We start from the raw sequence: 54,946 nt of genomic DNA, 5'->3' as shown, positions 1-54,946 counted from the left end.
TGCACACGCCGATGAAGAAGCCGGGGCGAAAGTGCCCTTCGAGGATGTCGGCCAGGGCAGGGTCGGGGTGCACCTTGCAGGTCTGCGGTTCGGGGTAGAGCGCCTTTTCGTCGGGCGCGAACAGCACGTCGCAGCCGGCGGCGCGCAGCTTCTCGCAGTCGCTGTCCCAGGTGCGCGGGTAGGTGTCGAAGTCTTCGTGCGGCAGGAACTGCAGGCGGTTCACGAAGATGCTCGCCACCGTCACGTCGCCCAGCGGTTTCGCCTGCTTCACCAGGGCCAGGTGGCCGTCGTGCAGGTTGCCCATGGTGGGAACGAAGGCGGGGCGCTTGAAGGCGGCGAGGTGGTCGCGCAGTTCGGCGATGGTGTGTGCGATGTACATGAGCGGTTCCTTACCAGGCGTGGAGTCGGTCGTCGGGGAAGCTGCCGTCCTTGACGGCCTGCACATAGGCCTTGAGCGCGGGCAGCACGCCCGGCGCGTCGGCCATGAAGTTGCGCACGAACTTCGGCATCTTGCCGAGGTTGATGCCCAGCATGTCGTGCAACACCAGCACCTGGCCGGCGGTGGCCTTGCCGGCGCCGATGCCGATGGTGGCGCAGTGCTGCAGCCCGGCCGTGAGTTCGGCGGCCAGCGCGGCCGGCACCATCTCCAGCACCAGCATCGCGGCGCCCGCGTCCTGCAGCGCATGGGCCTGCTGCTTCAGCAGTGCGCCGGCGGCGTCGCCCTTGCCCTGCACGCGGTAGCCACCCAGCGCATGCACCGTCTGCGGCGTCAGGCCGAGGTGCGCGCACACCGGGATGCCGCGCTCGACCAGGAAGCGCACAGTCTCGGTCGTCCAGCCGCCGCCTTCCAGCTTGACCATGTGCGCGCCGGCCTGCATCAGCACCGTGGCGCTGCGCAGCGCCTGTTCGCGCGACTCCTGGTAGCTGCCGAAGGGCAGGTCGGCAATCAGCCAGGCCGTGCCCTGCACGCGGCGCAGGCCGCGCGAGACGCTGTCGGTGTGATAGCGCATGGTGTCCAGGCTCACGCCCACCGTGCTGTTCAGGCCCTGGCAGACCATGCCGAGCGAATCGCCGACCAGCAGGCAGTCGATGCCCGCGGCGTCGGCCATCGCTGCGAAGGTGGCGTCATAGGCAGTGAGCATCGCGATCTTCTCGCCGCGCGCATGCATGTCGGCCAGGCGCGGCAGGCTCACGGGCTTGCGCGAGGCGAGCGGGGAGGCTGGTGGCAGCGTGCCGTAGGGCGAGGACGGTGGTGTCTCGGGTGCGGGGGGTGTGATGTTCGACATGGTTGGGTTTCTCCCTGCGGGCGTCGGTGGCCGGGCATCCTTGAGTGAAGAAGACAACGAAGCGGTGGGTCGGTCAGTCGGCCGGCGGCACCAGCACCGTGGGCGCGGTGGGCTCGGCGAGCGAGGGGTAGTCGCGGCTGAAATGCAGGCCCCGGCTCTCGTGGCGGGCCTGCGCGGAGCGCACGATCAGCTCGGCCACCTGCACCAGGTTGCGCAGTTCGAGCAGGTCGCGCGTGACGTGGAAGTTCGCGTAGAACTCCTGGATCTCGGCCTGCAGCAGCGCGATGCGGTGGCTCGCGCGCTCCAGGCGCTTGTTGGTGCGCACGATGCTGACGTAGTCCCACATGAAGCGGCGCAGCTCGTCCCAGTTGTGCGAGATGACCACGGCTTCGTCGGCATCGGTGACGCGGCTCTCGTCCCAGGCGGGCAGCTCGGCTCGTTCGCGCGCCGGAGCCGCGGCAATGGCGCCGGCCGCCGCGCGCGCGAACACCATGCACTCGACCAGCGAGTTGCTCGCGAGGCGGTTGGCGCCGTGCAGGCCGGTGCAGGCGGTCTCGCCGATGGCGTAGAGACCCGGGACGTCGGTGCGCCCGCTCAGGTCGCTGAGCACGCCGCCGCAGGTGTAATGCGCAGCCGGCACTACGGGTATGGGCTCGCGCGTGATGTCGATGCCCAGCTCCAGGCAGCGCGCCAGGATGTTGGGGAAGTGTTCCTTGAGGAAGGCGGCTGGCTGGTGCGAGATGTCGAGGTAAACGCAGTCCAGGCCGTGCTTCTTCATCTCGAAGTCGATGGCGCGGGCCACCACGTCGCGCGGCGCGAGTTCGGCGCGCTCATCGTGCTTCGGCATGAAGCGCGTGCCATCGGGCAGCTTGAGCAGCCCGCCTTCGCCGCGCACCGCCTCGCTTATCAGGAAGGATTTGGCGTGCGGGTGGTACAGGCAGGTCGGGTGGAACTGGATGAACTCCATGTTCGACACCCGGCAGCCCGCGCGCCACGCGGCGGCAATGCCGTCGCCGGTGGCGGTGTCGGGGTTGGTGGTGTACAGGTACACCTTGCCCGCGCCGCCCGTGGCCAGGATGGTGTGCGGCGCGCGGAAGGCCAGCACCTCGTCGGCTTCGTCGTCCAGCGCGTACAGCCCCTGGCACGACGGATCGTCCAGGCCGAGCTTGGTGCCGGTGACGAGGTCGACCAGCGTGTGGTGCTCGAACAGCGTGATGTTGGGCGTGCGGCGCACGCGCTCGATCAGCACCTGCTGCACGGCCGCGCCGGTGGCGTCGGTCACGTGCACGATGCGGCGCTGGCTGTGGCCGCCTTCGCGCGTCAGGTGCAGGTCGCCGCCTTCTTCCGAGAACGGCACGCCGAGTTCGCGCAGCCAGCCGATGGCCTCGGGCGCATGCTCGACCACGAAGCGCGTGGCCCCGGGATCGCACAGGCCGGCGCCGGCCACCAGCGTGTCTTCGATGTGCGCGTCGAAGGTGTCGCCGGCCGCCAGCACGGCCGCGATGCCGCCCTGCGCCCAGGCGCTGGAGCCGTCGTTCAGCGCGCGCTTGGTCAGCACGGCCACGCGATGCGTGGGGGCCAGGTGCAGCGCGGCCGAGAGGCCGGCAAGGCCGCTGCCGACGATGAGGACGTCGAAATCGCGCACGGCGGAAGTCACTGGGGTCACTGGGTATAGGGACCGGTTGGGTCAGGCTGGCGAATAGGCCAATCTGACGTAGATGGGGGCGAAGGCTTCCGCCTGCGTGATGTCGATCAGCGTCTCCTTCGCGAGCTCGAGCATCGCGATGAAGGTGACGATCAGCACCGGCGTGCCGCGCGACACGTCGAACAGCTTCTCGAACTCCACGAAGCGCTGCCCCTGCAGGTGGCGCAGCACGATGCTCATGTGCTCGCGCACGTTGAGCTCTTCGCGCGAGATCTTGTGGTGCTGCACGAGCTTGGCGCGCTTCATGATGTCGGCCCAGGCGTCGCGCAGCTCGACCACGTCCACGTCGGGGAAGCGCGGCTTCAGCGATTGTTCGATGTAGACCTGTGCCTTCCAGAAGTCGCGGCCGTAGGTCGGCATGGCGCTGATGGCGGCGGCCTGCAGCTTGGTCTGTTCGTACTCGAGCAGGCGGCGCACGAGTTCGGCGCGCGGGTCTTCGGCCTCCTCGCCGTCTGCCACCTTCTTGGGCGGCAGCAGCATGCGCGACTTGATCTCGATCAGCATCGCGGCCATCAGCAGATACTCGGCCGCGAGTTCGAGGTTCGTCTGGCGGATCTCGTCGACGTAGCTCAGGTACTGGCGCGTGAGCCCCGCCATCGGGATGTCGAGGATGTTGAAGTTCTGCTTGCGGATCAGGTAGAGCAGCAAGTCCAGCGGGCCTTCGAAGGCCTCCAGGAACACCTGCAACGCCTCGGGCGGGATGTACAGGTCCTTCGGCATCGCGAACAGCGGCTCGCCATAGAGCCTCGCGAGCGCGACCTGGTCGACCACGTCGGGCATGGCGACCACCAGCGTGCCGTTGTCCTCGTCTTCGCTCATCGGCTGGTCACTATTGTTTTAATAGCGACCGACGCAATGCGGACGGGCATTTGCTGCCAATTCGGCATCAAGAAGATTACTTGGATTGCGTCTGGTAGACGTAGGGCTGCATCGGCACGCGGGCTTCGCTGTACTCCTCGAGCAGGCCGCGGTCGAGGTGCTTGTCCCAGAGAAGGGCGCGGCCGGCGCGCTGTTCGGCCTCCAGCGTCGGCTTCTTTTCCTTCATCTCCTCGATGAAGTTCGTGATCTCGGAGGTGTAGTGGGGGCGGCGGAAGATGGACATAGACTGGACCTTTATGGCGCGAATTTTACCGGGGACGGCATGAAGCAACGGCAAGGGTGGCGGATCGGCATGGCAACAGGGTTTCTGGCGGCGGTCATCGGGCTCGCGGCATGCGACCCGAAGAACATCAGCGAGCTCGAAGAGGGCGTCTCCACCGAGGCCGACGTGCGGGCCCGGTTCGGCGAGCCCGAGAACATCTGGGACGCGCCGAACGGCCGCGTCCTCGAATACAACCGCCAGCCGCAGGGCCAGAAGAACTACATGATCACCATCGGCGCCGACGGCAAGATGAGTGCGCTGCGCCAGGTGCTCACGCAACAGAACTTCGCCAAGGTGCAGCCCGGGATGATGATGGAAGACCTGCGCAAGCTGCTCGGCAAGCCCGCCAAGGTCACGCCCTATGCGCTCAAGCGCGAGACCGAATGGGAATGGCGCTGGGTGCAGCCGCCGAACTCGGCCATGGTCTTCACTGCCACGCTGAACGACGACCAGCGCGTGGTGCGCAGCGGCTCCTCGCCCGACCGCGGCACCGAGGCGCCGTAGCGTTCAGGCGCCGTGGCCCGCGCCGGGCCGGCTGGTCGTCAGTTCCTCGGCGAAACCCGAGCGCTCCAGCACCTCGAGCGGCTGCGGCTGCAGCGACTCGATGCGCAACTGTCCGTCGCGCGCCAGCACCGCACGGTGCAGCTGCCGCAGCGCATCGACGCCCGTGGCATCGATGTAGATCAGGTGCGTGGCGTCCAGCACCAGCGTCATGCCACGCGGCGCGCGCTCGGCGGCGTTCACCGCCTCGTCGAGCTTCGCGGCTGCACCGAAGAACATCGCGCCGTAGAGGCGGTAGGTGATCACCGGCGGCTGCAGCGTCACCAGCTCGACGCCGAACAGCCCGCTCATGCGCCGGATGAAGAGCGCGCAGGCCAGCACGATGCCTGCCTGCACCGCCACCGTCAGGTCGAACACCACGGTGAGAAAGAAGGTGCCGAGCATCAGCAGCCGGTAGTGCCGGCTGAAATGCCGCAGCTGGGTGGGCGTGAACTCACGCCATTCGCCCATGTTCAGTCCCACGAACACCAGGATGCCTGCCAGCACCGCGAGCGGCACGTGGCGCGCCAGCGGCGCGGCCAGCAGCACCACGACGAGCAGCGTGATCGCATGCACGATGCCCGCGATCGGCGAGGTGCCGCCCGAGCGGATGTTCGTCACGGTGCGCGCGATGGTGCCGGTGGCCGGCATGCCGCCGAAGAAGGGCGTGACGACGTTCGCAATGCCCTGCGCCATCAGCTCCTGGTTGGGGTCGTGGCGCGGCTGGCCGCTGAGCTGGTCCGACACGCGTGCGCACAGCAGCGACTCGATGGCGCCGAGCAGCGCGATGGTGAGCGTGGGCGTCACGAGTTGCTTCACCGTTTCCCACGAGAAGTCGGGCAATGCGAAGCCCGGCACGCCTTCGGGAATGCCGCCGAAGCGCGTGCCGATGGTTTCCACCGGCAGCGCGAAGCCCCATGACACCAGCGTCAGCGTGACCAGCGCCACGATGGGCCCTGGCATGCGTGCACCCACCTGCACGGCGCGCGTGCGCGCCACCCGGCCCGCGACGCGCAGTACCGCGGTGCCCACCTTCGAGTCGCCGCTCAGCAGCAGCGGCCACAGCGCCAGCCCGGCCACGCAGGCGATGCCGAGCGCGAAGGCATAGGGGTTGAAGGTGCCGATCTGCAGCGCCATCGCGTGCAGCTGGGAGAACACGTCGGCCGGCATCTTCGCCACTGTCAGCCCGAGCAGGTCCTTCAGCTGCGACAGCAGGATCAGCACCGCGATGCCGTTGGTGAAGCCCACCACGATCGACAGCGGCACGAAGCGCACCAGCCGCCCGAGCCCGAACAGCCCCGCCATGAACAACAGCACGCCTGCGCAGGCGGTCGAGATCAGCAGGTTCGCCACGCCGTAGCGCTCGACGATGCCGTAGACGATCACGATGAACGCCCCCGCCGGCCCGCCGATCTGCACCGCCGAGCCGCCCAGCAGCGAGATCAGGAAGCCCGCGATGATCGCCGTCCAGATGCCGGCTTCGGGCTTCAGCCCCGAGGCGATGGCGAAGGCCATGGCCAGCGGCAGCGCCACGATGCCGACCGTGGCGCCCGCGCCCAGGTCCTTGAAGAAGCGCTCGCGGTTGTACCCCGCGAGCGAGTCCATCAGGCGGGGGCGGAAACGGGTGAGGTTCAGCGGGGATTGCATGGGATGCCCATTGTGGACTGCTGGCCCCATGCGAACTTTCGATCAACTTATCCAATGAGAAAGATGCAGATACATTTTTGACATTCATTGACATTTCGTCGCCGACATTACCGAGGCCCTCGATGCACATCCTGCTTGTCGCAAGCGCGTTCAACAGCCTGACGCAACGGGTTCTTGCCGAACTCCAGGATCGTGGCCATACCGTGGGAGTGGAGCTGGCCCTCGGCAATGACGATGCCTTGCGCGAAGCCGTGCGGGATCATTCGCCGCAGCTCATCGTGGCGCCGATGCTGACCACCGCGATCCCCGAGGATGTCTGGACCGGCCACACCTGCCTGATCGTGCATCCCGGGCCGCCGGGCGACCGGGGCCCCTCGTCGCTCGACTGGACGCTGCAGGACGGCGCGCAAAGCTGGGGTGTCACCGTGCTCGAAGCCGTGGCCGAGATGGACGCGGGCGATGTCTGGGCCTGGTCGCCGCTCAAGGTGCCGCCGCTGGCCGGCAAGAGCGACTTCTACCGTGGCGAGGTCGCCGATGCCGCGCTCGACGCGGTGTTGCTCGCGGTGGAGCGCTTTGCCTCCGGCAAGTACAAGCCCCGGAAGCAGAAGGCCGCCGCCCTGTCCGCCGGTTGGCGGCCCTTCATGAAGCAGGCGCAGCGCCGCATCGACTGGGCGGCCGATCCGACCGAAGTGGTGCTGCGCCAGCTGCGCGCGGCCGATTCGCAGCCCGGCGTGCTCGACGAACTGCTGGGCGTGCAGTGGTATCTGCACGGCGGCCATCCCGAGGACGAGCTGCGCGGCAGGCCCGGCGAGCTGATCGCCACCCGCGCCGGGGCCATCTGCCGCGCCACCGTCGACGGCGCTGTGTGGATCGCGCAACTGCGGCCCTGGCGCGAGCCGGGCTCGCGGCTGCCCGGCTTCAAGCTGCCGGCCGCGCAGGCGCTCGGAGACCTGCTGCCTGCGGAAGTGCCCGAGGTGCCGGCGCCGCTGCAGTTGCCGGCCGCGCGCCGCACCTGGTCCGACATCCGCTACAGCGAGCACGGTACGGTCGGTATGCTGAACTTCTCGTTTGCCGGTGGCGCGATGAGCACCGTGCATTGCCGGCGGCTGTTGGAGGCCTACCGCTTCGCGCTGACCCGGCCGACCTCGGTGCTGGTGCTGGGCGGGCTGCGCGACTTCTTCTCCAACGGCATCCATCTCAACGTGATCGAGGCGGCCGACGATCCTGCCGAAGAGTCGTGGGCCAACATCCACGCGATGAACGATTTGGTCGAAGCGGTGCTGACCACCACCGACAGGCTCACCGTGTCCGCGCTCGGCGGCAATGCGGCGGCCGGCGGCGTGATGCTCGCGCTGGCGGCCGACGAGGTGTGGTGCCGCGATGGCGCCGTGCTCAATCCGCACTACAAGCTGATGGGCCTCCATGGCTCCGAATACTGGACCTACATCCTGCCGCGCCGCGTGGGCGAGAGCGAGGCGCAGCGGCTCACGCAGTCGGCGCTGCCGGTGAGCGCGAAGCGCGCGGTCGAGCTCGGCATGGCGCAGCGCGTGCTGCAGGCCGCGCCGGAGGAGCTGGGCGACGAGGTGGTCCGCATGGCGGCGCAGCTGGCCGCCTCGCCGGTTCTGGCCGAGCGCATCGCGCAGAAGAAGGCGGTTCGCGCGCAGGACGAGTCGGTGAAGCCGCTGCAGAAGTACCGCGACGAAGAGCTGACGCACATGCGCCGCAATTTCTTCGATGCCCGCGAGCCGCATGCGGGGCTGAGGTCAGCCTTCGTGCGCAAGGAAAAGGCGCCGCGCACGCCGCCCCACCTGGCCCGGCTGGGCCTGGCGGACTGACTGAGTTGCCGCTGCCTACTCGCTGTCGGGAATCACCGCATCGGCCGCCGCGCCCACGGCCTTGCCGGTGATGCGCGCGGTGCCGATGGCCGCGTCGGCGGCGAGGCCCACCGCGCCGGCGCCCACGCTCACTGCGGTGCTCGCCACCGACACCACGGCGCAGCCGCTCAACAGGGCGGAAAGCGAGAGCAGCAGAAGGGCGCGATGCAGCAGCGTGGCCATGCGATGTCCCTTGCGATCAGCGAACCCGCATGCCCGGCGTTGCGCCCGGCCACGGTTCCAGCACGTGGATGCCCGGATGGGCCTTCTCGTCGCCGTGGCTGGCGGCCAGCACCATGCCTTCGCTGATGCCGAACTTCATCTTGCGCGGTGCCAGGTTGGCGACCAGCACGGTGAGCTTGCCCACGAGCTGCTCGGGCTGATAGGCGGAAGCAATGCCGCTGAACACGTTGCGCGTCTTTCCCTCGCCCGCGTCGAGCGTCAGGCGCAGCAGCTTGGTCGAGCCCTCGACCTTCTCGCAGGCGACGATCTTCGCGATGCGCAGGTCGATCTTGGCGAAGTCGTCGATGGTGATGGTGGGCGCGATGGCTTCACCGCCCGGCAGTGCGCCTTCCGAGGAGGCGGCGGCCGGTGCGGGTTCGGGCGCGTCGAACAGCTTGTCGACCACCTTGGCGTCGGCACGCTGCATCAGGTGCTTGTACTCGCCGATGGCGTGGCCCGCCGCCAGCGACTGCGCGGCATCCGCCCAGGCCAGCGGCGAGATCTTCAGGAAGGCTTCGACGTTCACGGCCAGCGCCGGCAGCACCGGCTTCAGGTACAGCGTGAGCAGGCGGAAGGCTTCGATGCAGACCGTGCACACGTCGTGCAGCCGTGCCTCGGCGCCTTCCTTCTTGGCCAGCTCCCAGGGCTTGTTCTGGTCGACGTACTCGTTCACCTTGTCGGCCAGCGCCATCACCTCGCGCAGCGCGCGGGCGTAGTCGCGGCCGTCGTACAGCGAATGCAGCTGCGGCGCCGCATCGCGCAGCGCGAACAGCAGCGCGTCGCCGTCGGCCGACACCTCGCCCAGCTGGCCGCCGAAGCGCTTGCCGATGAAGCCGGCCGCGCGGCTCGCGATGTTGATGTACTTGCCCACGAGGTCGCTGTTGACGCGCGCGACGAAATCCTCGGGGTTGAAGTCGATGTCCTCGTTGCGGCCATTGAGCTTGGCCGCGATGTAGTAGCGCAGCCATTCGGGGTCGAGCCCGATCGACAGGTACCTCAGCGGGTCGATGCCCGTGCCGCGGCTCTTGCTCATCTTCTCGCCGCTCACCGTCAGGTGGCCGTGCACGTACACGGCATCGGGCGCCTTGCGGCCGCTGAAGTGCAGCATCGCGGGCCAGAACAGCGTGTGGAAGGTAATGATGTCCTTGCCGATGAAATGCACCTGCTCCAGGTCGGGGTCGGCCATGTACTCGGTGTACGAGATGCCGTCGCCGCCGAGCTCGATGCAGCGCTTGTCGAGCAGGTTCTTCAGCGACGCCAGGTAGCCCACGGGCGCGTCCAACCATACGTAGAAGTACTTGCCCGGCGCATCGGGGATTTCGATGCCGAAGTAGGGCGCGTCGCGGCTGATGTCCCAGTCGCCGAGGCCGCCCTTGCCTTCGTCGTCCTTGTAGAGCCACTCGCGGATCTTGTTCTGCACCTCGCTCTGAACGTGGCCGGCAGCGGCAGTCCATTCCTTCAGGTAGGCCTCGCAGCGCGGGTCCGACAGCTTGAAGAAGAAGTGATCGGAGCTGCGCAGCTCGGGCTTGGCGCCCGACAGTGCCGAGTAGGGGTTGATCAGCTCGGTGGGCGCGTACACGGCGCCGCACACCTCGCAGTTGTCGCCGTACTGGTCCTTCGAATGGCAGTTGGGGCACTCGCCCTTGATGAAGCGGTCGGCCAGGAACATGCCCTTTTCGGGGTCGTAGAACTGCTCCACGCTCTTGGTCTCGATGAGGCCGTTGGCGCGCAGGTCGCGGTAGATGTCCTGCGCGAGCTGGTGGTTCTCGGGCGCGTCGGTCGAGTGCCAGTTGTCGAACGAGATGAAGTAGCCGTCGAGGTAGGGCTTGCGGCCCGCGGCGATCTCGGCCACGAAGGCCTGCGGCGTCACGCCGGCCTTGTCGGCCGCGATGGTGATGGCCGCGCCGTGGGCGTCGTCGGCACAGACGAAGTTGACCTCGGCGCCGTTCATCCGCTGGTTCCGCACCCAGATGTCGGCCTGGATGTACTCCATCATGTGGCCGATGTGGAACTTGCCGTTGGCATACGGCAGGGCGGTGGTGACGAAGAGCTTGCGCGGGGCGGACATCGGGGAGGGCGCTTTCGGGAGTGACTCGGAGGTGAGAGGCGGACGGGGAACCGGGCATTTTAGGTGGCCGCGTGCGCCCCGCGTCCGGCCGGGTGTTTGGTGGCAGCATCGCCCCATTCGCCTGCAACCACCGCGACGCCAGGGAAATCGATCAGAACTGGGCGCCCGCGAGAATCCGGCCGTCCACCCCATGGCCCCCAAGCCACTGAAATCCCTGAGGCCCCTGATGCCCTTGAATGCCATCCGCCACCAGATCGGTCCCTTCGTCGTCCTCGAATGGACGTCGCCGCTGCAGAACGTGGGCGAGGCCACGGACCTGGTGGGCGCCTGCATGTCGCACGACACCGACCGCCTGCTGCTCGATGTGGGCGCGCTCCCGCCCGCATTCTTCGAGCTTCGGACGCGTTTCGCGGGCGAGTTCCTCCAGAAGCTGCAGACCTACCGGCTGCGAACCGCGGTGGTGATGTCGCCGCTCGCCGATCACGGCGCACGCTTCGAGGAATACCTGCGGGAAGCCCGGCGCGGGCACTTCTGCCGGTTCTTCACCTCGCGTGACGAGGCGCTTGCGTGGCTGGCCCGCGAATGACCCTTTCGGCCGATTCTGGCGCCTCGCCGGCGCAAGGGGCCGGCGTTATTCTTCCGCCTTCGCGCCGCATTGGCCGCGACTCCTCACTCACCTGACCTCACAAGGGCGCTTCCCATGACCACCCCCATTCCCGCAACCCTCATCCCCGGTGATGGCATCGGCCCCGAAATTGTCGACGCCACGTTGGCCGCGCTCGACGCGCTGAAGGTCCCCTTCGCCTGGGACACCCAGATCGCCGGCCTGGGCGGCGTCAAGGCCTCGGGCGATCCGCTGCCGCAAGCCACGCTCGACAGCATCCGCCGCACCCGCCTCGCCCTGAAGGGCCCGCTGGAGACGCCGTCGGGCGGCGGCTACCGCTCGTCGAACGTGCGGCTGCGCGAAGAGTTCCAGCTGTATGCCAACCTGCGCCCGGCGCGCACCATCATTCCCGGCGGCCGCTTCGACAAGATCGACCTGGTGGTTGTGCGCGAGAACCTCGAAGGCCTCTACATCGGCCACGAGCACTACGTGCCCATCGACGGCGACCCGCACGCCGTGGCCATGGCCACCGGCATCAACACTCGCCAGGGCAGCCGCCGCCTGCTGGAGTACGCCTTCGACACCGCCGTGGCAACGGGCCGCAAGAAGGTCACGATCGTGCACAAGGCCAACATCATGAAGGCGCTTACCGGTATCTTCCTGGAGACCGGCCTCGACCTCTACGAGAAGAAATACAAGGGCAGGTTCGAGCTCGACACGGTCATCATCGACGCCTGCGCGATGAAGCTGGTGCTCAACCCCTGGCAGTTCGACATGCTGGTCACCACCAACCTGTTCGGCGACATCCTGTCCGACCTCGTGGCGGGCCTGGTCGGCGGCCTGGGCATGGCGCCCGGCGCCAACATCGGCACCGACGCCGCGATCTTCGAGGCGGTGCACGGCTCCGCGCCCGACATCGCCGGCAAGGGCATCGCCAACCCGACCGCGCTGCTGCTGGCCGCCGCGCTGATGCTCGACCACGTGAAGCTGCCCGAGCTGGCCACGCGCCTGCGCAAGGCCATCGACGAGACGCTGAACATCGACAAGGTGCGCACGGGCGACCTGGGCGGTACGGCGGGCACGGCGGCGTTCACCAAGGCGCTGGTCAGCCGCATCAACGGCGGTTGAGCGGCGCAGGCAGGGCTCGCAGGGCTGCATGAGAAAGCTTCTGCTGCTCCTGGCGGCCCTGCTGTTCGCAGGCCTCGCGGCGGCCGACCCGCGCTTCACCGTGGTGAAGGTCGACCTGCGCACCGAGCGGCTCGAGCTGTTCCTGCGCGACGACGCAGGCGTGCCGTTCAAGCGCTTCGACCGGCTCGATGCCTGGCTGAAGGAGCGCCACCGGCAACTGGACTTCGCGGTGAACGCCGGCATGTACCACGAGGACTTTTCCCCGGTCGGCCTGCTTGTACGTGACGGCCGCGAAGAAGCGCCGCTCAACCTGGCGGATGGCGTGGGCAACTTCTTCCTCAAGCCCAACGGTGTGTTCCTCGTCTCGGACGCGGGGCCGCGGGTGGTCGAATCGTCGGAATATCCGGCGCTGGCCAAGGGCGTGCGCCTCGCGACGCAGTCGGGTCCGCTGCTGCTGCGCCATGGGGTCGTGCATCCCGCCTTCATTCCCCATTCCGATTCGCGCAAGATCCGCAACGGCGTCGGCGTGATCGGCCACACGGCCATCTTCGTCATCAGCGAAAAGCCGGTGAATTTCCACGAGTTCGCGCTGTACTTTCGCGACGTGCTCCACTGCCGCGATGCGCTGTACCTCGATGGCACGGTCTCGGCCCTGCATTCGGCTGCGCTGCACCGGAGCGACTTCGTGCGGGAGCTGGGGCCTATGCTCGGCATCGCGTCGCCTTGAGTGCGGTTGCCGCCCTTCGCGTTTTCACCATCGATCCTTGCCCGAGCCATGTCCACCCCATCGCTGCCCGTCCTGTCCCTCCTCGAAACCCGCGTGCTCGGCGTGCTCGCCGAAAAGCAGCGCACCGTGCCCGACAGCTACCCGCTTACGCTCAATTCGCTGGTGTCGGGCTGCAACCAGAAGACCAGCCGCAACCCGGTGCTCGAACTCACAGAGTCGCAGGTGCAGGCCGCCATCGACAGCCTGAAGGGCTACAGCCTCGTCGCGGAAACCAGCGGCGGGCGTGCCTTCCGCTACGAGCACAACGTCGACCGCGTGCTGCGCATTCCGTCGCAGTCGGTCATCCTGCTCACCGTGCTGATGTTGCGCGGGCCGCAGACGGCGGGCGAACTGCGCATCGCCTGCGACCGCATGCACAACTTCGCCGACATCTCGTCGGTCGAAGGCTTCCTCGACGAACTGGCGGAGCGTCCGGCCGGTGCGCTGGTGGTGAAGCTGGCACGCCTGCCCGGCGCGCGAGAAAGCCGCTGGGCGCATCTGCTGAGCGGTGCGCCGGCGGAAGAGGTGGCGGGGCCGGCGTCCGAGGCATCGCACGCCGGTCACGATGTGTCGCTCGGCGAGGTCGCGGCGCTGAAGGCCAATGTGGCGCGGCTCGAAGCCGAAGTGGCATCGCTGAGGGCGCTGCTGGGGCGGGTGTGTTCCGAACTGGGCATTTCCGAAGGGGGCTGAGCGCGCCCGCCCGACGGCCGGGAAGCGGGCTCACGTCGCGGCGAGCGTCTCCCACCCGAAGAACCGGAGCACTTCGTCGCGCTGCCGCATCGCATCTGCGCGTCCGAGCGCCATCAGGTCGCGCGTGTACGCCGAGTCGAACAGCAGGTAGCTCGCCAGAGCGCCGCCCTTCACGTCGGCCGCCACCTTCGAGCCGCCCAACAGGTGCCGCACCGCGCCCGGCAGGGCATCGACATGGCGTGCCGCGATCACGTCGAGCCGTTCCGACGGCGAGATCACCAGCAGGTCGAGCGGGCGCAGCGTGCTCGCCGCGCGCGCCTCTTCGGGAACCAGCCCCAGCGTGTGGTTGATGCGGCGCAGCCGCTCGATGTCGACTGCCAGCGCATCGAGAAAGATGCTCGACAGCGCATGGCCCGCGATCTGCGCCATCGTTGGATAGCCGCTGTGGGTGTTGGGCGCCGTGGTGTCGCGCGGCTCGTGCATGCGGCCCGCGCCGATCACCACGATGCGCTGCGCGCCGAGGTGGATCGCTGCCGCGATGGGCGCCGACTGGCGCATCGAACCGTCGCCGAAGTACTCGATGTGGCCTTGCATCGGCAGGGCCGTGGCCGGAAACACGAAGGGAATGGCCGACGATGCCAGCAGGTGCGCATGCGTGATGCGGTCGCGCACCGACAGGCGCTGCGACCGCACCCACGGCTCCATCGGCACGGCAGCCTCGAAGAAGGTGACGTGCTCGCCCGAGCTGTAGCTCGACGCGGTCACGGCCAGCGCCTGCAGGTGGCCGTCCTTCATGAGCTGCGGCAGCCGCTCGAGCGGCACCATGCGCTGCAGAAGCTCGGCAAGCGGCGCGTTGTCGAGCAGCGACTTCGGCTTGATGCGCATCCAGTTGGCCGCGAAGCGCCCGAACCCGAGCAGCATGCGCCAGCGCGTGCCGCTGCCGATCACCGAGAGCGAATCGGCGCGGTACACCTGCTCGGCGCGGAACCGGCTCCAGACCTCGGCGATGTTCGCCACCACCTGGTCGAAGTCGTCGGCGCCGCAGGCCAGCGCGGCCGCGTTGATGGCGCCGGCGGAGGTGCCGGTGATGACGTCGAAGGGATTGCCGGTGCCGGTGGCCGCCGGTCCGGCCGCGCGGCGGATGTCGGCAATGGCTTCGAGCACGCCGACCTGGTAGGCGGCCCGGGCGCCGCCCCCGGTGAGCAGGAGGCCGGTGGCGGGACTGGTCTCTGTCATTTTGTCGTTGCCATGAGCCATTGAAAGCAGACCTGGATTCCCCGTTTTCTTGCGGAACACCGCGGAACCGGCTTTGCCGGGCCGCTGGTGTTGCCCCCGGTAGGGGGCGGGAGAAGCGACACGAAGTGCGCGAAGCCTGGGGGCGAGCCACTAGACTACCGGCCATTCAGGAGTTTGATCAATGGCACTCACCCCAGAAGGGCTCATGGACGCGCTCAAGGCCGTCGCGGACCCTAACACCGGCAAGGAATTCGCGGCGAGCCGGTCGCTCAAGAACCTGCAGATAGCGGAGGGCGACGTCTCGTTCGACCTCGAACTCGGTTATCCGGCGAAGAGCCAGCACGCGGCCATCCGAAAGGCGCTGGTGGCGGCCGCCAAGACGGTACCGGGCGTGGAGAACGTGTCGGTCAACGTCGTCACCAAGGTCATCAGCCATGCGGTGCAGCGCGGCGTGCAGTTGATGCCCAACGTCAAGAACATCGTCGCGGTGGCCTCGGGCAAGGGGGGCGTGGGCAAAAGCACCACGGCGGCCAACCTGGCGCTGGCGCTGGCGTCCGAGGGAGCCACGGTCGGCCTGCTCGACGCCGACATCTACGGCCCGAGCCAGCCCATGATGATGGGCATCGAGGGCCGCCCCGAAAGCGCCGACGGCAAGACCATGGAGCCCATGGAGCGCCACGGCGTGCAGGTGATGTCCATCGGCTTCCTGGTCGACCCCGACCAGGCCATGGTCTGGCGCGGCCCCATGGCCACGCAGGCGCTGGAGCAGCTGCTGCGCCAGACCAACTGGAAAGACCTCGACTACCTCATCGTCGACATGCCCCCGGGCACCGGCGACATCCAGCTCACGCTCAGCCAGCGCGTGCCGATGACGGGCGCGGTGATCGTCACCACGCCGCAGGACATCGCGCTGCTCGACGCGAAGAAGGGCATCAAGATGTTCGAGAAGGTCGGCGTGCCGATCCTCGGCATCGTCGAGAACATGGCGGTGCACATCTGCTCGAACTGCGGCCATGCGGAGCACATCTTCGGCGCGGACGGCGGCAGGAAGATGGCGGCCGAATACCAGATGGAATACCTGGGCGCATTGCCGTTGGACATCAAGATCCGCCTGCAGGCCGACAGCGGCGCGCCCACCGTGGTGTCCGATCCGGACGGCGACGTGGCCGGCATCTACAAGGCCGTTGCACGCCGCGTGGCCGTGGGCATCGCCGAGAAGGCGAAGGATTTTTCCTCCAAGTTTCCGACGATCTCGATCAGCAAGAACACCTGAGGGATGAAGCCCTGCTTTCCGATTGGGTGCGTTGTGCGTGATGTGCGTCGTTGTTCGGGGCGCGATCACGCCGACGGGGTGCCTTGCTCCGCGAATGTCCCCCGGCCTGCGGCCTCCTCCTTTATTTCGCTGCGGGAGCCACCCGGTGCCCTTGGCATGCACCCCGAACACAAGCACCCCGCGACACGACACGCGCCGGAGCCACAGGCATGAACCTGCTCGCCTCGATGCGCTACCTGGTGGCGCTCAACGAGCACAAGCACTTCGGCCGCGCCGCGCAGGCCTGCCACATCACGCAGCCGGCGCTGTCGAACGCGCTGCGCGCGCTCGAAACCGAGTTCGGCGTGGTCATCGTCAAGCGTGCACGCGTCTATGTCGGCCTCACACACGAAGGCGAGCGCGTGCTGGCCACGGCGCAGCGCATGCTGCGCGACAACGAAGTGCTGCTGCAGGAGTTGCGCAGCGATGTGGACAATCCGCACGGTCGCCTGCGCATGGCCGCGGTGCCTACCGCCATTCCGATGCTCTCGCGCTTCGCCGCCATGCTGAACCAGCGGCATCCGGGCATCCTGCCGGTCGTGCTGTCGATGAGCTCGCAGGAACTGGAGACGGGGCTCGAAAGCCTTTCGATCGACCTTGCGCTCGGCTACACGGAGCGCATGCACCTGCCGGGCATCAAGCTCACGGCCTGGCCGCAGAGCGTCGAGCACTACTTCCTCCTGCGGCGCGCCGAAACGCCCTCTGTGGACGAACTGCGCATCGGCCAACCCATCACCTGGGCCGAGGCCGGAAAGCTGCCGCTGTGCCTGCTCACGACCGACATGCACAACCGCGCCATCATGGACCAGGCGCTGCGCGAAGCCGGCGTTCCGGTGGCGCCCGCCATCGAGACCAACTCCGTGCTCGCGCTCGCGCTCGCGGTCAGCGCGGGCACGGTCAGCAGCGTGCTTCCGGGCGCCATGGTCGCGGCCGTGCGCAGCCATCGCGAGCTGGAGGCGCTGCCGCTGGTGGCGCCCGAAGTGCTCACGCCGATAGGCTTCATGACGCAGGACGGTGTGCGCTCCTCGCGCGCGCTCGAAGCCGCGCTGGCCTTCCTGCAAACCCCCGAGTGGCGTGAGCAGGTGCGTATCCACAGCGGGGCGCTCGGCGACTGAGCACCGGCCGGGCATTTAGTTATTGAATCGGCCGATGCGCCGAACGAATTTGACGGAGCGAGAAACGTTCTGACACACTCCGCGGCCCGGATTCAAACACAAGAGTTACAAATCCGGCCAACAAGGAGAAATATGGCAGGCTCAACTGCAGGCGTTCTCGATGGAGATCGCATCGTCGGAGGAGGGGCGCAACCGCAACCTGGCTTCCTGGAAAAGGAACGCACCATCGCGGGCCCTGGCTTCAACCGCTGGCTGGTGCCGCCCGCCGCGCTGGCTATTCACCTGTGCATCGGCATGGCGTATGGCTTCTCGGTGTTCTGGCTGCCGCTGTCGAAAGCGCTCGGCACGGCCGGCACCGGCGCCCAGGCCTGCGCCAAGGACATGAGCTTCTTCGCCGAGCTGTTCGCCACGAACTGCGACTGGCGCGTGGCCACGCTGGGCTGGATGTACACGCTGTTCTTCGTCTTCCTCGGCTGCTCGGCGGCCCTGTGGGGCGGCTGGCTCGAACGTGCGGGCCCGCGCAAGGCCGGCGTGGTGTCGGCGCTGTGCTGGTGCGGCGGCATGCTGTTGTCGGCGGTGGGCATCCACCTGCACCAGTTCTGGCTGATGATCCTCGGCTCGGGCGTGATCGGCGGCATCGGCCTCGGGCTCGGCTACATCTCGCCGGTGAGCACGCTGATCAAGTGGTTCCCCGACCGACGCGGCATGGCGACCGGCATGGCCATCATGGGCTTTGGCGGCGGCGCGATGATCGGCTCGCCGCTGGCGGTCGACCTGATGAAGCGCTTCAGCACGGCCACCGACGTGGGTGTGATGCAGACCTTCGTGGTCATGGCGCTCGGCTACTTCGTGTTCATGATGGCTGGTGCGCTCGGCTACCGCGTGCCGCCCTCGGGCTGGAAGCCCGAAGGCTGGACGCCGCCCCCGGCGCAGACCAGCAACACCATGATCACGCAGCGCCACGTGCACGTGAAGAAGGTCTGGGGCATTCCGCAGTTCTGGCTCGTGTGGCTGGTGCTGTGCATGAACGTGAGCGCCGGCATCGGCGTGATCGGCATGGCCTCGCCGATGCTGCAGGAAGTGTTCGGCGGCGCGCTCATCGACCTGCCGGCCAAGTACGGACAGCTCGACAAGACGCAACTCGCGGCCATCGCGGTGGTGGCGGGCGGCTTCACGGCGCTGCTGTCGCTGTTCAACATCGGCGGGCGCTTCGTGTGGGCCAGCCTGTCGGACAAGCTGGGCCGCAAGCTCACCTACACGGTGTTCTTCGTGCTCGGCGGCATCCTGTACGCGAGCATTCCCTCGTCGGCCGGCGCGGGCAGCAAGCTGCTGTTCGTGGGCGCCTGCTGCGTGATCGTGTCGATGTACGGCGGCGGCTTCGCCACGGTGCCGGCGTACCTCGCCGACCTGTTCGGCACGCAGTTCGTGGGCGCCATCCATGGCCGCCTGCTCACCGCGTGGGCCACGGCCGGCATCCTCGGCCCTGTGGTGGTGAACTACATGCGCGAGTACCAACTGGGCCTGGGCCTGCCGCGCGAGCAGGTCTACAACCAGACCATGTACATCCTCGTGGGCATGCTGGTGATCGGCTTCATCGCCAACTTGCTGGTGCGCCCGGTGGCCGACAAGCACTTCATGACCGATGCCGAACTGGCGGTCGAGAAGAAGCTGGCGCACGAAAAGGCCTCTGCGGCCGAAGTAGGCAGCGGCTCTGGCCGCGCCGACACGGTGAGCCCTGCGGTCGTGGCGCTGGCATGGGTGGCAGTGGGTATTCCGTTGGCCTGGGGCGTCTACAAGACGCTGGTGAGCGCGGCGAAGTTCTTCCACTAGGAACGCTTTCCCGGGGCTTCGCGAAGGGAACCGAGCCTTGCGGCATGGTTTACCCTTCGCGCCAAATGAAATCCAAAGTCCAGTTCCGTCTGCGCGTATACCGGGACGACGCCATCGCCATCGGCCCCGGCAAGATCGCCGTGCTCGAAGCGGTGGCCGAGACCGGTTCGATCTCGGCGGCGGCCCGCCTGCTGGGCATGTCGTACCGCAGGGCGTGGATGCTGATCGACGAGATGAACCAGGCACTGGTCTCGCCGGCCGTGAACACTGCGGCCGGCGGCTCGCGCGGCGGCGGCACCGCGCTCACGCCGGTGGGCGAGGAAGTCGTCAGGCACTACCGTGCCATCGAAAACGCGGCGAAGCTGGCCACGGCTGCGGACATCCGTGCGCTGACGCGGCTGCTGGCACCGTAACGCTATATCGATCGGTATATGGGGCAGCTCACGCCGTGCATCTTCGCGGTGAGGCAGCGTCCGTCATGCAACAATCCCGTCGTATCCCAATGAATACGACGAATGCCCTCATCGCCTCGACCGACTGGTCACCCCTGGCACTGTCGCTCAAGGTCGCCGCGGTCGCGACCGTGCTGGCGCTGATTGCGGGCGTGGCGCTGGGCTGGGTGTTCGCACGCAAGAAGTTCTTCGGCGCCAGCGTGCTCGAAGCCGTGTTCATGCTGCCTCTGGTGCTGCCTCCCACTGTGATCGGCTATGCGATTCTCGTGGCGGCCGGCCGCCGCAGCCCGCTCGGCGCGTGGCTGCGCGAGCACCTCGACTACACCATCATCTTCAGCTGGCACGGCGCCGTGGTGGCCTCGGCCGTGGTGGCGCTGCCGCTGGTGCTCAAGTCGGCCAGCGCGGCATTCTCGGGTGTGGACCGATCGCTCGAAGCCGCAGCCAGCACGCTGCGGCAGTCGCCGCTGTCGGTTTTCCTGCGCGTCACGCTGCCGCTGGCGTGGCCCGGCATCCTGGCCGGCACACTGCTCGCGTTCGCACGCGCGATGGGTGAGTTCGGCGCGTCGCTGATGGTGGCCGGCTCCATTCCCAAGCAGACCCAGACGCTGTCGATGGCCATCTACGACGCTGTGCAGGCCGGTCACGACGACCTCGCGCTGCTGCTGGTCGTCGTGACCTCGCTGCTGTCGATCACCGTGCTGGTGCTGTCGAGCCGCTTCTTCTCGCTTCGCTGATTTCGTCTTCATCATTCCGGAGTTGTCCATGCGCCCGTTCCGCCTTCTGTCGTTGGTTCTCGCACTCGCCCTGCCGCTGGCTGCTGCCGCGCAGCAGATCACCGTGTCCGCCGCCGCGAGCCTGACCGACGCGTTCAAGGAAATCGGCCCCAGGTTCGAGGCTGCCAAGGCCGGCGCCACGGTGCGCTTCAACTTCGCCGCCTCGGGCGTGCTGCTGCAGCAGATCGGCCAGGGCGCGCCGGTGGACGTGTTCGCCAGCGCCGACCAGGAAACGATGAACCGCGGTGTCGAGCAGAAGGCCGTCGACGCCGCCACGCGCAAGGACTTCGTCACCAACAGCCTGGTGCTCATCGAACCCGCCAAGGAGAGCGTGGGCGTCAAGACGCTGCAGGACCTGGGCGGCGCGAACGTGAAGAAGATCGCCATCGGCAAGGTCGCCACCGTCCCGGTCGGCCGCTACACCAGGCAGGTGCTGGACAACGCCAACCTCTGGACTGCGCTCGAACCGAAGTTCGTGCAGGCCGACAGCGTGCGCCAGGTGCTCGACTACGTGAGCCGCGGCGAGGTCGAGGCCGGTTTCGTCTACCGCACCGATGCGGCCGTGGCCGGCGACAAGGTGAAGATCGCCTTTACGCCTACCGGCCACACGCCAGTGACATACCCCATCGCCGTGGTGGCCGAGAGCAGGCAGAAGGCGCTGGCCGGTGACTTCATCGCCTTTCTTTCGACGCCCGCCGCGCAGGAAGTGCTTACGCGTTACGGGTTCGGGAAGCCATGACTCCCGAGATGAGATCCTGTTGTTTCATGCGTCGCGTTGTGGGTGCTTCGGGGTGCGCTCACGCCGACGGGGTACCTTGCTCCGCGAATGTCCCCCGGCCTGCGGCCTCCTCCTTTATTTCGCTGCGCAAGGCACCCCATCGGCGTGAGCGTTGGACAGAGCAGTCGTTGATCGGCGGTACACCAGCAGCGTGCCCTGTGCGCAGGGCACCGGGTGCTCCCCGCAGCGAAATAAAGGAGGAGCGAAGCGGGGGACATTCGCGGAGGGGAGTACCCGGTGGCCTGCGCACGCACCCCGGAACGAAACGCGTATCACGCCCCAGAACGCCGGAGCAGCAAGGATGATCGATGTCGACCTGAAGCTCACGGTAGCCGACGGCCGCCGGCGTTTCGATCTGGCCGTGCGTTTCGCCACGGACGTGCCCTTCGCCGCGCTCTACGGCCCTTCGGGTGCAGGCAAGTCGCTGACCCTGCAGGCCATTGCCGGCCTGCTGCATCCCAGCGCCGGCCACGTGCGGCTCGACGGTCGCACGCTGTACGACGCGGCCCAGGGCATCGACGTGCCCGCACCGGCGCGGCGCATCGGCTACCTGTTCCAGCACTACGCACTGTTCCCGCACCTGAGCGTGCGCGAGAACGTGGGCTTCGGCTTGACCGCATGGCACCGTCGCAAGCCGGCCGCCAAAGACGCCGAGCGCGTACAGGCCCTGCTCGAAAGCTTCGGCCTCGGGGCGCTGGCCGACAGCCGGCCGCAGAACCTCTCGGGCGGCCAGCAGCAGCGCGTGGCGCTCGCGCGCGCGCTGGCCTGCGAGCCGCAGGTGCTGCTGCTCGACGAACCCTTCGCCGCGCTCAACCCCATGCTGCGCGCGGAGTTGCGCAACGAACTCGCGCAAGTGCGCAGGCAATGGGGCATTCCCGTGCTGATGATCACGCACGACATCGAGGACGTGCTCGCGCTGGCTGACGTGGCCTTTGTCTACAAGGACGGGCAGGTGGTGCGCGAGATCGACCTGCGCACGGCTGAAAGCCGCGACTTCGCGTTGCGCGAGATCGCCGGCGTGCAGGCTGTGGAAGAGACGCCGCTGCGCAGCAAGTTGCGCGGGCTGCTGATGCAAGACACGCGAGGCGCCTGAGACCTCGCTTCATTTCCTTTTTGAATCGCCGCATGTCCCGATTCAATTTGACGCTCCGCAGGCCCACGGCGAACACTCGCCGGCATGAGCAGTGAGCAGAAGATCGAGTTTTACAAGGGCCCCGCGGGCGGTTGGGGCGCATTGCGCAGCGTGACCAACGCGCTGCTGCGGCAGGACATTCCCATCAAGGGCGCGAAGACGCTGCTCTCGGCCAACCAGCCCGACGGTTTCGACTGCCCGGGCTGCGCCTGGCCCGACCGCAACCATGCCTCCACGTTCGAGTTCTGCGAGAACGGCGTCAAGGCCGTGGCGGCCGAAGCCACCGCGCGGCGTGCCGGCCCGGAACTCTTTGCAAAGCACACCGTGGCGCAACTGGCCGAGCAGAGCGATTTCTGGCTCGAAGACCAGGGCCGCCTCACGCACCCGATGGCGTACGACGCGGCCAGCGACAAGTACGTGCCGATCGAATGGGACGACGCCTTCGCGCGCATCGCGAAGCACCTGAACGCGCTGCCTGATCCGGACCAGGCCATCTTCTATACCTCGGGCCGCGCGAGCAACGAGGCCGCCTTCCTCTACCAGCTGTTCGTGCGCGAGTACGGCACCAACAATTTTCCCGACTGCTCGAACATGTGCCACGAGCCCAGCGGCAGCGGCATGCGCCCGCAGTTCGGCGTGGGCAAGGGCACGGTCACGCTCGATGACTTCGAGAAGACCGACGCGATCTTCATCTTCGGCCAGAACCCCGGCACCAACCATCCGCGCATGCTGGGCGAATTGCGCGCGGCCTCGAAGCGCGGCGCGCGCATCGTGAGCTTCAACCCGCTGCGCGAGCGCGGGCTGGAGCGCTTCGCCGATCCGCAGGACAAGCTCGAGATGGCCACCATGGGCTCCACGCCCATCAGCACGCACTACTTCCAGCTGCGCGTGGGCGGCGACTTCGCCGCCGTCAAGGGGATGATGAAGCACGTCATCGAGCGCGAGGACGAAGTCGCGGCGCGCGGCGAGCCTTCGGTGCTCGACCATGAATTCATCGCCACGCACACCACCGGCTTCGAGGCTCTGGCGGCCGACCTGCGTGCCGAGTCGTGGGACATCCTGGTGCAGGAGTCGGGGCTGAGCGAAGCGCAGATCCGCGCCGCGGCCGACGTGTACCTGGGTGCGAAGAGGGTCATCGCCTGCTGGGGCATGGGCATCACGCAGCACCAGCATTCGGTGGCCACCATCCAGATGATCGGCAACTGGCTCATGCTGTGCGGCCACATGGGGCGCGAAGGCGCGGGCGCCTGCCCGGTGCGCGGCCACAGCAACGTGCAGGGCGACCGCACCATGGGTATCTGGGAAAAGCCGCCTGCCGCGCTGCTCGATCGGCTGCAGCAGGTGTTCGGTTTCGAGCCGCCGCGCCGCAATGGCGTCGACACGGTCGAGGCCATACAACTCATGCTCGAGGGCAAGGGCAAGGTGTTCTTCGCGCTCGGCGGCAACTTCGCGGCGGCCACGCCCGACACCTACCAGACCTGGAAGGGCCTGCAGAAGTGCGACCTCACGGTGCACGTGACCACCAAGCTCAACCGCAGCCACGTGATCCACGGGCGCGAGGCGATCATTCTGCCGTGCCTGGGGCGCACCGAGATCGACATGCAGGCCGGCGGCCCCCAGGGCGTGACGGTGGAAGACTCGATGAGCATGGTGCACATCTCGATGGGCATCAACCCGCCCGCGTCGGAACACCTGCTGTCCGAGCCGGCCATCGTGGCGCGGCTCGCCGCGGCCACCCTCGGCGCGCGCAGCAAGACGCCGTGGCTGTCGCTGATCGAAGACTACGCCCGCATCCGCGACAAGATCGAAGCCGTGTTCGACGACTTCAAGGATTTCAATGCGCGTGTCGCGCACCCCGGCGGCTTCCGCCTGCGCAACACCGCGAGCGAGCGGGTGTGGAACACCGCGTCGAAGAAGGCCGTGTTCTTCACGCACGCCGTGCCGCTGGACACCCATTCGCACCGCGCCCGCGCGCGCTTTGCGAAGAAGGGCGACACCATCGTCTTCACGCTGCTGACCACGCGTTCGCACGACCAGTACAACACCACCATCTACGGCATGGACGACCGCTACCGCGGCGTGTTCGGCCAGCGTCGCGTGGTCTTCATCAACGCCGAGGACATCCGGGCGCTGGGCATGAAGGACGGCGACTGGGTCGATCTGCAGACGGTGTGGAACGACGGCCAGGAGCGCCGCGCCGACCGCTTCAGGCTGGTGGCGTACGACATCCCGCGCGGCAACCTCGCGGCCTACTACCCCGAAACGAACCCACTGGTGCCGCTGTCGTCGGTGGCCGAGAACGCGGGCACGCCGACTTCCAAGTCCATTCCCGTGGTGCTGGTGCCGCACGAGCTGCCGATCCAGAAACTGGCGGAGGACGAAGCCGACGGCATGGTGGCGGCATGAGTGCCCTGCTGCAGGACAGCCTGTCGGTGGCCATCCTGCGCATGCTCGCGCAGGAGCCCGACGGCACCGGCGTCTCGCTGCCGCGCCTGGGCAAGCGGCTGGGGCAGGGCGCCAGCGTGCTGATGCGCCGGCTCACGCTGATGGGCGATGCGGCCATCGGCGGCGTGCGCGGCCCCGGCTGGGTGCGGGTGGTGCAGCACGACGACCGCTGGGTGGCACACCTCCAGGCGCCCGGACGGGCCCAGGTGCAAACGCTGCCGCCCCTTGCGGACGAGAACCGCGACTGAGCAGACAATGGCAGGCCCACCCGGAGCCACCATGTCGAAGCCAGACCTCGCCAATCTCGCCGATCCCGAAGACGCCCTGCCGCCGCTCTTGCGGCACGCCGTGCATGTCTTCGGCGAGCGCGGCGTTGCGCCCGAAGGCGTGGTGCGCGACGACACGCTGGCGGCCGAAGTGCCGGTGGCGCTGGTGTTCAACGGCGTCTCGCATGCGGTGATGATGGCCACGCCGCAAGACCTCGAAGCCTTCGCGCTCGGCTTCGCACTGAGCGAAGGCATCCTCGACACCGCGGCCGACTGCCGCGGCGTCGAGGCGCGCACGGTCGATGCCACCGACGCGGGCCTGCCCGAAGGCATGCCCGGCATCGAGGTGCAGCTCGAGATTTCCACGCGCAGCTTCGAGCGCCTGAAAGACCGCCGCCGCAGCCTCGCGGGCCGTACCGGGTGCGGCGTGTGCGGTGTCGAGAGTTTCGCGGGGCTGGACCTCACGCCGCAGCGCGTGCCGCCGCGCGACTGGATCGAGCGCATCGATCTGGCCACCGTGCTGCGCGCCTTCGCCGCCATGCCGCCGCGCCAGATCCTCAACGCCGAAGCCGGCGCGATCCACGCCGCCGCATGGGCCACGATCGATGGCGAGCTCACCGACCTGATGGAAGACGTCGGCCGCCACAACGCGCTCGACAAGCTGCTCGGCAAGCTCGCGCTGGCGGGCCGCCTCGAGGAGCCGGGCTTCGTGCTGATGTCCAGCCGCGGCAGCCACGAACTGGTGCGCAAGTGCGCGCGCCTGGGCATTGCGGCGATGGCGACCATCTCCGCGCCGACTTCGATGGGCGTGCGCATGGCCGAGCTCAGCGGCCTGCGTTTCTGGGGCCTGTGCCGCGCACCGCGCGGCGTGCTCTATGCTGACGGGCTCGCGGGTTCGCCGAGCGCCAGCACTGCATCGGCCACCGCCTCGATGCCCTGATCCGACAGGTCGGGCGCCGCCACGCGCTGGCGCTGCGCCCAGGCGCGGAAGTGCAGCTCCTGCGATTTCTGGTAGTGCGGGTCGTAGTGCAGCGCCATCAGTTCCGCGAACAGGTGCGGCAGGTCGGCCTCGTGTGCCCACTGCTGCCAGCGCGCCACCGTCTCCTTGCCCTGCAGTTCCTTCAGCACGCCGAGCTTGTCGGCCAGCGCGTTGCGGTCGTCGCCCAGGTAGGCGTAGTCGCGCAGCAGGTAGGCCAGTCGCGCCTCGGGCGTGGCGGACACCTCGATGCACGGCGCCGCGCGCATCTGCGCCACCAGCGACAGTGGCAGCGACAGCCGCCCGATGCGAATGCTCTCGCCCTCGACGTACAGCGGGCGCGACAGGTCGATGGTTTCGAGCACGGCCGCGATGCGCGTCTCGAAATGCTTTTGCGACGGCTGCGGCACGCCCGGCAGCGAACCCAGCAGCGAGCCCTTGTGGCTGGCGAAATCTTCGAGGTCGAGCACCTGCGCACCGCGCGCGGCCAGCGCATGCAGCACGCGGGTCTTGGCACTGCCGGTGGCGCCGCAGACTACGCGCAGGTCGAGCTTGGGCGTCAGCGCGTCGATTTGCGAGATCACATGCCGGCGAAAGCTCTTGTAGCCGCCCGCGAGTTGCTGCGCATCCCAGCCGACGAGACGAAGCCAGGTGACCATCGAGCCGCTGCGCATGCCGCCGCGCCAGCAGTAGACCAGCGGCTTCCAGTTCTCGGGCCGGTCGGCCAGCGTCTCGCGCAGGTGCCTGGCGATGTTGGCCGCGACCATCGCGCCGCCGATGCGCCGGGCCTCGAAGGCGCCGGTCTGCACATAGACGGTGCCGACGATGTGCCGCTCCTCGTCGTCGAGCACGGGGCAGTTGATGGCGCCGGGAATGTGGTCGAGCGCGAACTCGGCCGGCGAGCGGGCGTCGATCAGCGTGTCGAAGGCGTGGCGGTCGGCGACTCGTACGGGCTGGCGGTGACTCATGGCTGGAACCTCATGGGCTCGATTGTCGGTCTTGCTGTTCGGGGTGCGTGCACAGGGCCCCGGGTGCTCCCCTGCGCGAATGTCCCCCGTCGGCGTGATCGCACCCCTGAGCGGGAGCGCATCAAGCGTAAGCAGGCCCCAGCCCCTTGCGCAACCGAGCGCTGGCAAGGTCGACAAAGGTGACCAGCACGAACATCGCGATCAGCACCGTCATCGCCTGCTGCTGCTGGAAGATCGACAGGTGGAAGTACAGCAGCTGCCCCAGCCCGCCGCCGCCCACGAAGCCCAGCACGGCCGCCATGCGGATGTTCATCTCCCATCGGTAGAGCGTGTAGGCCACCCATTGCGGCAGCACGATGGGCAGGCTCGCGTAGCTGAAGGCGGTGACCGCGTTGGCGCCCGAGAGCGTGAGCGCGTGCTCGGGTTCGCGCGGGGCGTTTTCCAATGCTTCGGCGAAGAGGCGGCCCAGCACGCCCGTGGTGTGCAGCGACAGGGCCAGCGCGCCGGCGAATGGGCCGATGCCCGCGGCCAGCACCATCAGCGCGGCCCACACGAGTTCGGGCACGCTGCGCAGGAAGTTGAGGACGAATCGCGCCACGTGGCGTGGCAGCCGGCCGGTGCGGCCCGATGCAGGCAGCGCAAGCACCGCACCCGCAATGGCCGCCAGCACCGTACCGAGGGCCGACACCGCCAGCGTCTGCAAGGCACCGTTGCCCACCTTGGCGAGGAAGTCCGGCGAGAGGTCGGGCGGGAAGAACTCGGCGATGAACCTGCCCATGAGCCGAAGCGACTCCGACGAGCCGAGCGCGCGGTAGTCGATGCCCAGGTAGACAAAGCTCGCGGCCACCGCCGCGCCGATCAGCAGCAGCGCGATGCGGCAGCGCCAGCACGGCGGCGGGCGCGGGGGCAGCGGCGTCGTCATGCCAGCAGCCTCCGCAGTGCATTGCTCAGCAGGTCGGCCAGCAACACCAGCGCGAGGAACACCAGCAGGATGCTGCTGGCCTCGCCGCCGTTGAGCATCTTCATCGACTGGTCCATCAGCTGCCCCAGCCCGCCAGCGCCGACGAAGCCCATCACCACCGAGGCGCGCACCGCGCATTCCCAGCGGTAGACGGTGTACGAAGCCAGCTCCTGCGCCGTGTTCGGCAGCAGGCCGTAGCACAGCGCCGCGACCCGGCCGCTGCCGCTTTCGAGCAGGGCGCGCGCGGGGCGCGTGTCGGTCGATTCGAGGATCTCCGCGTAGACCTTGCCCAGCATGCCGCCGTAGGTGATGGCCAGCGCCAGCACGCCCGAGGCGGGGCCGAGCCCGAGCGCGCGCACGAACAGCAGCGCCCAGACGATTTCCGGAATGGCGCGCAGCACCATCAGCAGCCAGCGCGCGGCCTGCCGAACGATGCCCGCCTGCACGCGGCCGGGCCCGGGGCCGATGCGCGAGATGGACAGCGCACGCGTCGTGACGAAACCGAGCGGCGCACCGATCAGCAGCGCCAGTGCGGTGCCGGCCGTGGCCATCGCCAGCGTTTCGAGCGTGGCCTTGAAGAGCATCGCGAGGAATGCGGGCGAGCCTTCGGGCGGAAAGAAGCCCGCCAGGAATCCGCCGATGACGGCGAGGTTGCCGCTGCCGAACAGCGCCCACGGCTTGAACTCCGACAGCGCCAGCATCGGCCACGCGATGACGAGCGCGGCGATCCACCCGGCCAGCCGGCGTGCCGCATGCGGGTCGCGCTGCGCGATGGCGTTCGAGCTCAAGGGCAGTCCGGCCGGTGGAAGGCCGCCTCCATCGCAGCGCCCGCCGGCAGCGGCCGCTGCATGGCGATGCCGCCTTCGCTCGCATACAGCGTGTCGAGCATCGCGGCCGTGACTTGCGCGGCAGGCAGGTCGAACATCACCTGCCCGTTGCGCATGCCGACGATGCGCGGGAACCAGCGCAGCGCCAGGTCCACCGCATGCAGCGAGGCCACCAGCGTGGCCCCTGTCGATTCGCTTTGCGCAACGAGCTGGCCGACGGCGGCGTCGGCCAGCGTGGGGTCGAGCGCGGACACGGGTTCATCGGCCAGCAGCAGGGCGGGGCGCTGGTACAGGGCGCGCGCGATACCGACGCGCTGCAGCTGCCCGCCCGAGAGGCGGTCGCAGCGGTCGAACAGACGGTCTTCCATGGCCAGCCGCGACAGCGCTTCGTGCGCGCCGGCAATGTCCGAGGGATAGAACAGCGAGCCCAGCGCGCGCAGCGTGGACCATTCGCCGAGCCGGCCCGTGAGCACGGCGGTGACTACGCGCAGGCGTGGCGCGATCGGTGGCGCCTGGTGCACGGTGCCGATGCGGGCGCGCAGCTTCTTCAACGCTGCGGCCGGCAACTGCCAGGGCTGTGCGCCCAATGCCAGCACTGCGCCCTCCGTGGGCCGCAGCGCCGCACCGAGTACGCGCAGCAGCGTGGTCTTGCCGGCGCCCGAAGGGCCGATGACGGCGATGCATTCGCCGTCCTGCGCGGCGAGGGTCACTCCGGCCAGCGCGCGCTGGCCGTTGGCGTGGACCACGCCGATGGCATCGAGGGAGAAGCTCACGCTGCGGGGCTTTCGGGGGGCGTTCCCTCACCCCAACCCTCTCCCGCGAGCGGGAGAGGGAGCCAAAACCAACGGCCGGACCCCGTGTGGGATGAGGGTGCCCCCGCCTTCCGGAAAATCACTTGATCAAACCCGCCGACTTCCCCGCCGTCTCGATCCCGTCGTAGTTCGACGACTTGGTCGGGATGAACTTGCTCGCACGTTGCAGCGCCATGATTTCCTTGTGCGCCGGGTTCGCCGGATCGAGCTTCAGGAATGCGTCGGTCAGCTTCTTCTGCAGCGTGGCGTCCATGCCCGGGCGCACCGTCCAGTTGTAGTCGTAGTAGGTCGGCGTGGTCGCCAGCACGCGCACCTTGGCGGCATTGGGGTTCTTCGATTCGACCAGCTTGTCCCACACCGACGCGTTGAGCACCCCCGCTTCGGCGCGCGACGCGGCCACGAAGGCCACGGTGGCGTCGTGCGCGCCCGAGAACGCGACCGTCTTGAAGTCCTTCTCGGGGTTGATGCCGGCCTGCAGCAGGAAGTAGCGCGGCATCAGGCTGCCCGAGGTCGACGAGGGCGCGCCGAAGGCGAAGGTCTTGCCCTTCAGGTCTGCCAGGGTCTTCGCGGTGCTGTCCACCGGTACGATGAACTTGCTGGTGAACACCTCGTCTTCCGCGCGCTGCACGATCGGCACCGCGCCGCCGTTGGTGCGAATGCGCGCCTGCACGAAGGTGAAGCCGCCGAGCCAGGCCAGGTCGATCTTGTTGGTGGCCAGGCCCTCGACCACTGCGGCATAGTCGGTCACGGGCGTGAACTGCACGTCCATGCCGGTCTCCTTCTTGAGGTAGTCGCCCAGCGGGGTGAACTTGCGCTGCAGCTCGGTGGGCGCCTCGTCGGGAATGGCCGAGACGCGCAGCAGGCCCTGGGCGAGGGCGCCGAAGCTGGCGACGGAAACGGCGAGCGCGAGCGCCAGCTGGGTGAGAGTTGTCTTCTTCATGGATGTGCCTCGAAAACGTGCAGCGGGTGCGGGAAAGGTAAGGACGGGATTGTAGAAAGCGGGGCCGCTTCGATAATCGGCCCATGAACCCAACGCTCATGAACCCGCTCGCGCCCTTGCGCCTCACGAGTTTTTCGCACGGCGGTGGCTGTGGCTGCAAGATCGCGCCCGGCGTGCTGTCGCAGATCCTGAAGAACCACGCCGGCGGCATGATTCCGCCCGAACTCATGGTGGGCATCGAGACCGCCGACGACGCGGCTGTGTACAGGCTCAACGACCAGCAGGCACTGATCGCGACCACCGACTTCTTCATGCCCATCGTGGACGATCCCTACGAGTTCGGCCGCATCGCCGCGACCAACGCGATCAGCGACGTGTACGCGATGGGCGGCCGGCCGATCATGGCGCTGGCCCTGGTGGCCATGCCGATCAACCAGCTGCCGGTGGAAGTCATCGCAGAGATCGTGCGCGGCGGGCAGGACGTGTGCCGCGCAGCTGGCATCCCGATCGCCGGCGGCCACACCATCGATTCGGTCGAACCGATCTACGGCCTCGTCGCGATGGGTCTGGTGCACCCGGACCGCGTGCGGCGCAATGCCGATGCGAAGGCGGGCGACGTGCTGGTGCTGGGCAAGCCGCTGGGCGTGGGCGTGCTGTCGGCCGCGCTCAAGAAGGAGCAACTGTCCGAGACGGGCTACCGCCAGCTGATCGAGAACACGACGAAGCTCAACACGCCGGGCATCGCGCTGTCGGCGCTCGACGGCGTGCACGCACTGACCGACGTCACGGGCTTCGGGCTGGCGGGCCACACGCTCGAACTGGCGCGCGGCGCAAAGCTGAGGGCGGTGGTCGAGTGGTCGAAGGTGCCGTTGCTCGACAACGTGGTGGCGATGGCTGGCGCGGGATTCGTGACTGGCGCCTCGGGGCGCAACTGGGCGGGTTATGGCGCAGAGATCGAACTCGCAGCCGGCCTGCCGGCCACCGCGCAGAACTTGCTGAGCGATCCGCAGACATCGGGCGGCCTGCTCGTGAGCTGTGCGACCGAAGCGGTCGATGCGGTGCTGAAGATCTTCCGCGACGAAGGCTTTGCGCGAGCGGCGGTCATAGGCCGTGTGGAGGCTGGTGAACCCTCGTTGCGCGTGATTTCGTAGCCCCCGGGCATTTCTCCCTCCCCTTCCGGGGGAGGGAGGGGGTGGGGGCAAGCGGCGCTCGATAACTGGATCTGGCGGCCAGCGCTACTTGGGCGCCGCAGCGTCGCCGCCGCTCGGCGCGGGTGCCGCGCCGCCGGAGGAACTGCCGCCATTCGGGCCGCTCATGCCGCCGACACCGGAGTCGGCGGGCCTGACGCCCGCCGGGCTCGCGCCGGTCACCTTCGGTGCGGGGGGTTTGGGATCGCAGGCACTGGCCAGCACACCTGCAACCAGGCACAGGCCGACGATCTGCAAGCGCTGGCATCGTGGCATAGACACTCCTTGAGGAAGGATGGTCCGACAAACAAACTGGCTGTTTTTCTTGCCTCGTCCTTCGCTCGCCGAAGGCCCGGTTTGCGACAGAACGGGGTGTGTTTGTCGCATCATGCGGCAGCATCCTGCCGGGATCAAGGGGCGCAAGGGCGCAATAACCCTTGGAGCCGGCCGTGCCCCCGACTGTCGGCTATCGTTCGCGCCATGAATGCCTCCCTCCGCCTGGGTTGGCGCACGCTCTGGCGCGACCTGCGCGCCGGCGAGCTGCGCCTGTTGATCGTCGCCGTGCTGCTGGCCGTGGCTGCGCTCACGGCCGTCGGCTTCTTCGCCGACCGGCTGCAGGGTGGGCTGAAGCGCGATGCGCGCCAGTTGCTGGGCGGCGATGCGGTGATCGTCAGCGACAACCCGACCCCCGCTGCCTTCGTGGCGCAGGCCAGGGCGCTCGGCCTGGAAGGTTCCGGCACCTACGGCTTCCCGACCATGGCTCGGGCCGAAGATGCGCAGGGCGGCGCCAGCAAGCTGGTGGCGCTCAAGGCCGTGGCCGCGGGCTATCCGCTGCGCGGCAGCCTTTTGACCTCGGCCACCCTCGAAGGCCCCGGCAAGGCGACGCGAGACATCCCACCGCCGGGCGAGGTGTGGGTCGATGCCTCGCTGCTCGACTCGCTCGCGCTCAAGGTCGGCGACACGCTGCTGCTTGGCGATGCCGGCCTGCGCGTCGGCCGCGTCATCACGCTGGAGCCCGACCGCGGCGCCGGCTTCATGAGCTTCTCGCCGCGCGTGATGATCAACCAGGCCGACGTCGCGCGCACCGCGCTCGTGCAGCCGGCCAGCCGTGTCGGCTACCGCTATGCGGTGGCGGGCAGCGACGCGGCGGTGAAGCGTTTTTCCGACTGGGCCGACGCCACCATCAAGAAGGGCGAGCTGCGCGGCGTGCGGCTCGATTCCTTCGAGGGCGGCCGGCCCGAGATGCGCCAGACGCTGGACCGCGCCGAGAAATTCCTGAGCCTGGTCGCGCTGCTCGCCGCTCTGCTGTCGGCCGTGGCGGTGGCGCTGGCCGCGCGCGGCTTCGCGGCCAGCCACCTCGACGACTGCGCGATGCTGCGCGTGCTGGGCCAGAGCCAGCGCACCATCGCCGTCGCCTATGCCTTCGAGTTCGCGGTGATCGGCATCGTGGCCAGCGCGCTCGGCGTGGCGATCGGCTTCGCGGTGCACTACGTGTTCGTGCTGCTGCTGGCCGGGCTGGTCGAAACCGCGCTGCCCGCAGCCACGCTGTGGCCGGTGGCCTTCGGGCTGGGCATGGGGCTCACGCTGTTGTTCGCCTTCGGCCTGCCGCCGGTGCTGCAACTGGCCCGCGTGCCGCCGCTGCGCGTGATCCGGCGCGATGTCGGCGGCCTCAAGCCCGCTTCGCTCGCGGTGCTGGGTGTCGGCGTCGCGGGCTTCGCGGCGCTGCTGATGGCGGCCAGCAGCGACATCAAGCTGGGCCTCATTGCCGTCGGCGGCTTCGCGGGTGCGGTGGCCGTGTTCGCGCTGCTGAGCTGGCTCGCTGTGAAGGTGCTGCGCCGCAGCGTCAACGAAACCACCGCGCCGCGCTGGCTGGTGCTAGCCACGCGGCAGATCTCGGCGCGGCCGGCGTATGCGGTGGTGCAGGTCAGTGCGCTGTCGGTGGGGCTGCTGGCGCTGGTGCTGCTGGTGCTGCTGCGCACCGACCTCGTCGCGAGCTGGCGCCAGGCCACGCCGCCCGACGCGCCGAACCGCTTCGTCATCAACGTCATGCCCGACCAGAGCGACGCCTTCCAGAAGTCGCTGCGTGATGCGGGCGTGCGCAAGTTCGACTGGTATCCCATGATCCGCGGCCGCCTCGTGGCCATCAACGACAAGCCGGTGTCGCCCGACGACTACGCCGAGGACCGCGCCAAGCGGCTGGTGGACCGCGAGTTCAACCTCAGCAACAGCGTGGCTGCACCTGCGCACAACAGCATCACGGCCGGCAAGTGGACGCCGGATGCAGCCGGCGAAGTGAGCGTGGAAGAGGGTCTGGCCGAGACACTCGGCCTCAAGCTCGGCGACTCGCTGCGCTTCGACATCGGCGGCACGCAGAGCGAGGCGCGCATCACCTCGCTGCGCAAGGTCGACTGGGGCTCGATGCATGCCAACTTCTTCGTCATGTACACGGTGGCTTCGCTGGCCGACGTGCCCACCACCTACATGGGCGCCTTCCGCGCGCCCGAGACGCGGGGCTTCGACAACGCGCTGGTGCGCAGCTATCCGAACGTCACCAACGTGGACATGAGCGCCACCATCAACCAGGTGCAGCGTGTGCTCGACCAGGTGATCCGCGCGGTCGAATTCCTGTTCGGCTTCACGCTCGCGGCCGGGCTGGTGGTGCTGTTCGCGGCTGTCACGGCCACGCGCGAGGAGCGCGCGCGCGAGTTCGCGGTGATGCGCGCGGTGGGCGCGCGTGCCAGCCTGCTGCGGCAGGTGCAGCGCGCCGAGCTGGCGGGTGTCGGCCTGCTTGCGGGTTTTCTCGCGAGCATCGTGGCCTCGGCGATCGGCTGGGCGCTGGCGCGCTATGTGTTCGAGTTCACGTGGAGGGCCTCGCCCATCGTGCCGGTGGCCGGTGCGCTGGCTGGCGCGGTGCTCGCGCTGGGAGCCGGATGGTGGGGCCTGCGCGACGTGCTGCGCCGCCCGGTGGTCGACACGCTGCGCCGCGCTGCCGAGTAGCAAACTTTTTCTTCGGATTCGGGCCGGACGGGGCCGGGGAATGCAATACATTCCCCGGCCCCGTATTCAATTCAGAAGAAGCTTTCTACATGCGCTTGGCGTCATTCCAGATCACCAACTTTCGCTCGATCAACGACAGCGGTCTCATCGATTCCACACAGCAGATCACGGCGGTCCTCGGACGGAATGACAGCGGTAAATCGAACCTGCTGCGCGCACTCCACAGCCTGAACCCGGCAGAGGGCCTGGCCGAACTCAGCCCCATCAAGGACTTCCCGCGCCACCGGCGGCTCGAGGAGTGCACTGGCGAAACGCCGGTCGTCTTCACGCGCTGGAGCCTCGACGAAAGCGAGCAGGCCGAGCTGGCCGGGATCCTGCCGCGCGCGGCGGGCGTGCGCCACGTCACGGCGGCCCGCGGCTATGCCACCGCGCGCCGGGCCGGGCTCGAAGGGCTCAATGCGCTGTCGCTCGACGTGAGCGACATCAAGGGCAAGGTCCGCAAGATCGTGCCGGCCGTGAAGGCCGCCGCCGAAAAGGTCGCTGAGGAAGCGAAGGCGACGCTCGAGCAGGAGGCCGACACCTTCGATGCCGCGATGATCATGAGCCCCGACTACATCAGGTGGTCGGCCGGCGCGGTCAAGGCGGCGCAGGCCCTGCGCAAGGCGCTGGCCGCGGCGGGCGCCGAACTCAGCGACAAGCAGGAGCAGATGCTGGCCGAGCTGGAAGACATGGCCCTGTCCATCGCCAATGACGCGCCCGCGCTCGCCCGCGCGCAGGCCTGGGTGATCGGGAAGCTGCCGCGCTTCGTCTATGTCGACGAATACCCCGCGCTGCCCGGCCGCCAGAACATTGCCGAGTACCTGGGGCGCCAGGGCTGGGGCCAGCTCACGCCCGAGCAGCAGAGCTTCGGCAAGCTGTGCAAGGTCGCGGGGCTCGATCCGCAGCAGCTGCAGGACCTGCTGGAAAAGAACGACCAGGCCACGCGCAACCAGCTCGCCAATCGCGCGGGCTCGGTGGTGACGGCCGAGGTCCGCCGCCTGTGGAAGGACCGTGCGCTGAAAGTGCGCTTCAACCTCGACGGCCAGTACCTCGACACGCTGGTGTCCGACCCGAACGGCGCCTACGAGGTCGAAGTGAACCTCGACGAGCGCAGCCGCGGCTTCCAGTGGTTCTTCTCGTTCTACATCGCGTTCTTTGCTGACACGAAGGGCGGGCGTGCGGAAGACGCGGTGCTGCTGCTGGACGAACCCGGGCTGCACCTGCACCCGCACTCGCAGGCCGACCTGCTGGCGCACTTCGAGAAAGACTTCGGCAACCAGATCATCTACACCACGCACTCGCCGTTCATGGTGCCTGCGCATCGGCTCGACTCGGTGCGCACGGCCAGCCTCGGCGAGACCAGCGGCACCACCGTGAGCAATGCCGCGGAGGGCGACGAGCGCACGCTGTTCCCGCTGAAGGCTGCACTGGCACTGAGCCGGCTTGGGAGCGAGCCGGTGGAGGTGGAGGCCGCGAAGGCCGTGGCTGTGAAGGCGGAGCCGACGAAGCCGGCGGCTGCAAGAACGGTGACTGCAGAGGGCGTGAAGCCTGTCAGGGCGGCCAAGCCCGTGGAGGTGATGCCTGCCGCCGTGGCCGCGCCTGCCGAGGCGGTCGCCGAGCAGGTGGAACCGGGCTGATCATCCGCGCGCGGCCTGCCTCGTGACCGGGGTGGGCGGGACTTCGTCGCCCTCCTTGAACATCCGCTCCCCCGCAAAGTCCACAAACGCCCGCACCTTCGGCGACAACTGCCGGCTCGACGGCCACAGCGCCGAGAACTGCCCCTGCCGCACGAGGTGCGTGGCCAGCACGCGCTGAAGCTCGCCGCGGTACAGCGAATCGCGCGCCAGGAAGTCGGGCATGTAGGCCACGCCGAGTCCGGCCACGGCCGCGCCCAGCATGGCTTCCATGTTGTTGCACAGCAGGCCGGGCGGCAGTTGCGCGGGCAGCCCGGGCAGGTCCCATTCCTCGACCTTGCCGCCGGTCACGAACTTGTAGCGCAGGCAGGCGTGCTGTATCAGGTCGGCCGGCACCTGCGGCACGCCGTGGCGTTCGAGATAAGCCGGTGAGGCCACCAGCACGAACTGGAACGGGCCGAGCCGCCGCGCCACCAGTTGCGAATCGACCAGATCGCCGCTGCGAATTGCCACGTCGACGCCCTCGGCGATCACGTCGACCAGCCGGTCGTTGAAGTCGAGGTCGAGCTCGATCTCGGGGTAGCGCGCCTTGAAGTCCGGCAGGATCGGCAGCAGGAAGCGGTAGCCGATGGTCGGCAGGCTCACGCGCAGCCGGCCGCGCGGGGCGGCGACGGCGTCTTGCATCATGGCGCGCGCATCGTCCAGCTCGTCGAGGATGCGGCGGCAGCGCTCGTGGAAGAGCGCGCCTTCCTGCGTCAGCCGCGTGTGGCGCGTGGTGCGGTTGAAAAGGCGCACGCCGAGCTGCTGTTCGAGCCGTGCGACGTTCTTGCCCACAGCCGAAGCCGAGATGCCCAGCTGCCGGCCGGCCTTGGCAAAGCTCAGCTGGTCGGCCGCACGCACGAAGGATTCGAGTCCGCTGAAGCTGTCCATGGATTAGCAACTCTGGGTTGGGAGTGTGAGGATCAATGGCGCCATTTTCATTCCATTGATTCCTTTCTATCTTCTGTGGCTTCCTTTCTCCTGCGTGAAAGCCTTCGATGTCCACGTCTTCCCCCAACAAGAACTGGCTGCTGGCCGCCGTCTGCCTGGCGGCGCTGGGCATGCCGCTGAGCTTCACCGGCCCGGCGGTGGTGGTGCCCGCGGTCCGCGATGCACTGGGCGGCAGCCCGGTGCAGCTCAACTGGGTGACCAACGCCTTCATGCTGAGCTTCGGCGCCACGCTGATGGCGGCCGGGGCGCTGGCCGATGCCTATGGGCGCAAGCGCGTGTTCCTGCTGGGGCTCGCGGTGGTGGCACTGAGCAGCTCGCTACTGACGCTGGCCCCGGGCATCGTCGCCTTCGATCTGGCGCGGGCCCTGCAGGGGCTGGGCTCGGCCGCGGCCTTCGCGGCGGGCACGGCCGCGCTGGCGCAGGTGTTCGACGGCGCGGCGCGCACGCGAGCCTTCAGCCTGATCGGCACTTCGTTCGGCGTGGGGCTGTCGTGCGGCTCCATCCTCTCGGGCTGGCTCGCCGAGAGCTTCGGCTGGCAGGCGGTGATGCTGAGCCCTGGCGCGGTCAGCCTCGTGGCGCTGTGCATCGCCGCGCCGAGCATGCGCGAGTCGCGCAATCCGGATGCCATGGGGCTCGACATGCCGGGCACAGCGACTTTCACCGCCGCGCTGAGCCTGCTGACGCTCGGCGTGCTGCAGGCGCCCGACAGCGGCTGGGGCAGCCCGTGGGTGCTTTGCGCGCTGGCGGGCGCGGCGCTGATGGGCGCGGCCTTCATCGCCATCGAGCGGCGCGTGGCGCATCCGATGCTCGATCTGTCGCTGTTCCGTTTTCCGCGCTTCGTGGGCGTGCAACTGCTGGCTGCCGCGCCGGCCTATGGCTTCGTCGTACTGCTGGTGCTGCTGCCGATCCGCTTCATCGGGCTGGAAGGGCGCAGCGCGATCGAGGCGGGGACTTTCATGTTCGCTCTCTCGGGGCCGATCCTCGTCGTGCCGACGCTGGCGGCATCGCTTGCGCACCGGTTCTCGGCGGGCGTGATCTCGGCCGTGGGGCTGTTGGTGTGCGCGGCGGGGCTGTTCTGGCTCAGCCGCTGCGCGCCGGGCACGCCGCTGCACGACATCGTGTGGCCGCTGTTGTTGATCGGCGCCGGCATCGGCCTGCCGTGGGGCTTGATGGACGGGCTGGCCGTGAGCGTGGTGCCGCGCGAGCGGGCGGGCATGGCGTCGGGCATCTTCAACACCGTGCGGGTGGCGGGGGAGGGGATTGCGCTGGCGCTGGTCGGGGCCGGACTGACGGCGCTGGTGACGCTGCAGCTGGGCCATACCGCCGCCGCATCCCAGGCGGCGCAGCGGATGACCACCGGGAACATGTCGCAGGCGCTGGCCCTGCTGTCCGGCATGGACCGCGCGGCGCTGCTGCATGCCTACGGCGCCGCATTCGGCACGCTGCTTTGCGTGCTGGCAGGCGTGACGGTGGTGACGGCGCTGGTGGTGTTCGCGTTCCTGCGTGGCGAGACTCCCGCCGAGGCTGGCGCCGTGGCGCTGGAGTCGACGGCCTGTTGAGACCTGCTCAGGCTTGCGCGGCCGCCTCGAAGATGTCGCGCAGCCACTGCGTGAACACTCGCACCCGCGACGACAGCTGCCGGTTCTGCGCGTACAGCACCGAGACCGGCATCGGCGGTGGCGCGAAGCCGGGCAGCAGCACCTTCAGTCGCCCGTCTGCAAGTTCGCTGGCCACACGGTAGCGCGGCACCTGCACCAGCCCCAGGCCCGCGACGGCCGAGCCGGTGTACAGGTCGGCGCCCGTCACCGAGACGATGCCGCCGAGCTGCACGCTCGTCACCCGCCCGTCGACCGTGAATTCGAGCGGCACCGCCTTGCCCGTGGCGCTGGAGATGTAGTGGATGGCGCGGTGCGCCGACAGCGCTTCCACGCTCTCGGGCTCGCCGTGCTGCGCCAGGTAGGCCGGGCTCGCGACCGTGACCTGCGGCAGCAGCGCCACGCGCCGCCCGACCATCGATGAATCTTGCAGCGTGCCCGCGCGCAGGACGCAGTCGACGCCTTCGCGCACCAGGTCGACCAGCCGGTCGTCTTCGCCGATGTGCAGTTCCAGGTCGGGATATCGCGCCAGGAACGCCGGCAGCGCGGGCACCACGAAATGCCGCGCCAGCGTGCCCTGCAGGTTCACGCGCAGCAGGCCCTTGGGCGCCTCGTCGCGGAACAGGCCCTCGGCCTCTTCCACGTCGGCGAGCAGCCGCACGCAGCGGCGGTAGTAGGCCTCGCCGTCCTGCGTGAGGCGCACGGTGCGGGTGGTGCGCTCCAGCAGCCGGGTGCCCAGGCGCTGCTCCACGCGCTTGATCAGGTTGGTGACGGTGGCGCGCGGAATCTGCAGGTCTTCGGACGCCTGCGTGAAGCTCTGGCGCTCGGCGATGCGCACGAAGGCCAGCATTTCCTGGAAGCGGTCCATGGCCGGGCTCCGAATCTATTGTTGAAGTAAATGGAATGGTAATGGCGATTCAAGGCTAATTATCTTTAGATTGGAACGATCGATCATTCGTCTCACCAACCAACCACTGCAAAGGAAACAGCCATGAACAAGCCCTCCAATTCCAAAGTCGCCCTCGTCACCGGCGCATCGCGCGGCATCGGCGCCGCCATTGCGTGGCGTCTTGCCAGGGACGGCTTCGCGGTCGCCGTCAACTACGCGTCGAGCCCGGCGCAGGCCGACGCCCTCGTCGCCGAACTGCAGGCCGCCGGCGGCAAGGCTCTCGCGGTCAAGGCCGACGTGGCCAGCGCCAGCGAAGTGCGCGCCATGTTCGACGCCGTCGAGGCGCAGCTCGGCAAGGTCGACGTGCTGGTCAACAACGCCGGCGTGCTCAAGACCGTGCCGCTGGCCGAGCACACGGACGCGCTCTACGACCAGACCTTCGACATCAACGTGCGCGGCACCTTCAACACGCTGCGCGAAGCCGCCACGCGCCTCAACGAGGGCGGGCGCGTCGTCAACTTCTCGAGCACCACGCTCGCGCTGAACATGCCCGGCTATGCGATCTACAACGCCACCAAGGCGGCGGTCGAGGCCTTCACGCACGTCTTCGCCAAGGAGCTGCGCGGCCGAAACATCACGGTGAATGCCGTGGCACCGGGCCCGATCGCCACCTCGCTGTTCCTCGACGGCAAGACCGAAGAACAGATCCAGGCCTTCGCCAGGATGCCGCCGCTGCAGCGCCTCGGCCAGCCCGAGGACATTGCCTCGGTGGTGGCCTTCCTCGCCGGCCCGGACGCGGGCTGGGTCAACGGGCAGGTCCTGCGCGCCAACGGCGGCGTGGCCTGAGCCATTCGCTTTCTCGGATCAACCCAACCCATACGGAGAAACCTCATGCAAAAGCAGATCATCCTGGTCACAGGTGCTGGCACCGGCATCGGCAAGCTCGGCGCGCAATCGCTGGCCGAAGCCGGCCACGTCGTCTACGCGTCGATGCGCGACATCGCGGGCCGCAATGCCGGCCGCGCCGCCGAACTGCGCTCGCTCGCCGCGGCGAAGAGCATTCAGCTCCACCCACTCGAACTCGACGTGCTCTCGCAGGACTCGGCCGATGCCGCCGCCGCGACCATCGTGCGCGAGCAGGGCCACCTCGACGTGGTGATGCAGAACGCCGGCCACCTCGTGGTCGGTCCGACCGAGGCCTTCACGCCCGAAGAGATCGTGAAGGTGTTCGACACCAACGTGCTCGGCGCGCAGCGCGTGAACCGCGCGGTGCTGCCGTACCTGCGCAGGCAGGAATCGGGGCTGATGCTGTGGATCAGCAGCACCACCACCAAGGGCGGCTTTCCGCCGTTCATGGGCCCTTATGGCGCGGCCAAGGCGGCGATGGATTCGCTGGCCGTCACGCTGGCCTACGAGATCGCGCGCTTCGGCATCGAGACTTCCATCGTCGTGCCGGGCGCCTTCACCAGGGGCACCGACCACTTCCCGAGCGCGGGCAAGCCGGCCGATGCCGCGACCGCCGCCGCCTACAGCCGCTACGACGGCGTGATGGACCAGATCGGCGAACGCCTCTCGGCGCTGACGCCCGACAACGCCGACCCGCAGGCCGTGGCCGACGAAATCGTGCGCATCGTGGGCCTGCCCGCCGGCACGCGGCCGATGCGCTCGTTGATCGACTTCGTGGGCGACGGTGCTACGGAGGTGTTCGAGGTGTCGGAGCGTGTGCGCATCGAGTTCGCGAAGCGCATCGGCATGGGCGATCTGCTCGAAGCGAAGGTACGGCGCCAAGAGGCCAAGAGGCCAAGAAGCTAAGAGGAAGTTAAGGGAGGCGTCATAAAAGGTGGGTCGATCTTCCTGTCCAATAGCGGCATGGAAAACCCACCCCACGACCTCGCGGAACGCGTGACCGAGCTCGAGATCAAGTCGAGCTACGCCGAAGACCTGCTCGACCAACTGAACATGACGATCTACCGCCAGCAGCAGCAGATCGACCGGCTGATCCTCCAGGTCACGCAACTCAAGGAACAAGCGCAAAGCGCGGGTCAGGACGGCGCCGCGCGCAACCCGCGCGACGAGCTACCGCCGCATTACTGAGTCAGGAAGATCAGCCGTGCGAGTGCCAGAGCACGGCGAAGAAATGGCAGGTGCTGCCCGCCAGCACGAACAGGTGCCACACCGAATGCGCGAAGCGCACCTTGTTGTCGAACAGGAACACCACGGCGCCCGCCGTATAGAAGAGCCCACCGGCCACCAGCCAACCCAGCCCCGCCGGTGACATGCGCTCGTACAGCGGCACCGCAGCCATCAGCGCCATCCACCCCATTGCCACATAGAGCCCGGTCGACCACAGCGGATGCTGCAGCCGGTTGAACAGCTTGGCGCTCACGCCCAGCACGGCCGCCGCGCAGATGGCGCCGAACAGCGTCCACCCCAGCGGACCGCGCAGCACGCCGAACACGAAGGGCATGTAGCTGCCCGCGATGAACAGGTAGATGGCCGCGTGGTCCAGCCGGTTGAACCAGGCCTTGGCCCGGCCCATGGGCAGTGCGTGGTACAGCGTGGAGATCAGGTACAGCACGATGGCCGTGCCCGCAAAAAGACAGGCACCGACCACGCCCGCGGCCTGCCCCTTCTGCGCCGCGTTGTAGACCAGGATGGGCAGCGCGGCGATGGCCAGCGCCAGGCCCAGGCCGTGGCTCAGGGCGTTGAAGAGCTCCTCCATCGCTGTCTGGTTGCGTGCCGCCAGGGCGGAGGTGCGTGGCGAAGTTTGCGTCCGGGAACGGGCTGTCATCGGGACCTCATGCGAATTGGATGGCTGGGCTGCCTGGCTACTTGACCTGCTGCTTGCCCAGCTTGCGCGCCAGCGTGCGCCGGTGCATGCCGAGCCTGCGCGCGGTCTCCGAGATGTTGAAGCCGGTTTCGGCCAGCGTCTCGTGGATGCGCTCCCATTCGAGCGTCTTGATCGAGGTCGAGCGGTTGGTCAGCTCGACCTCTGTGGTGCCGGCGGCGCGGCCGAAGGCGGCCTCGATGTCGTCGGTGTTCGACGGCTTGGCCAGGTAGTGGCAGGCGCCGAGCTTGATGGCCTCGACGGCGGTGGCGATGCTGGCGAAGCCCGTCAGCACCACGATCAGCATCTCGGCGTTGTGCCGGTGCAGCATCTGCACGCAGGCCAGGCCCGAGGCCTCGCCGTTGAGCTTGAGGTCGACCACCGCGTAGCCCGGCGACGAGGTGGCGAGCAGCGCCTCGACGTCTCCGAGGTTATTGGCGAGCGCCACGGCATAGCCGCGCCGCTCGAAGGAGCGGCCGAGTGTGCGCGCGAAGGCGTCGTCGTCCTCGACGATCAGCAACTGGCGCTCAGCTCCGGTTTCGGTCATGGCCTTCCGTTTCGATGGTCTCGCCGTCGAGGACCTCTTCGTCCCCTGCTTCTTCTTCCAGCACGATGGCCGCGAGCGGCAGCGTGATCGTCACGATCGCGCCGCCCTCGGGCCGGTTGGCCGCCGCGACGCGGCCACCCACGGTGCGCGCCACGTTGACGACCAGGAACAGCCCCAGCCCGCCGCCGGGTCGCCCCTTGCTCGACTGGTAGGGCTTGCCGAACTCCTTCAGGATGGCCGGCAGGAAGCCGGGGCCCGCGTCGGTGACCGTGATCGTCAGCGCGTCGGCGTCGTGCGCCGCCTCGAGGCGCAGCCAGTGCGGCGACGCCTCCAGCGCATTGTCGAGCACGTTGCAGATCATCTGCTTCAGCGCCGAGTCCGAGACCATGGGCAGGTCGCGGCCGAAGCGATTGTCGTATTCGAAATCTTCCACCGGGCGGGTGGTGCGCCACTCTTCGATCAGGTCGTCGAGGAAGGTGCTGACCGTGGTTTCTTCCGACGATTCGCCGCGCGCCTCGCCGGCCGACAGCAGGATGCCGCTCACGATGCTCTTGCAGCGCTGGATCTGCAGCTCCATCTCGGCCACCTCGGTCAGCAGCTCGGGGTCGGAGCTGAAGTGCGGCAGCCGGCGCCAGTCGCCCAGGATCACCGCCAGCGTGGCCAGCGGCGTGCCCAGCTCGTGCGCCGCACCCGAAGCCAGCAGGCCCATGCGCACGATGTGCTCTTCTTCCGAGGCGCGCTGGCGCAGGTCGGCCAGCCGCGCGTCGCGCGCGCGCAGGTTGCGGCTGATGCGGGTGATGAAGATCACGAGCAGCGCCGCGTTCAACGCGAAGCACACCAGCATGCCCTGGATGTAGGGGCTCCAGAGGCCGCGGTCGTGGTCCAGCGGCAGCGCGAGCGGGCGCGAGAACAGCGCCAGCCCGGCGAAGCAGATGCTGGTGATGACCACGATGGTCCAGGTCGACCATGGCTTCAGCAGCACTGCGCCCAGCGTCACCTGCAGCAGGAACAGGAACACGAAGGGGTTGGTGGCGCCGCCGCTCAGGTAGAGCTGCGCGGTGAGCGTGGCCACGTCGACCAGCAGCGCGAGGAACAGTTCGCCGTTCGTCACGCGCCGGTGGTTGCGCGAGCGCAGCAGGCTGACCATGTTGAAGAGCGCCAGGCAGGCCAGCACCTGCAGCATGTGGTCCAGCGGCAGGCGGATCGCGAAGCCGTAGTGCACCACCAGGATGGTGACCACTTGCCCGACCACGGCGAACCAGCGCAGCTGGATCAGCTGCTGCATGTTCTGGTGGCCGGTGGCGTTGTCGAGGCTCGCGACACCGGCGCGGGGGGCGTGCAGCTCCCCTGCGATCGCCTCAATCGCGGTGGGCATCTTCGGCAGGGCGGGTGTCGGCATGGGCCGCATTTTCGCTGCGCCGCACGAACCAGGCGGCGATCAGCACCATCAGCGCCAGGCCATACCAGGTCAGGGCATAGACGAGATGGCTGTTGGGGAAGGCGATGACCGTGAGGCCGGCGGCGGGCCACGCGGGGATGTCGGCGTCGGCCATGGCCTGCGCGGGGGGCGCCTCGGCATCGACGAAGTAGGGCGCGACGTTGTTCAGGCCGCGCGCCGCGGCAATGGCCTGCACGTCGCGCGAGAACCAGCGCTCGCCGGCCGGATCGTTCTTGCGCAGGAAGCCGCCCTTGGGTTCGGTCAGGCGCAACAGGCCGGCGACGGTGGTTTCGCCCTGCGGCTCGGGCGCGGTGCGGGCCTGGCGTTCGCGCGCCTCGGGCGGCACGAAGCCGCGATTGACCAGCACCACGGTGCCTTCGGTCGTGCGCAGCGGGGTCAGCACCCAGAAGCCCGGGCCGAGCTTCGTGCTGGCCTGCACCAGCGTTTCCTTGTCATGGAGGAAGATCCCGGCGAGGCGTACATGCCGGTATTCGTCGTTGGCCGCGTTGACGGTGGGCCATTCGGTTCGCCCGGGGGCCGTGGCGGCCGGGGCATGCACGCGCTGGTCGACGCGGGCGATGAGATCGAGCTTCCAGGCCCTGCGCTCGACCTGCCAGGTGCCGAGCGCGATGAAGCCGGCAAAGGCGAGAGCGGCGCAGACCGCCAGCGCTACCCGCGCCACCCGCGAGGTATCGGAACGCTGGCGCGCGGCCTGCTGCGCCATCAGGGCATGTTCTTCATGTCGTGCATCGAGTGCGGCATCATGTTGGTGTTCATGTGGTACATGACCCACAGCGAACCGGCCAGCGTGATGACCACGAGCACCAGCGTGAAGATCAGTGCCAGCATGTTCCAGCCGCCTTCGGACTTGGCGTCCATGTGCAGGAAGTACACCATGTGCACCACGATCTGCACCACGGCAAAAGCCAGGATGACCAGCGCGGTGGTGCCTGGCTTGTCGAAGACCTTGCCCATCACGATCCAGAACGGAATGGCGGTGAGGATCACGGCCAGCACGAAGCCGGTCATGTAGCCCTTGAAGGTGCTGTGGCTCACCGGGCCGTCGTCGTGGCCGTGGTCGTCATGGCCATGGGCGCCATGGCCGGCGGTTTCGATATGCGCGCTCATTGCAGCGATCCCATCAGGTACACGAAGGTGAAGACGCCGATCCAGACCACGTCCAGGAAGTGCCAGAACATCGACAGGCACATCAGGCGTCGGCGGTTGGCGGCGGTGAAGCCGTGCTTGGGCAGCTGGATCATGAGCACGATGAGCCAGACGATGCCGAAGGTCACGTGCAGCCCGTGGGTGCCCACCAGCGCGAAGAACGACGACAGGAAGGCGCTGCGCTGCGGGCCGGCGCCTTCGTGGATCAGGTGCGCGAACTCGTACAGCTCCAGGCCGATGAAGCCCGCGCCCAGCAGGCCGGTGATGGCCAGCCAGAGCAGCACGCCGCCCATGCGGCGCTGCTGCATCTGGAGCACGGCAAAGCCGTAGGTGATGGACGAGAACAGCAGCAGCGAGGTGTTGATCGCCACCAGCGGCAGGTCGAACAGGTCGGCGCCCGAGGGGCCGGCCGCGTAGCTGCGGCCCAGCACGCCATACACCGCGAACAGGCAGGCGAAGACCAGGCAGTCGCTCATCAGGTAGAGCCAGAACCCGAGCAGCGTGCCGTTCTCGGGGTGGTGGTCTTCGTTGCGGACGTTGAACACCTCGAAGGTGGGCACGCTCGAGGCGTTGCCCACGGTGTTCGCGTGGCTGGAGGGGAGGGCGGTACTGTTAGACATGGGCGGCCAGCAGGCGCGTGCGCGCGTCTTCGGTGCGAACGACTTCATCCGCGGGGATGTGGTAGTCGCGCTTGTAGTTGAAGGTATGGATGATCACGGCGGCGAGCATGGAGAAGAAGCCGATGCCGGCCACGAGCCACATCTGCCAGATCAGAGCGAAGCCGCACAGCGCGGCCAGCGCGGCGATGATGAAGCCGGCGGCCGTGTTCTTGGGCATGTGGATCGGGCTGAAGCCTTCCACCGGACGCTCGTAGCCGCGGGCCTTCATGTCGGACCAGGCGTCGTTGTCATGGATGCGCGGCGTGAAGGCGAAGTTGTAGGCCGGCGGCGGCGACGAGGTCGACCACTCCAGCGTGCGGCCGTTCCACGGGTCGCCTGTGGTGTCGCGCAGCGACTCGCGGCGGATGTAGCTCACCACCAGCTGGATGATGAACGAGCCGATGCCCAGCGCGATCAGCACGGCGCCGAAGGCGGCAACCTGGAACCAGATCTGCAGCGACATGTCCTGGAAGTGGTTCATGCGGCGCGTGACGCCCATCAGGCCCAGGATGTACAGCGGCATGAAGGCGAACCAGAAGCCGACGATCCAGAACCAGAACGAGCACTTGCCCCAGAACGGGTCGAGCTTGTAGCCGAAGGCCTTCGGGAACCAGTAGGTGATGCCGGCCAGCATGCCGAACAGCACGCCGCCGATGATCACGTTGTGGAAGTGGGCGATCAGGAACAGGCTGTTGTGCAGCACGAAGTCGGCCGGGGGAACGGCCAGCAGCACGCCGGTCATGCCGCCGATCACGAAGGTGATCATGAAGCCGATGGTCCACATCATGGGCAGCTCGAAGCGGATGCGGCCGCGGTACATGGTGAAGAGCCAGTTGAAGATCTTCGCGCCCGTCGGGATCGAGATGATCATCGTCGTGATGCCGAAGAACGAGTTCACGCTGGCGCCGGAGCCCATGGTGAAGAAGTGGTGCAGCCACACGAGGTACGACAGGATCGTGATCACGACCGTCGCGTACACCATCGAGGCGTAGCCGAACAGGCGCTTGCCCGAGAAGGTGGAGACCACTTCCGAGAAGATGCCGAAGGCCGGCAGGATCAGGATGTACACCTCGGGGTGGCCCCAGATCCAGATCAGGTTCACGTACATCATGGCGTTGCCGCCGAGGTCGTTCGTGAAGAAGTTGGTGCCGACGTAGCGGTCGAGCGACAGCAGGGCCAGCACGGCGGTCAGCACCGGGAAGGCGGCGACGATCAGCACGTTGGTGCACAGGGCGGTCCAGGTGAAGACGGGCATCTTCATCATGGTCATGCCGGGCGCGCGCATCTTCACGATGGTCGCCAACAGGTTCACGCCGGAAAGCAATGTGCCCACCCCCGCTATCTGCAACGACCAGATGTAGTAGTCGACCCCCACGTCGGGACTGAACAGAATGCCAGACAGCGGCGGATAGGCCAGCCAGCCGGTCTTGGCGAACTCGCCGACGAACAGCGACGCCATCACGAGGCCGGCGCCGAAGGTGGTCATCCAGAAGCTGAAGTTGTTCAGGAACGGGAAGGCCACGTCGCGCGCGCCGATCTGCAGCGGCACCACGAAGTTCATGAGGCCCGTGACCAGCGGCATCGCCACGAAGAAGATCATGATCACGCCGTGGGCGGTGAAGACCTGGTCGTAGTGGTGCGGTGGCAGGAAGCCGGCGTTGTCGCCGAAGGCCATCGCCTGCTGGGCCCGCATCATCAGGGCGTCGGCGAAGCCGCGAAGCAGCATCACCAGGCCCAGGATGATGTACATGATGCCGATCTTCTTATGGTCGATGCTGGTGATCCAGTCGCGCCACAGCATGCCCCACAGCTTGAAGTAGGTCAGCGCGCCCAGCACGGCGATGCCGCCCAGCACCACGCCCGCGAAGGTCGCGAGCAGGATGGGTTCGTGGAAGGGAATCGCCTCCCAGGAGAGGCGGCCGAAGACGAGCTTCGTCAGGTCTAGGTTCTGCAACATCTTATTCTTCGGTGGTGCACATCGCGGTGACGTACTTGCGCTTGGGCGAATCGAGGGAGTCGGCCTGCCAGGCCTGCTTGGTGGCGACGTTGAAGGCGCCGGGCTTGCCCAGGCCGCCGTCGGCGTCGATGGCCATCATTTCCTTCATGCACATCTTGCTGCGGTCGACGCACAGGTTGAGGATGGCGTCGTACAGCGCGGGGTCCACCGACGCGTAGTGGCGCACGGGCTCGCGTTCGCTCGGCACTTCGAGCTTCTTCTGGTAGAGCTCGCGCGTGAGTTCGCCGTCCTTGCCGGCCTTGACCTTCTGCACCCACTGGTCGAAGTCGCCGTTGCTCAGGCCGTGGAACTTGAAGCGCATGCCCGAGAAGCCGGCGCCGCTGTAGTTGGCGGAGAAGCCTTCGAACTCGCCCGGCTTGTTGATCACCGCGTGCAGCTTGGTCTCCATGCCCGGCATGGCGTAGATCTGGCCGGCCAGCGCGGGGATGAAGAACGAGTTCATGACCGAGGAGGCCGTGATCTTGAAGCTGATCGGGCGGTCCACCGGGGCGGCCAGCTCGTTCACCGTGGCGATGCCCTGCTCGGGGTAGATGAAGAGCCACTTCCAGTCGAGGGCCACCACTTCGACCACCAGCGGCTTGGCTTCGGCCGGGATTGCGCGTTGCGCGTCGAGGCGGCGCAGCGGCTGGTAGGGGTCGAGCGTGTGGGTGCTGATCCAGGTGATGGCGCCCAGCGCGATGATGATGAGCAGCGGCGCCGCCCAGATCGCCAGTTCGAGCTGGGTCGAGTGGTCCCAGTCGGGGCTGTAGGTGGCCTCCTTGTTCGACTGGCGGTAGCGCCAGGCAAAGAAGACGGTCAGGGCGATCACCGGGATGATGATGATCAGCATCAGCACGGTGGAGACGACGATGAGGCGTCCCTGCTGATTGGCGATGTCGCCGGAGGGGTTCATCAACACCGTGTTGCAGCCCGCCAGGAGCATGGCGGAAAGCAGCAGGAGTGATCGGCGAAGGTTCTTGAGGATGTGCATGCCGGGGGAAAAGAGGTGCAGGGGCGACGCAAAAAGACCCCACAATCTACGCTCGAAGACGGGTTTCGCCTATTGGACGTTTTGTCCTATGGCGGTAAATGTGTTTCGGTGCGACGCTCTAGGTTCTCCATGGTCTTTTGTGTCGCGTCCAGGCGTGACACCTGAATTACAGCAAGCAATGACGACGTCCAGCATCAGTCCGCAAGGCGCACAGCCGCTGCCGAACTCGCCCGAGCACGGCGGCGCCCGGCAGGGCGACGACCACTCGCACATCGCCCCCGGCGAGATCGCGGTCGGCGTGATCATCGGCCGCGCCTCCGAATATTTCGACTTCTTCGTCTACGGCATCGCCTCGGTGCTGGTGTTCCCGGCGGTCTTCTTCCCCTTCGAGCAACACCTCGAAGGTGTTCTGTACTCGTTCCTGATCTTCTCCTTCGCCTTCATCGCGCGTCCGTTCGGAACTGTCATCTCGATGATGATCCAGCGACGTTTCGGGCGCGAGGCCAAGCTCACGCTGGCGCTTTTCGTGCTGGGCACCTCCACCGCCGGCATCGCCTTCCTTCCGGGCTACGCGAGCCTCGGCTTCACGGCCATCGTGCTGCTGTCGGTGTTCCGCTTCGGCCAGGGCCTGGCGCTGGGCGGCTCGTGGGACGGCCTGCCTTCGCTGCTGGCGCTGAATGCGCCCGCCAACCGCCGCGGCTGGTACGCGATGCTGGGCCAGCTGGGTGCGCCCATCGGCTTCTTCATTGCCAGCGCGCTGTTCGCCTACCTGTATTCGAGCCTGCCGTCCGAGGACTTCCTCGACTGGGGCTGGCGCTATTCCTTCTACGTGGCCTTCGCGATCAACGTGGTGGCGCTGTTCGCGCGCCTGCGCCTGGTGGCCACCGACGAATACTCGCGCCTGCTCGAGGAACGCGAACTGGAGCCCACCAGCGTGACCGAGCTGGTCCGCTCGCAGGGCGCCAACCTGCTGATCGGCGCCTTCGCCGCGCTGGCCAGCTATGCGCTGTTCCACCTGATCACCGTGTTCCCGCTGTCGTGGATCACGCTGTACTCCGACCAGTCGGTCAGCGAATTCCTGGTCGTGCAGATGATCGGCGCGGTGCTGGCCGCAGCCGGCATCGTGGCCTCGGGCCTGCTGGCCGACCGCATCGGCCGCCGCTTCACTCTGGGCGGCCTGGCCGCCGTGATTGCCGCGTTCAGTGGCTTCGCCCCCACGCTGCTCGACGGCGGCCGTCTCGGCCAGGACATCTTCATCCTGGTGGGCTTCGTGATCCTGGGCCTGTCGTACGGCCAGGCGGCCGGCGCCGTGACCTCGAACTTCGCGCCCAAGTACCGCTACGTCGGCGCGGCCCTGACGGCCGACCTGGCCTGGCTGATCGGCGCGGCGTTCGCGCCGCTGGTCGCGCTGGGCCTGTCGGCCCACTTCGGCCTGGCGTACGTCAGCGTCTACCTGTTGTCGGGCGCGGTCGCCACGCTGGCCGCGCTGGGGCTGAACCGGGCGCTGGCGCGCGACTGACCGGCTGCGCAGCCATTTCTTCCGTAAGGGGCCGTTTCGGCCCCTTTTTCATTAGGATGCCCCGATGTTCGCTGCCGCAATTTTCGACATGGATGGGCTGCTGATCGATTCGGAGCGCCCCATCATGGCCGCCTGGATCGAGGCTGCCCGCACGCTCGGCATCGAGCTTTCGCATAGCGAGTACCTGCAGGTCGTGGGGCTGGCCACCTCCGAGTCCGAACTCATCCTCGCATCGCTGCTCGGCGGCGCTGACGCCTACCGCCACGCCATCGGCCATGTGCGCCAGCGGCTGCAGCTGGCGCGCTCCGACGGCACGCCGCTGTTTCCCATCAAGCCCGGTGCGGGCGAATTCCTGGCGGCGCTGCGCGAACGCGGCACGCGCTGCGCCGTGGCCTCGTCGTCGACCAGCGGGCAGATCCAGGCCTGCCTCGGCAGTCTCGACGTGCTTCATCACTTCGAGGCTTTCGCGGGCGGCGACGAGGTGGCGCGCGCCAAGCCCGATCCGGCGCTCTACCTGCTCGCAGCCGGGCGGCTGGGCGTGGACCCCGTGGACTGCATCGCCTTCGAGGACAGCGAGAACGGCGCCAAGGCGGCGCTGGCCGCGGGCATGCGCGTGGTGGTGGTGCCCGATCTCAAGCAGCCGCCCGAATCCATCGTCGAGCGGGCATTCCACGTACTCGGCTCGCTGCACGACGCGTTGGCACATCTGCCGCGCTGGTTTCCTTCTCCGGCGGAAAGGCAGCAGCCCGCGTGACCGGGTCTGTTCAGAGCACTTCGTCGCGCAGCTGCGGGAACACCTTCGACACCTTTGCGAGCAGGTAGTCGCCATAGCGGCCGTTGAAGGCGTGCACGTTGGCGCGGTCCCAGCGCTCGGCGCTGTCGTCGCGTGCCTCGGCGCCGGCGAGCCCTTCGATGCGCTGCACGCGGGCCTCGAAATTCGGATCGAAGAACAGCGGGAACGACAGCCGGTCGCGGCCCGAGGTGTTGCGCTTCACGCGGTGCGGCGTCGACTTGTAGAGCCCGCCGGTCATGCGGTCGAGCATGTCGCCGATGTTGCAGACGAACGAGCCGGGAATCGGCGGCGCGTCGATCCATCCGTCCGGCGTGTGCACGGCGAGGCCGCCCACGGTGTCCTGGTGCAGGATGGTGAGCAGCCCGTAGTCGGTGTGCTCGCCCACGCCCCATTGCACGTCGAGGCCTTCGGGCACTGGCTGCGAGGGGTAGTTGAAGAGGCGGAACAGGATCAGCGGGTCGGCCGTGTAGCGTTCGGCGAAGTAGCTCCCGGGCAGGCCCAGGCTCAGCGCGATGCCTTCCATCAGCCGGTGGCCGAGTTGCGTGACGGCGGCCATGTAGTCGAGGATGGTCTCGCGCAAGCCCGGCACATCGGGAAACAGATTGGGCCCGTGCACCGGCGTCTTCGCCTGCACCAGCGGATGCGTGGCGGGCAGCTCGGTGCCGAGGTAGAGCCCTTCCTTCCAGTCGGGCCGGCCGGAGGTCAGCTCGCCGCCGAGGGGAAAGTAGCCGCGCCACGCGCGCCCGCCCAAGGCCATGCGCCACCGCATCTTGGTTTCCTCGGGCAGGTCGAAGAAGCGGTGGCTCAGGTCTTCGAGCCGCTTCACGAGCGCCGCGTCGACGCCGTGGCCTGTCGCGTAGAAGAAGCCGTGCGCGCGGCAGGCCGCGCCGATCTGCGCGGCGACTGCGTCGCGCCCGGCTGTGCCCGCCACGAGGGGCGCGACGTCGATGAGGGGGAGGGCCGTGTCGGTCATGCGTCTCTCGCAAAGGGCGACCGGATGTCGGCCAGGAACTGCTGCGCGCGCGGATGCTGCGGACGGTTGAAGAAATCGTCGGGCGTGGCGCGTTCCAGCACCTTGCCCTCGTCCATGAACAGCACGCGGTCGGCCACCTCGCGCGCGAAGCCCATCTCGTGCGTCACGCAGACCATCGTCATGCCGTCGCGCGTGAGGTCGCGCATCACCAGGAGCACTTCACCGACCATCTCGGGGTCGAGCGCACTCGTGGGTTCGTCGAACAGCATCAGCGGCGGCTGCATGGCCAGCGCGCGCGCAATCGCCACGCGCTGCTGCTGGCCGCCCGACAGTTCGCTGGGCCACGCATTCGCCTTGTTCGACAGGCCCACGCGCTGCAGCAGCGCCATCGCGCGCTCCTCGGCCTCCTTGCGCGTGAGGCCGCGCAGCTGCATCGGCGCCATGGTGCAGTTCTGCAGCACCGTGAGGTGCGGAAAGAGGTTGAACTGCTGGAACACGAAGCCGATGCGCGAGCGGAAGGCGTTCACGTCGAGGCCGGGCGCATGGATGTCCTGGCCGTCCACGGCGATGCGGCCCGACTGGATCGGCTCCAGCCGGTTGAAGGTGCGGATCAGCGTCGACTTGCCCGAGCCCGAGGGCCCGCACACCACGACGACTTCACCCTTGTGGATGGTCTCGGTGATGTCGACCAGCGCGTGGTAGCTGCCGTACCACTTGTTGACTTTTTCGAGTTCGATCATGCGGACACCTTGGGTGCAACGGTGGACATGCCGCGGCGCGCAAGCCGGCGTTCCAGCCAGTAGGCGAAGCGCGACAGGCCGAAGCAGAGAATGAAATACGTGCCGCCCAGGATCAGGTAGATCTGCGCGGGCTTGGTGAACACCTGCGTGTTGATCTGCGTCGCGATGAACGACACCTCGGCCAGCCCGATGATGTAGCCCAGCGAGGTTTCCTTGATGGTCGAGACGAACTGGTTCACCAGCGAGGGCAGCATGCTGCGCAGCGCCTGCGGCAGCACCACGAGGCGCATCGCGCGGCCGTAGCCCAGGCCCAGCGCGCGGGCGGTTTCCATCTGCCCGCGGGGCAGGCCCTGGATGCCGGCGCGCACGATCTCCGCGAGGTAGGCGGCGTCGAATATCACCAGCGCGATCAGCATGGTGGTGAACTGGTCGGTCTTCACGCCCGTGACGCTCGGCAGGAAGAAGTAGGCCCAGAAGATCACCATCAGCAGCGGCAGGCCGCGCACCACGAACACGAAGCCCGTGACCGGCCAGCGCAGCCAGCGCCACGGGCTTACGCGCGCGAGGCCGAGCACGATGCCCAATGGCAAGGCGAGTACGAGCCCGCAGGAGGCCAGCAGCAGCGTGAGCACCAGTCCGCCGAGCGGGCCGTTGGGGTATTGCCCGATGAGGAAGTAGACCCAATAGTCGTTGATGATCTGCAGCATCGCCCGGCGTCCTCAGATCGTGCGCACCGGATACCGGTGGTGGTACCACGTCGCCAGCCCCGTGATCGCCAGCGACACCGTCAGGTACGCCGCGCTCGCGAACGCGAAGGACTCGAAGCTGCGGAAGGTCGCGCTCTCGACCTGGCCGGCCTGGTACATCAGCTCGGCCACGCCGATCACGGTGGCGATGGAGGTGTTCTTCCAGAGGCTCAGCGTCTGCGAGATCAGCGGCGGGACAGTCACGCGCAGCGCCTGCGGCAGCACCACGCCGCGCATGGTGGCGAGGTAGCTGAAGCCCATCGCGCGGCCGGCCTCGAACTGCACCGTGGGGATCGCGCGGATGCCGCTGCGGATGTCCTCGGCCATGAAGGCCGCCGTGTACAGCGACAGCGCGATCACCGCGCTGTAGGCCTCGATGTGCCCCGCGTAGAGCCATTGCTTGATGCCTTCGGGCAGCAGCTCGGGCGCGCCGAAGTACCAGAACAGCATGTGCGCGAGCAGCGGGATGTTGCGGATCGACTCGACGTACGCGAAGCCGAGCCAGCGCAGCGGTGCGAAGGGCGAAAGGCGCAGCAGCGCGACCACCAGCGCGAGGGGCAACGCCAGCACCAGCGCGGCCGCGAGCAGCTGCAGCGACAGCAGCAGGCCCGCGACCAGCATGTCGTGGTACTTGCCGGTGAGCAGCAAGGAATAGTCGAACAGGGGCATGGGGGGCGACAGTATCACCGCCGCAGGGGGTCTTGGCTCCCTCCCCCGCTGGGGGA

54 protein-coding genes (1 of these 54 cut by a window edge) are annotated in these 54,946 nt (G+C 68.1%); 25 read left to right on the top strand and 29 right to left on the bottom strand.

The genetic code is table 11. The features are described from left to right. The 5 genes from panC to ACCD11_RS21350 form a co-directional block, all read right to left on the bottom strand. Window positions 1-379: the beginning of a pantoate--beta-alanine ligase gene (panC, locus tag ACCD11_RS21370; protein ID WP_007837590.1), read on the bottom strand. It extends 464 nt beyond the left edge of the window; 379 of the gene's 843 nt are visible here — the first part of the coding sequence; the start codon lies at window positions 377-379; the stop codon falls past the left edge of the window. Window positions 380-389: 10 nt separating this feature from the next. Continuing rightward, window positions 390-1,286 (bottom strand): 3-methyl-2-oxobutanoate hydroxymethyltransferase, encoded by an 897-nt coding sequence (gene panB / locus ACCD11_RS21365; RefSeq protein WP_413315377.1) that lies wholly within the window; start codon window positions 1,284-1,286, stop codon window positions 390-392. Window positions 1,287-1,359: 73 nt separating this feature from the next. After that, window positions 1,360-2,931: an L-aspartate oxidase gene (nadB, locus tag ACCD11_RS21360; RefSeq protein ID WP_413315380.1), complete on the bottom strand. Its 1,572-nt coding sequence runs from the start codon at window positions 2,929-2,931 to the stop codon at window positions 1,360-1,362. Between the two features lie 42 nt (window positions 2,932-2,973). Next, window positions 2,974-3,810 carry a segregation and condensation protein A gene (locus ACCD11_RS21355; RefSeq protein WP_007837595.1) on the bottom strand — a complete coding sequence of 279 codons (837 nt, stop codon included), beginning with the start codon at window positions 3,808-3,810 and terminating at the stop codon, window positions 2,974-2,976. A gap of 76 nt (window positions 3,811-3,886) precedes the next feature. Beyond that, window positions 3,887-4,093 (bottom strand): DUF3460 family protein, encoded by a 207-nt coding sequence (locus ACCD11_RS21350; RefSeq protein ID WP_007837597.1) that lies wholly within the window; start codon window positions 4,091-4,093, stop codon window positions 3,887-3,889. 69 nt (window positions 4,094-4,162) lie between these two features. Here ACCD11_RS21350 and ACCD11_RS21345 point away from each other — a divergent pair, with 69 nt between their 5' ends. Beyond that, window positions 4,163-4,636, top strand: a complete 474-nt coding sequence (locus ACCD11_RS21345; protein WP_413315376.1) for an outer membrane protein assembly factor BamE — start codon at window positions 4,163-4,165, stop codon at window positions 4,634-4,636. A gap of 3 nt (window positions 4,637-4,639) precedes the next feature. Here the strand turns inward: ACCD11_RS21345 and ACCD11_RS21340 are convergent, their stop codons facing one another. Beyond that, entirely contained in the window at window positions 4,640-6,319 is a 1,680-nt protein-coding gene (locus ACCD11_RS21340; protein WP_413315375.1) for a SulP family inorganic anion transporter, read from the bottom strand. Window positions 6,320-6,441: 122 nt separating this feature from the next. On the opposite strand from ACCD11_RS21340, the gene ACCD11_RS21335 reads away from it, so the two are divergent. Continuing rightward, window positions 6,442-8,154: an enoyl-CoA hydratase-related protein gene (locus tag ACCD11_RS21335; protein WP_413315374.1), complete on the top strand. Its 1,713-nt coding sequence runs from the start codon at window positions 6,442-6,444 to the stop codon at window positions 8,152-8,154. Window positions 8,155-8,169: 15 nt separating this feature from the next. Here the strand turns inward: ACCD11_RS21335 and ACCD11_RS21330 are convergent, their stop codons facing one another. Beyond that, window positions 8,170-8,376, bottom strand: coding sequence for a hypothetical protein (locus tag ACCD11_RS21330; RefSeq protein ID WP_007837614.1), 207 nt, complete (start codon window positions 8,374-8,376; stop codon window positions 8,170-8,172). Window positions 8,377-8,392: 16 nt separating this feature from the next. Further along, window positions 8,393-10,483 carry a methionine--tRNA ligase gene (gene metG, locus ACCD11_RS21325; protein WP_413315373.1) on the bottom strand — a complete coding sequence of 697 codons (2,091 nt, stop codon included), beginning with the start codon at window positions 10,481-10,483 and terminating at the stop codon, window positions 8,393-8,395. 226 nt (window positions 10,484-10,709) lie between these two features. Between metG and ACCD11_RS21320 the strand changes: the two genes are divergently transcribed. The 4 genes from ACCD11_RS21320 to ACCD11_RS21305 all read left to right on the top strand — a co-directional run bounded on the left by ACCD11_RS21320 (window position 10,710) and on the right by ACCD11_RS21305 (window position 13,671). Further along, entirely contained in the window at window positions 10,710-11,069 is a 360-nt protein-coding gene (locus tag ACCD11_RS21320) for a DUF4180 domain-containing protein (RefSeq protein WP_413315372.1), read from the top strand. A 114-nt stretch (window positions 11,070-11,183) separates the two neighbouring features. Beyond that, window positions 11,184-12,215: an isocitrate/isopropylmalate dehydrogenase family protein gene (locus ACCD11_RS21315; RefSeq protein WP_413315371.1), complete on the top strand. Its 1,032-nt coding sequence runs from the start codon at window positions 11,184-11,186 to the stop codon at window positions 12,213-12,215. A 28-nt stretch (window positions 12,216-12,243) separates the two neighbouring features. Then, entirely contained in the window at window positions 12,244-12,942 is a 699-nt protein-coding gene (locus ACCD11_RS21310) for a phosphodiester glycosidase family protein (protein ID WP_413315370.1), read from the top strand. A gap of 48 nt (window positions 12,943-12,990) precedes the next feature. After that, window positions 12,991-13,671 carry a YceH family protein gene (locus ACCD11_RS21305; RefSeq protein ID WP_413315369.1) on the top strand — a complete coding sequence of 227 codons (681 nt, stop codon included), beginning with the start codon at window positions 12,991-12,993 and terminating at the stop codon, window positions 13,669-13,671. A 30-nt stretch (window positions 13,672-13,701) separates the two neighbouring features. Here the strand turns inward: ACCD11_RS21305 and ACCD11_RS21300 are convergent, their stop codons facing one another. Continuing rightward, window positions 13,702-14,907: a patatin-like phospholipase family protein gene (locus ACCD11_RS21300; RefSeq protein ID WP_042674176.1), complete on the bottom strand. Its 1,206-nt coding sequence runs from the start codon at window positions 14,905-14,907 to the stop codon at window positions 13,702-13,704. A 181-nt stretch (window positions 14,908-15,088) separates the two neighbouring features. Between ACCD11_RS21300 and apbC the strand changes: the two genes are divergently transcribed. From apbC to fdhD, 10 genes are all read left to right on the top strand, one after another. Beyond that, window positions 15,089-16,180 carry an iron-sulfur cluster carrier protein ApbC gene (gene apbC, locus ACCD11_RS21295; protein WP_056593872.1) on the top strand — a complete coding sequence of 364 codons (1,092 nt, stop codon included), beginning with the start codon at window positions 15,089-15,091 and terminating at the stop codon, window positions 16,178-16,180. Window positions 16,181-16,389: 209 nt separating this feature from the next. Continuing rightward, the gene (locus ACCD11_RS21290) at window positions 16,390-17,334 is read left to right on the top strand and encodes a LysR substrate-binding domain-containing protein (protein WP_413315368.1); all 945 of its coding nucleotides are present in this window, start codon (window positions 16,390-16,392) and stop codon (window positions 17,332-17,334) included. A gap of 132 nt (window positions 17,335-17,466) precedes the next feature. After that, complete coding sequence (locus ACCD11_RS21285) at window positions 17,467-19,164, top strand: OFA family MFS transporter (protein WP_413315367.1); 1,698 nt, start codon at window positions 17,467-17,469, stop codon at window positions 19,162-19,164. Window positions 19,165-19,229: 65 nt separating this feature from the next. After that, entirely contained in the window at window positions 19,230-19,577 is a 348-nt protein-coding gene (locus tag ACCD11_RS21280) for a winged helix-turn-helix domain-containing protein (RefSeq protein WP_042674408.1), read from the top strand. An 89-nt stretch (window positions 19,578-19,666) separates the two neighbouring features. Then, entirely contained in the window at window positions 19,667-20,350 is a 684-nt protein-coding gene (modB, locus tag ACCD11_RS21275; protein WP_056593864.1) for a molybdate ABC transporter permease subunit, read from the top strand. Window positions 20,351-20,378: 28 nt separating this feature from the next. Continuing rightward, on the top strand, window positions 20,379-21,128 hold the full coding sequence (gene modA, locus ACCD11_RS21270; protein WP_413315366.1) for a molybdate ABC transporter substrate-binding protein: 750 nt from the start codon (window positions 20,379-20,381) through the stop codon (window positions 21,126-21,128). Window positions 21,129-21,468: 340 nt separating this feature from the next. Then, on the top strand, window positions 21,469-22,260 hold the full coding sequence (locus ACCD11_RS21265; RefSeq protein WP_007839219.1) for an ABC transporter ATP-binding protein: 792 nt from the start codon (window positions 21,469-21,471) through the stop codon (window positions 22,258-22,260). A gap of 84 nt (window positions 22,261-22,344) precedes the next feature. Continuing rightward, window positions 22,345-24,705, top strand: coding sequence for an FdhF/YdeP family oxidoreductase (locus ACCD11_RS21260; protein ID WP_413315365.1), 2,361 nt, complete (start codon window positions 22,345-22,347; stop codon window positions 24,703-24,705). Further along, a complete protein-coding gene (locus ACCD11_RS21255; protein ID WP_413315364.1) occupies window positions 24,702-24,992 on the top strand; it encodes a hypothetical protein in 291 nt (96 codons plus the stop codon). The genes ACCD11_RS21260 and ACCD11_RS21255 overlap by 4 nt, the downstream gene beginning before the upstream one ends. A 31-nt stretch (window positions 24,993-25,023) precedes the next feature. Next, the gene (fdhD, locus tag ACCD11_RS21250) at window positions 25,024-25,950 is read left to right on the top strand and encodes a formate dehydrogenase accessory sulfurtransferase FdhD (RefSeq protein ID WP_413315363.1); all 927 of its coding nucleotides are present in this window, start codon (window positions 25,024-25,026) and stop codon (window positions 25,948-25,950) included. On the opposite strand, the gene mnmH is transcribed toward fdhD, so the two are convergent. The 5 genes from mnmH to ACCD11_RS21225 all read right to left on the bottom strand — a co-directional run bounded on the left by mnmH (window position 25,884) and on the right by ACCD11_RS21225 (window position 30,494). After that, window positions 25,884-26,954, bottom strand: coding sequence for a tRNA 2-selenouridine(34) synthase MnmH (gene mnmH / locus ACCD11_RS21245; protein ID WP_413315361.1), 1,071 nt, complete (start codon window positions 26,952-26,954; stop codon window positions 25,884-25,886). The genes fdhD and mnmH overlap by 67 nt on opposite strands. Before the next feature lie 121 nt (window positions 26,955-27,075). Continuing rightward, a complete protein-coding gene (phnE, locus tag ACCD11_RS21240) occupies window positions 27,076-27,876 on the bottom strand; it encodes a phosphonate ABC transporter, permease protein PhnE (RefSeq protein WP_413315360.1) in 801 nt (266 codons plus the stop codon). Then, window positions 27,873-28,703: a PhnE/PtxC family ABC transporter permease gene (locus ACCD11_RS21235; RefSeq protein ID WP_007839229.1), complete on the bottom strand. Its 831-nt coding sequence runs from the start codon at window positions 28,701-28,703 to the stop codon at window positions 27,873-27,875. The genes phnE and ACCD11_RS21235 overlap by 4 nt, the downstream gene beginning before the upstream one ends. Further along, entirely contained in the window at window positions 28,700-29,515 is an 816-nt protein-coding gene (locus ACCD11_RS21230; RefSeq protein ID WP_413315359.1) for a phosphonate ABC transporter ATP-binding protein, read from the bottom strand. Before ACCD11_RS21230 ends, ACCD11_RS21235 begins: the two co-directional genes overlap by 4 nt. A 118-nt stretch (window positions 29,516-29,633) precedes the next feature. Continuing rightward, window positions 29,634-30,494, bottom strand: a complete 861-nt coding sequence (locus ACCD11_RS21225; protein WP_007839231.1) for a putative selenate ABC transporter substrate-binding protein — start codon at window positions 30,492-30,494, stop codon at window positions 29,634-29,636. A gap of 83 nt (window positions 30,495-30,577) precedes the next feature. On the opposite strand from ACCD11_RS21225, the gene selD reads away from it, so the two are divergent. Beyond that, window positions 30,578-31,645 carry a selenide, water dikinase SelD gene (gene selD / locus ACCD11_RS21220; RefSeq protein WP_413315358.1) on the top strand — a complete coding sequence of 356 codons (1,068 nt, stop codon included), beginning with the start codon at window positions 30,578-30,580 and terminating at the stop codon, window positions 31,643-31,645. 84 nt (window positions 31,646-31,729) lie between these two features. Here the strand turns inward: selD and ACCD11_RS21215 are convergent, their stop codons facing one another. Continuing rightward, window positions 31,730-31,957, bottom strand: coding sequence for a hypothetical protein (locus ACCD11_RS21215; RefSeq protein WP_007839233.1), 228 nt, complete (start codon window positions 31,955-31,957; stop codon window positions 31,730-31,732). A 204-nt stretch (window positions 31,958-32,161) separates the two neighbouring features. Between ACCD11_RS21215 and ACCD11_RS21210 the strand changes: the two genes are divergently transcribed. Together ACCD11_RS21210 and ACCD11_RS21205 are read left to right on the top strand one after the other, a co-directional pair. After that, entirely contained in the window at window positions 32,162-34,678 is a 2,517-nt protein-coding gene (locus ACCD11_RS21210) for an ABC transporter permease (RefSeq protein ID WP_007839234.1), read from the top strand. Window positions 34,679-34,767: 89 nt separating this feature from the next. After that, the gene (locus ACCD11_RS21205; protein ID WP_413315357.1) at window positions 34,768-36,354 is read left to right on the top strand and encodes an AAA family ATPase; all 1,587 of its coding nucleotides are present in this window, start codon (window positions 34,768-34,770) and stop codon (window positions 36,352-36,354) included. Here the strand turns inward: ACCD11_RS21205 and ACCD11_RS21200 are convergent, their stop codons facing one another. Continuing rightward, window positions 36,355-37,281: a LysR family transcriptional regulator gene (locus tag ACCD11_RS21200; protein WP_007839236.1), complete on the bottom strand. Its 927-nt coding sequence runs from the start codon at window positions 37,279-37,281 to the stop codon at window positions 36,355-36,357. It lies immediately after the preceding gene. Between the two features lie 107 nt (window positions 37,282-37,388). Between ACCD11_RS21200 and ACCD11_RS21195 the strand changes: the two genes are divergently transcribed. Further along, a complete protein-coding gene (locus tag ACCD11_RS21195; RefSeq protein ID WP_413315356.1) occupies window positions 37,389-38,900 on the top strand; it encodes an MFS transporter in 1,512 nt (503 codons plus the stop codon). A gap of 7 nt (window positions 38,901-38,907) precedes the next feature. On the opposite strand, the gene ACCD11_RS21190 is transcribed toward ACCD11_RS21195, so the two are convergent. Further along, a complete protein-coding gene (locus ACCD11_RS21190; RefSeq protein ID WP_413315355.1) occupies window positions 38,908-39,804 on the bottom strand; it encodes a LysR substrate-binding domain-containing protein in 897 nt (298 codons plus the stop codon). A gap of 123 nt (window positions 39,805-39,927) precedes the next feature. Between ACCD11_RS21190 and ACCD11_RS21185 the strand changes: the two genes are divergently transcribed. The 3 genes from ACCD11_RS21185 to ACCD11_RS21175 are packed head-to-tail and all read left to right on the top strand — an operon-like array spanning window position 39,928 to window position 41,919. Beyond that, window positions 39,928-40,671 (top strand): SDR family oxidoreductase, encoded by a 744-nt coding sequence (locus ACCD11_RS21185; RefSeq protein WP_413315354.1) that lies wholly within the window; start codon window positions 39,928-39,930, stop codon window positions 40,669-40,671. A 45-nt stretch (window positions 40,672-40,716) separates the two neighbouring features. Beyond that, window positions 40,717-41,637 carry an SDR family NAD(P)-dependent oxidoreductase gene (locus ACCD11_RS21180; protein ID WP_413315353.1) on the top strand — a complete coding sequence of 307 codons (921 nt, stop codon included), beginning with the start codon at window positions 40,717-40,719 and terminating at the stop codon, window positions 41,635-41,637. Between the two features lie 57 nt (window positions 41,638-41,694). Continuing rightward, window positions 41,695-41,919 carry a SlyX family protein gene (locus ACCD11_RS21175; RefSeq protein WP_007839244.1) on the top strand — a complete coding sequence of 75 codons (225 nt, stop codon included), beginning with the start codon at window positions 41,695-41,697 and terminating at the stop codon, window positions 41,917-41,919. A 10-nt stretch (window positions 41,920-41,929) separates the two neighbouring features. Here ACCD11_RS21175 and trhA read toward each other — a convergent pair whose 3' ends face one another. From trhA to cyoA, 8 genes are read right to left on the bottom strand one after another with little or no spacing between them, the layout of a single operon-like run. Further along, window positions 41,930-42,616: a PAQR family membrane homeostasis protein TrhA gene (gene trhA, locus ACCD11_RS21170; protein ID WP_413315351.1), complete on the bottom strand. Its 687-nt coding sequence runs from the start codon at window positions 42,614-42,616 to the stop codon at window positions 41,930-41,932. Window positions 42,617-42,653: 37 nt separating this feature from the next. Further along, the gene (locus tag ACCD11_RS21165; RefSeq protein WP_413315350.1) at window positions 42,654-43,199 is read right to left on the bottom strand and encodes a response regulator transcription factor; all 546 of its coding nucleotides are present in this window, start codon (window positions 43,197-43,199) and stop codon (window positions 42,654-42,656) included. After that, a complete protein-coding gene (locus tag ACCD11_RS21160; RefSeq protein WP_413315379.1) occupies window positions 43,180-44,574 on the bottom strand; it encodes an ATP-binding protein in 1,395 nt (464 codons plus the stop codon). Before ACCD11_RS21160 ends, ACCD11_RS21165 begins: the two co-directional genes overlap by 20 nt. After that, window positions 44,558-45,361 carry an SURF1 family protein gene (locus ACCD11_RS21155; RefSeq protein ID WP_413315349.1) on the bottom strand — a complete coding sequence of 268 codons (804 nt, stop codon included), beginning with the start codon at window positions 45,359-45,361 and terminating at the stop codon, window positions 44,558-44,560. Before ACCD11_RS21155 ends, ACCD11_RS21160 begins: the two co-directional genes overlap by 17 nt. After that, on the bottom strand, window positions 45,361-45,765 hold the full coding sequence (gene cyoD, locus ACCD11_RS21150; protein ID WP_007839253.1) for a cytochrome o ubiquinol oxidase subunit IV: 405 nt from the start codon (window positions 45,763-45,765) through the stop codon (window positions 45,361-45,363). The genes ACCD11_RS21155 and cyoD overlap by 1 nt, the downstream gene beginning before the upstream one ends. Next, entirely contained in the window at window positions 45,762-46,424 is a 663-nt protein-coding gene (cyoC, locus tag ACCD11_RS21145) for a cytochrome o ubiquinol oxidase subunit III (RefSeq protein ID WP_413315348.1), read from the bottom strand. The genes cyoD and cyoC overlap by 4 nt, the downstream gene beginning before the upstream one ends. Next, window positions 46,417-48,420: a cytochrome o ubiquinol oxidase subunit I gene (gene cyoB, locus ACCD11_RS21140; RefSeq protein ID WP_413315346.1), complete on the bottom strand. Its 2,004-nt coding sequence runs from the start codon at window positions 48,418-48,420 to the stop codon at window positions 46,417-46,419. Before cyoB ends, cyoC begins: the two co-directional genes overlap by 8 nt. Window position 48,421: 1 nt before the next feature. After that, window positions 48,422-49,450 carry a ubiquinol oxidase subunit II gene (cyoA, locus tag ACCD11_RS21135; protein ID WP_042674611.1) on the bottom strand — a complete coding sequence of 343 codons (1,029 nt, stop codon included), beginning with the start codon at window positions 49,448-49,450 and terminating at the stop codon, window positions 48,422-48,424. Window positions 49,451-49,628: 178 nt separating this feature from the next. On the opposite strand from cyoA, the gene ACCD11_RS21130 reads away from it, so the two are divergent. Continuing rightward, window positions 49,629-50,969 carry an MFS transporter gene (locus ACCD11_RS21130; RefSeq protein ID WP_007839257.1) on the top strand — a complete coding sequence of 447 codons (1,341 nt, stop codon included), beginning with the start codon at window positions 49,629-49,631 and terminating at the stop codon, window positions 50,967-50,969. 64 nt (window positions 50,970-51,033) lie between these two features. Then, complete coding sequence (locus ACCD11_RS21125; protein ID WP_413315345.1) at window positions 51,034-51,723, top strand: HAD family hydrolase; 690 nt, start codon at window positions 51,034-51,036, stop codon at window positions 51,721-51,723. 10 nt (window positions 51,724-51,733) lie between these two features. Here the strand turns inward: ACCD11_RS21125 and ACCD11_RS21120 are convergent, their stop codons facing one another. The 4 genes from ACCD11_RS21120 to ACCD11_RS21105 are packed head-to-tail and all read right to left on the bottom strand — an operon-like array spanning window position 51,734 to window position 54,890. Continuing rightward, window positions 51,734-52,735, bottom strand: coding sequence for an isopenicillin N synthase family dioxygenase (locus ACCD11_RS21120; RefSeq protein ID WP_007839259.1), 1,002 nt, complete (start codon window positions 52,733-52,735; stop codon window positions 51,734-51,736). Continuing rightward, window positions 52,732-53,475, bottom strand: coding sequence for an amino acid ABC transporter ATP-binding protein (locus ACCD11_RS21115; protein ID WP_007839260.1), 744 nt, complete (start codon window positions 53,473-53,475; stop codon window positions 52,732-52,734). Before ACCD11_RS21115 ends, ACCD11_RS21120 begins: the two co-directional genes overlap by 4 nt. Next, a complete protein-coding gene (locus tag ACCD11_RS21110) occupies window positions 53,472-54,182 on the bottom strand; it encodes an amino acid ABC transporter permease (protein ID WP_007839262.1) in 711 nt (236 codons plus the stop codon). The genes ACCD11_RS21115 and ACCD11_RS21110 overlap by 4 nt, the downstream gene beginning before the upstream one ends. Before the next feature lie 12 nt (window positions 54,183-54,194). Then, the gene (locus ACCD11_RS21105; RefSeq protein WP_007839265.1) at window positions 54,195-54,890 is read right to left on the bottom strand and encodes an amino acid ABC transporter permease; all 696 of its coding nucleotides are present in this window, start codon (window positions 54,888-54,890) and stop codon (window positions 54,195-54,197) included. Window positions 54,891-54,946 lie beyond the last annotated feature (56 nt).

Origin of the sequence: Variovorax sp. Varisp36, assembly GCF_047304235.1 — a bacterium.
Classification (GTDB): domain Bacteria; phylum Pseudomonadota; class Gammaproteobacteria; order Burkholderiales; family Burkholderiaceae_C; genus Variovorax.
Note: the sequence above shows the minus strand (reverse complement) of the source record. Positions and strands in the feature narration are given on the sequence as shown.

Coding starts and splice junctions, on each gene's coding strand:
- panB (WP_413315377.1), bottom strand. CDS start 1,286: ATGTCGAACATCACACCCCCCGCACCCGAGACACCACCGTCCTCGCCC.
- ACCD11_RS21355 (WP_007837595.1), bottom strand. CDS start 3,810: ATGAGCGAAGACGAGGACAACGGCACGCTGGTGGTCGCCATGCCCGAC.
- ACCD11_RS21350 (WP_007837597.1), bottom strand. CDS start 4,093: ATGTCCATCTTCCGCCGCCCCCACTACACCTCCGAGATCACGAACTTC.
- ACCD11_RS21345 (WP_413315376.1), top strand. CDS start 4,163: ATGGCAACAGGGTTTCTGGCGGCGGTCATCGGGCTCGCGGCATGCGAC.
- ACCD11_RS21340 (WP_413315375.1), bottom strand. CDS start 6,319: ATGCAATCCCCGCTGAACCTCACCCGTTTCCGCCCCCGCCTGATGGAC.
- ACCD11_RS21335 (WP_413315374.1), top strand. CDS start 6,442: ATGCACATCCTGCTTGTCGCAAGCGCGTTCAACAGCCTGACGCAACGG.
- ACCD11_RS21330 (WP_007837614.1), bottom strand. CDS start 8,376: ATGGCCACGCTGCTGCATCGCGCCCTTCTGCTGCTCTCGCTTTCCGCC.
- metG (WP_413315373.1), bottom strand. CDS start 10,483: ATGTCCGCCCCGCGCAAGCTCTTCGTCACCACCGCCCTGCCGTATGCC.
- ACCD11_RS21320 (WP_413315372.1), top strand. CDS start 10,710: ATGCCCTTGAATGCCATCCGCCACCAGATCGGTCCCTTCGTCGTCCTC.
- ACCD11_RS21315 (WP_413315371.1), top strand. CDS start 11,184: ATGACCACCCCCATTCCCGCAACCCTCATCCCCGGTGATGGCATCGGC.
- ACCD11_RS21310 (WP_413315370.1), top strand. CDS start 12,244: ATGAGAAAGCTTCTGCTGCTCCTGGCGGCCCTGCTGTTCGCAGGCCTC.
- ACCD11_RS21305 (WP_413315369.1), top strand. CDS start 12,991: ATGTCCACCCCATCGCTGCCCGTCCTGTCCCTCCTCGAAACCCGCGTG.
- ACCD11_RS21300 (WP_042674176.1), bottom strand. CDS start 14,907: ATGACAGAGACCAGTCCCGCCACCGGCCTCCTGCTCACCGGGGGCGGC.
- apbC (WP_056593872.1), top strand. CDS start 15,089: ATGGCACTCACCCCAGAAGGGCTCATGGACGCGCTCAAGGCCGTCGCG.
- ACCD11_RS21290 (WP_413315368.1), top strand. CDS start 16,390: ATGAACCTGCTCGCCTCGATGCGCTACCTGGTGGCGCTCAACGAGCAC.
- ACCD11_RS21285 (WP_413315367.1), top strand. CDS start 17,467: ATGGCAGGCTCAACTGCAGGCGTTCTCGATGGAGATCGCATCGTCGGA.
- ACCD11_RS21280 (WP_042674408.1), top strand. CDS start 19,230: ATGAAATCCAAAGTCCAGTTCCGTCTGCGCGTATACCGGGACGACGCC.
- modB (WP_056593864.1), top strand. CDS start 19,667: ATGAATACGACGAATGCCCTCATCGCCTCGACCGACTGGTCACCCCTG.
- modA (WP_413315366.1), top strand. CDS start 20,379: ATGCGCCCGTTCCGCCTTCTGTCGTTGGTTCTCGCACTCGCCCTGCCG.
- ACCD11_RS21265 (WP_007839219.1), top strand. CDS start 21,469: ATGATCGATGTCGACCTGAAGCTCACGGTAGCCGACGGCCGCCGGCGT.
- ACCD11_RS21260 (WP_413315365.1), top strand. CDS start 22,345: ATGAGCAGTGAGCAGAAGATCGAGTTTTACAAGGGCCCCGCGGGCGGT.
- ACCD11_RS21255 (WP_413315364.1), top strand. CDS start 24,702: ATGAGTGCCCTGCTGCAGGACAGCCTGTCGGTGGCCATCCTGCGCATG.
- fdhD (WP_413315363.1), top strand. CDS start 25,024: ATGTCGAAGCCAGACCTCGCCAATCTCGCCGATCCCGAAGACGCCCTG.
- mnmH (WP_413315361.1), bottom strand. CDS start 26,954: ATGAGTCACCGCCAGCCCGTACGAGTCGCCGACCGCCACGCCTTCGAC.
- phnE (WP_413315360.1), bottom strand. CDS start 27,876: ATGACGACGCCGCTGCCCCCGCGCCCGCCGCCGTGCTGGCGCTGCCGC.
- ACCD11_RS21225 (WP_007839231.1), bottom strand. CDS start 30,494: ATGAAGAAGACAACTCTCACCCAGCTGGCGCTCGCGCTCGCCGTTTCC.
- selD (WP_413315358.1), top strand. CDS start 30,578: ATGAACCCAACGCTCATGAACCCGCTCGCGCCCTTGCGCCTCACGAGT.
- ACCD11_RS21215 (WP_007839233.1), bottom strand. CDS start 31,957: ATGCCACGATGCCAGCGCTTGCAGATCGTCGGCCTGTGCCTGGTTGCA.
- ACCD11_RS21210 (WP_007839234.1), top strand. CDS start 32,162: ATGAATGCCTCCCTCCGCCTGGGTTGGCGCACGCTCTGGCGCGACCTG.
- ACCD11_RS21205 (WP_413315357.1), top strand. CDS start 34,768: ATGCGCTTGGCGTCATTCCAGATCACCAACTTTCGCTCGATCAACGAC.
- ACCD11_RS21200 (WP_007839236.1), bottom strand. CDS start 37,281: ATGGACAGCTTCAGCGGACTCGAATCCTTCGTGCGTGCGGCCGACCAG.
- ACCD11_RS21195 (WP_413315356.1), top strand. CDS start 37,389: ATGTCCACGTCTTCCCCCAACAAGAACTGGCTGCTGGCCGCCGTCTGC.
- ACCD11_RS21190 (WP_413315355.1), bottom strand. CDS start 39,804: ATGGACCGCTTCCAGGAAATGCTGGCCTTCGTGCGCATCGCCGAGCGC.
- ACCD11_RS21185 (WP_413315354.1), top strand. CDS start 39,928: ATGAACAAGCCCTCCAATTCCAAAGTCGCCCTCGTCACCGGCGCATCG.
- ACCD11_RS21180 (WP_413315353.1), top strand. CDS start 40,717: ATGCAAAAGCAGATCATCCTGGTCACAGGTGCTGGCACCGGCATCGGC.
- ACCD11_RS21175 (WP_007839244.1), top strand. CDS start 41,695: ATGGAAAACCCACCCCACGACCTCGCGGAACGCGTGACCGAGCTCGAG.
- trhA (WP_413315351.1), bottom strand. CDS start 42,616: ATGACAGCCCGTTCCCGGACGCAAACTTCGCCACGCACCTCCGCCCTG.
- ACCD11_RS21165 (WP_413315350.1), bottom strand. CDS start 43,199: ATGACCGAAACCGGAGCTGAGCGCCAGTTGCTGATCGTCGAGGACGAC.
- ACCD11_RS21160 (WP_413315379.1), bottom strand. CDS start 44,574: ATGCCCACCGCGATTGAGGCGATCGCAGGGGAGCTGCACGCCCCCCGC.
- ACCD11_RS21155 (WP_413315349.1), bottom strand. CDS start 45,361: ATGGCGCAGCAGGCCGCGCGCCAGCGTTCCGATACCTCGCGGGTGGCG.
- cyoD (WP_007839253.1), bottom strand. CDS start 45,765: ATGAGCGCGCATATCGAAACCGCCGGCCATGGCGCCCATGGCCATGAC.
- cyoC (WP_413315348.1), bottom strand. CDS start 46,424: ATGTCTAACAGTACCGCCCTCCCCTCCAGCCACGCGAACACCGTGGGC.
- cyoB (WP_413315346.1), bottom strand. CDS start 48,420: ATGTTGCAGAACCTAGACCTGACGAAGCTCGTCTTCGGCCGCCTCTCC.
- cyoA (WP_042674611.1), bottom strand. CDS start 49,450: ATGCACATCCTCAAGAACCTTCGCCGATCACTCCTGCTGCTTTCCGCC.
- ACCD11_RS21130 (WP_007839257.1), top strand. CDS start 49,629: ATGACGACGTCCAGCATCAGTCCGCAAGGCGCACAGCCGCTGCCGAAC.
- ACCD11_RS21125 (WP_413315345.1), top strand. CDS start 51,034: ATGTTCGCTGCCGCAATTTTCGACATGGATGGGCTGCTGATCGATTCG.
- ACCD11_RS21120 (WP_007839259.1), bottom strand. CDS start 52,735: ATGACCGACACGGCCCTCCCCCTCATCGACGTCGCGCCCCTCGTGGCG.
- ACCD11_RS21115 (WP_007839260.1), bottom strand. CDS start 53,475: ATGATCGAACTCGAAAAAGTCAACAAGTGGTACGGCAGCTACCACGCG.
- ACCD11_RS21110 (WP_007839262.1), bottom strand. CDS start 54,182: ATGCTGCAGATCATCAACGACTATTGGGTCTACTTCCTCATCGGGCAA.
- ACCD11_RS21105 (WP_007839265.1), bottom strand. CDS start 54,890: ATGCCCCTGTTCGACTATTCCTTGCTGCTCACCGGCAAGTACCACGAC.